This is a genomic window from Micromonospora sp. NPDC007220 (genome assembly GCF_040634035.1).
GTDB classification, from domain to species: domain Bacteria; phylum Actinomycetota; class Actinomycetes; order Mycobacteriales; family Micromonosporaceae; genus Micromonospora; species Micromonospora reichwaldensis.
This window is the reverse complement of record NZ_JBEYEU010000018.1, coordinates 57,672-115,342: the sequence shown is the minus strand read 5'-3', so window position 1 is coordinate 115,342 and position 57,671 is coordinate 57,672. Positions and strand designations below refer to the sequence as shown.

At 75.0% G+C, this 57,671-nt stretch carries 27 protein-coding genes (2 of these 27 cut by a window edge); 22 read left to right on the top strand and 5 right to left on the bottom strand.

Going from position 1 to position 57,671, the window contains the following annotated elements; genetic code table 11:
- Together ABZ573_RS24865 and ABZ573_RS24860 are read right to left on the bottom strand one after the other, a co-directional pair.
- Positions 1 to 648 carry the beginning of a S8 family serine peptidase gene (locus tag ABZ573_RS24865; RefSeq protein ID WP_358121353.1) on the bottom strand. 3,639 nt of this gene lie to the left of the window's left edge, so only the first 648 of its 4,287 coding nucleotides appear in the window; the start codon lies at positions 646 to 648; its stop codon lies off the left edge, out of view.
- Positions 649 to 964: 316 nt separating this feature from the next.
- Positions 965 to 1,489: an adenylate kinase gene (locus ABZ573_RS24860; RefSeq protein WP_151453844.1), complete on the bottom strand. Its 525-nt coding sequence runs from the start codon at positions 1,487 to 1,489 to the stop codon at positions 965 to 967.
- Between the two features lie 332 nt (positions 1,490 to 1,821).
- Between ABZ573_RS24860 and ABZ573_RS24855 the strand changes: the two genes are divergently transcribed.
- Complete coding sequence (locus ABZ573_RS24855; protein ID WP_358121351.1) at positions 1,822 to 2,904, top strand: hypothetical protein; 1,083 nt, start codon at positions 1,822 to 1,824, stop codon at positions 2,902 to 2,904.
- A 201-nt stretch (positions 2,905 to 3,105) separates the two neighbouring features.
- Here ABZ573_RS24855 and ABZ573_RS24850 read toward each other — a convergent pair whose 3' ends face one another.
- Entirely contained in the window at positions 3,106 to 4,248 is a 1,143-nt protein-coding gene (locus ABZ573_RS24850; RefSeq protein ID WP_358121349.1) for a M20/M25/M40 family metallo-hydrolase, read from the bottom strand.
- 97 nt (positions 4,249 to 4,345) lie between these two features.
- On the opposite strand from ABZ573_RS24850, the gene ABZ573_RS24845 reads away from it, so the two are divergent.
- The 3 genes from ABZ573_RS24845 to menC all read left to right on the top strand — a co-directional run bounded on the left by ABZ573_RS24845 (position 4,346) and on the right by menC (position 6,884).
- Positions 4,346 to 5,044: a GNAT family N-acetyltransferase gene (locus ABZ573_RS24845; protein ID WP_151453842.1), complete on the top strand. Its 699-nt coding sequence runs from the start codon at positions 4,346 to 4,348 to the stop codon at positions 5,042 to 5,044.
- 3 nt (positions 5,045 to 5,047) lie between these two features.
- Entirely contained in the window at positions 5,048 to 5,683 is a 636-nt protein-coding gene (locus tag ABZ573_RS24840) for an SIS domain-containing protein (protein ID WP_151453841.1), read from the top strand.
- Positions 5,684 to 5,753: 70 nt separating this feature from the next.
- Entirely contained in the window at positions 5,754 to 6,884 is a 1,131-nt protein-coding gene (gene menC / locus ABZ573_RS24835; RefSeq protein ID WP_358121346.1) for an o-succinylbenzoate synthase, read from the top strand.
- A gap of 256 nt (positions 6,885 to 7,140) precedes the next feature.
- Here the strand turns inward: menC and ABZ573_RS24830 are convergent, their stop codons facing one another.
- Complete coding sequence (locus ABZ573_RS24830) at positions 7,141 to 7,989, bottom strand: SdrD B-like domain-containing protein (RefSeq protein WP_358121344.1); 849 nt, start codon at positions 7,987 to 7,989, stop codon at positions 7,141 to 7,143.
- Between the two features lie 104 nt (positions 7,990 to 8,093).
- On the opposite strand from ABZ573_RS24830, the gene ABZ573_RS24825 reads away from it, so the two are divergent.
- The 11 genes from ABZ573_RS24825 (at position 8,094) to ABZ573_RS24775 (ending at position 49,091) form a co-directional block, all read left to right on the top strand.
- Positions 8,094 to 9,392 (top strand): MFS transporter, encoded by a 1,299-nt coding sequence (locus tag ABZ573_RS24825; protein ID WP_151453838.1) that lies wholly within the window; start codon positions 8,094 to 8,096, stop codon positions 9,390 to 9,392.
- A gap of 70 nt (positions 9,393 to 9,462) precedes the next feature.
- Positions 9,463 to 9,684, top strand: coding sequence for an MbtH family protein (locus ABZ573_RS24820; protein ID WP_132240715.1), 222 nt, complete (start codon positions 9,463 to 9,465; stop codon positions 9,682 to 9,684).
- A gap of 21 nt (positions 9,685 to 9,705) precedes the next feature.
- Entirely contained in the window at positions 9,706 to 15,183 is a 5,478-nt protein-coding gene (locus tag ABZ573_RS24815) for an amino acid adenylation domain-containing protein (RefSeq protein ID WP_358121341.1), read from the top strand.
- Between the two features lies 1 nt (position 15,184).
- Positions 15,185 to 18,511, top strand: a complete 3,327-nt coding sequence (locus tag ABZ573_RS24810; protein WP_358121339.1) for an amino acid adenylation domain-containing protein — start codon at positions 15,185 to 15,187, stop codon at positions 18,509 to 18,511.
- On the top strand, positions 18,508 to 19,179 hold the full coding sequence (locus ABZ573_RS24805) for a hypothetical protein (protein WP_358121337.1): 672 nt from the start codon (positions 18,508 to 18,510) through the stop codon (positions 19,177 to 19,179). The genes ABZ573_RS24810 and ABZ573_RS24805 overlap by 4 nt, the downstream gene beginning before the upstream one ends.
- Positions 19,180 to 19,407: 228 nt before the next feature.
- On the top strand, positions 19,408 to 32,907 hold the full coding sequence (locus ABZ573_RS24800; RefSeq protein ID WP_358121335.1) for an amino acid adenylation domain-containing protein: 13,500 nt from the start codon (positions 19,408 to 19,410) through the stop codon (positions 32,905 to 32,907).
- Positions 32,904 to 36,962, top strand: a complete 4,059-nt coding sequence (locus ABZ573_RS24795) for an amino acid adenylation domain-containing protein (protein WP_358121333.1) — start codon at positions 32,904 to 32,906, stop codon at positions 36,960 to 36,962. The genes ABZ573_RS24800 and ABZ573_RS24795 overlap by 4 nt, the downstream gene beginning before the upstream one ends.
- On the top strand, positions 36,962 to 46,483 hold the full coding sequence (locus ABZ573_RS24790) for an amino acid adenylation domain-containing protein (protein ID WP_358121331.1): 9,522 nt from the start codon (positions 36,962 to 36,964) through the stop codon (positions 46,481 to 46,483). The genes ABZ573_RS24795 and ABZ573_RS24790 overlap by 1 nt, the downstream gene beginning before the upstream one ends.
- Positions 46,480 to 47,535 (top strand): GSCFA domain-containing protein, encoded by a 1,056-nt coding sequence (locus ABZ573_RS24785; RefSeq protein WP_151455463.1) that lies wholly within the window; start codon positions 46,480 to 46,482, stop codon positions 47,533 to 47,535. The genes ABZ573_RS24790 and ABZ573_RS24785 overlap by 4 nt, the downstream gene beginning before the upstream one ends.
- Positions 47,498 to 48,193: a hypothetical protein gene (locus ABZ573_RS24780; protein ID WP_192581454.1), complete on the top strand. Its 696-nt coding sequence runs from the start codon at positions 47,498 to 47,500 to the stop codon at positions 48,191 to 48,193. Before ABZ573_RS24785 ends, ABZ573_RS24780 begins: the two co-directional genes overlap by 38 nt.
- 22 nt (positions 48,194 to 48,215) lie before the next feature.
- Positions 48,216 to 49,091: a TauD/TfdA family dioxygenase gene (locus ABZ573_RS24775; protein ID WP_151455464.1), complete on the top strand. Its 876-nt coding sequence runs from the start codon at positions 48,216 to 48,218 to the stop codon at positions 49,089 to 49,091.
- A gap of 132 nt (positions 49,092 to 49,223) precedes the next feature.
- On the opposite strand, the gene ABZ573_RS24770 is transcribed toward ABZ573_RS24775, so the two are convergent.
- The gene (locus tag ABZ573_RS24770; protein ID WP_151455465.1) at positions 49,224 to 50,279 is read right to left on the bottom strand and encodes an NAD(P)/FAD-dependent oxidoreductase; all 1,056 of its coding nucleotides are present in this window, start codon (positions 50,277 to 50,279) and stop codon (positions 49,224 to 49,226) included.
- A 272-nt stretch (positions 50,280 to 50,551) separates the two neighbouring features.
- On the opposite strand from ABZ573_RS24770, the gene ABZ573_RS24765 reads away from it, so the two are divergent.
- The 7 genes from ABZ573_RS24765 to ABZ573_RS24735 all read left to right on the top strand — a co-directional run.
- Complete coding sequence (locus ABZ573_RS24765) at positions 50,552 to 51,193, top strand: hypothetical protein (protein WP_151455466.1); 642 nt, start codon at positions 50,552 to 50,554, stop codon at positions 51,191 to 51,193.
- Complete coding sequence (locus tag ABZ573_RS24760; RefSeq protein WP_151455467.1) at positions 51,190 to 52,209, top strand: hypothetical protein; 1,020 nt, start codon at positions 51,190 to 51,192, stop codon at positions 52,207 to 52,209. The genes ABZ573_RS24765 and ABZ573_RS24760 overlap by 4 nt, the downstream gene beginning before the upstream one ends.
- Positions 52,206 to 52,478, top strand: coding sequence for a phosphopantetheine-binding protein (locus ABZ573_RS24755; RefSeq protein ID WP_132240601.1), 273 nt, complete (start codon positions 52,206 to 52,208; stop codon positions 52,476 to 52,478). The genes ABZ573_RS24760 and ABZ573_RS24755 overlap by 4 nt, the downstream gene beginning before the upstream one ends.
- Before the next feature lie 2 nt (positions 52,479 to 52,480).
- Complete coding sequence (locus ABZ573_RS24750) at positions 52,481 to 52,732, top strand: acyl carrier protein (protein WP_151455468.1); 252 nt, start codon at positions 52,481 to 52,483, stop codon at positions 52,730 to 52,732.
- Complete coding sequence (locus tag ABZ573_RS24745; protein WP_151455469.1) at positions 52,729 to 54,282, top strand: long-chain-fatty-acid--CoA ligase; 1,554 nt, start codon at positions 52,729 to 52,731, stop codon at positions 54,280 to 54,282. Before ABZ573_RS24750 ends, ABZ573_RS24745 begins: the two co-directional genes overlap by 4 nt.
- 58 nt (positions 54,283 to 54,340) lie before the next feature.
- Positions 54,341 to 55,639: an SDR family oxidoreductase gene (locus ABZ573_RS24740; protein ID WP_151455470.1), complete on the top strand. Its 1,299-nt coding sequence runs from the start codon at positions 54,341 to 54,343 to the stop codon at positions 55,637 to 55,639.
- A 1,051-nt stretch (positions 55,640 to 56,690) separates the two neighbouring features.
- Positions 56,691 to 57,671: the 5' portion of a SagB/ThcOx family dehydrogenase gene (locus ABZ573_RS24735; RefSeq protein ID WP_358121326.1), read on the top strand. It continues 171 nt past the right edge of the window; the window shows 981 of its 1,152 coding nt (coding positions 1-981); the start codon lies at positions 56,691 to 56,693; its stop codon lies off the right edge, out of view.

Here is a 57,671-nt window from a genome sequence, read left to right as displayed (position 1 = left end):
GCAGACGCCGACGTACCTGCCCGCGCCGTACGGGTTGGTGTGCCGGTAGCCGTCACCGTCCACGGCCGCGAACGACGGGTGGTCGGGGTTGATGCCGGAGTCCAGGATCCCGACGATGGCGCCCTCGCCACGGGTCCCGACGTTCTCCGCCGTCCGGCCCTCCCACACCGCGGGCGACTGGATCAGCGCGTTGCTGGTGTCGGTCGTCAGTTCCAGGATCTCGTCGGGTACGACCGCCCTGACCCCCGGCAGGCCGGACAGCTGCGCCGCCTCGTCCGCGCTGAGCGCCACCGCCAGTCCGTTCACCACGTTCCGGTAGGTGTGGGCGACCCGCACGGAGCGCCCCAGGACGGCCTCCATCTCGTCCACCACGGTGTCCTGCCGCTGCGCCAGTTCCCTGGCGTAGGGGGTGCTGGCCGCGGACCGGGCGTCGGTCCTGCCGGCGCGCGCCCCGGTGCCCCGGGTGGCGGCCATCAACGACGGCTTGTCCAACTGCACCAGCCAGAGCCCGCTCTTGGGTTGCGGCAGGCCGGACGCCGGGTGGGACGGCGCCTCGGGCGCCTGCCGGGTGGCCGGCAGCGGCGCGCTGGAGGGCGCCGCGGCAGCGGACACGGGGGCCGCGGCGAGCAGCATGGTGCTCGCCGCCACCGCCGCGACCAGACGGGCCGGTGTTCGCCGACGGGAGGGGAACGTTCTTCGGGAGGGATGCTGTGCCACGGGTGAGCTCCTAAGTCACTGAGCGGCGCGATCGGTGCTGTCTCGCTGCCTGGCCAGAGCCGGGGAGTGCTCGGTGCGGCTGGGTGCGATCGTGTGAAACCTAGGTGATCACCGTGACCGAGGCAATGGCGTCCGTCCATCCGTACGCCGCACCGGGCCAGCGGCGCCGACGCCAGGTCAGCCGGAGTCCCCCCGGTTCCGACGGTCGTGCCGGGCTTGCCGGACTTGCCGGAGCGGGTCCTCATCGTCAGGTGAGTTCGGACAGCCAGCGCTCCAGCTCCGCCGGGGAGCGGAACAGCAACACCGGTGGCCCGGCCGGATCGGCCTGCCAGGCGCGCATCCGCCGCCGGGCCCGGCCGAACGCGGTGACGTGCCACACCAGGATCGACTCCCGGGACAGCACGCTACGCAGCGACTCGCGGTTGCCGTTGCAGATCTCCTCGCCGCTGACCAGCCGGTGGGCGGTACGCCGCAGCAGCCGCCAGAAGGAGAGCCAGCGCGGATAGTCCAGGCCGACGACCAGGTCGGCGCGCGCCAGCACCACGTCGCGCCACCCGTGGTACGCCCCGTCGAGGATCCAGCGGTCGCGGCGACAGACCGCCTCGATCCGGCTGCGCTGCTCCGCGACCGGCACCTCCACCCAGCCCGGCTGCCACAGCAGGTCGTCGACCGGGTGCCACGGTGACCCGAGCCGCTCGGCCAGCCGCTCCGCCAAGGTGGACTTGCCGGCGCCGTACACCCCGTAGACGAGGATGCGGGCCGGTGCGGTCATCGCGGCAGCGTACGCCGCCGGTGCCGGGCTGGTGCCGCCCCCTTCCGGGCGGGTGCGGGCGGACGGCGGCGTCACCGGCTCCGGTCGCGGCGGCGGGCCGGGTCGCCGGCGCGGCGGGCCGTGACCGGGGCCGCGCCCCCGGGTCATACACTCATCCCCTGGTCACGCGCCCGGACGCCGCTCACGTGGGGCCGGCGACGCACCGGAGCCGGGCGGACGACAGCCGGTCACGGCGCCCGGCGGGGCGCCCGGGCCGGCAGGGGTGGACCGCCGTTCGCGAACCGCGCCGGTCCGCCGCTGGACGGGGCGGACCGGCACTGAAGGGACTGCGGGTGAGGCGACGAGGCAACGGGCCCCGGAGGCTGCGGGGCGCGGCGGGGACGGTCGTCGTCCTCGCCGTCGCGATGGCCCCCGGTGCGGCCGTGGCCGACCCGACACCCGCTGCGGCCCCCGGGACTCCGGTGTGCGAGGTGCGTGGCGGCCGGCTGAGCGAGATCTCCGGCATGGCCGCGACGGACGGCGGCTTCGTCATGATCAACGACGGCGCGGACGACGAGGCCCGCCGCCGCATCTTCTTCCTGGACGACCGGTGCGCCGTCGTGCGGACCGTGTCCTATCCGTCCCGGCCGCGCGACACCGAGGACCTCGCCGTCGGTGCCGACGGCACGGTCTGGGTGGCCGACATCGGGGACAACGACCGGTCCCGGCAGACGATCGCGGTGTGGAAGCTGCCGCCGGGGGCCGACCGGCCGGTCCTGTACCGCATGGCCTATCCGGACGGCCCGCACGACGCGGAGGCCCTGCTCGTGACCGGCGACGACCGGCCGGTGGTCGTCTCCAAGTACTCGGCCAACCTGTACGTCCCGAGCGCCGCCCCGCGTCCGGGTGCGACGACACCGCTGGTGAAGGTGGGACAGGTCCGGCTGCCGGCCTCCACGACGAGCAACCCGTTCGGGGTGCTCGGTCGCACGGCGGTCACCGGCGCCGCCACCGCACCGGACGGGCGTCGGATCGTCCTGCGCACCTACGCGGACGCGTACGAGTTCGACGTGACCGACGGCGACGTGGTCACCGCATTGACCGGCGGGACGCCACGGATCGTCGCGCTGCCGGACGAACCGCAGGGCGAGTCGGTCACCTACAGCCGCGACGGGCGCTCCCTGCTCACCGTGTCCGAGACCGCCGACCAGCCGCCGGGGACGATGCCCGTGGTCCGGCGCTACCCGCTGCCGGCGGCCGTCGGATCCCCCGCGCCGCCCACCACGCCCGGGCCGACGGCCGGCGCCGCCGGCGACGGGACCGGCCGCGCCGGCGCCGTGCGGACCTACCTCGTGGCGGCCGGAGCGCTCGGGCTGGCGCTGATCGCCGTGGGCCTGGTCGCGCTGGTCCGCACGCGGCGCGCCGGATCGCGCTGACCCGCGACGCGGTACGCCGGGCCGCACCGATCCGCCGCGCGGCGTGCCAGGTCCCGCCACGCGGTACGCCGGGCCGCACCGACCGGCGCGCGGCGGGCCGGGTCGCACTGACCTGCGCGGCGGTACGCCGGGCCGCACTGACCGTCGCACGGCGGGCCGGGCCGGGCCAGCCGTCACGGCTGCCGGGGGCGCGCGCCCGGGTCAGGCGCCGTCTCCACGGGACGCGGCCGAGGTGTGGAGGCCGGTGAACAGCGCTGCCAGCAGGTCGCTGCGCGCGTCGATGCCGGCCGCCGAGACCCACTCCTGCCGGGCGTGTGCGCCGCCCCCGGGCGGGGCGAGCCCGTCGACGGTGGGGCGGCCGAGCGCACCCGTCGTGTTGGTGTCGGCGGCACCGTCCGCCGGTCGACCGGCGAGGCGTTGACCGAGGCCGGCGGCGACGCCCACGATCCGGTCGAGCAGGTGCTGCCCCGCCTCGTTTGGCCGCCAGGTCGGCCGGTGCGAGAGCAGTCGGGCGTCGAGCCGGGCGCGGTCGCGCACCGGACGCAGCGACCGCAGGCCGGCGAGGACGGCGTCCTCGTCGTCCGGGTCGGTGAAGCGCAGTCCCAGCTCGACGTGGGCCGCGCCGGCCACCACGTTGGTCCGCCCCCCGCCGGCGATGGTGCCGGTGTTGAGCAGGACCGGCCGGCCCTGCACGAGTGCGCGGAGCCGCACGAGCTGGTCGACGAGCTCGTCGATGGCGTTGACGCCGGCGTCCGGGTCGAGCGCGGCGTGCGCCTCGATCCCGGTGACCTCGATGCGGACCCGGGTGCTGCCGCGCCGGCCGGTCTTGAGGTCGCCACCGGGGTGCGGTGGTTCCAGGCCGAGCACCGCGCGGGCCCGGGCCGCCTCGGCCCGGACCAGCCCGGTGGCGGTGGGCGAGCCGATCTCCTCGTCGGCGACGACGAGGACCCGGATCTCGGGGTGCGGGGCGCCCTGCCGCTCGACGCGTGCCGCCGCCGCGAGCAGTGCGACGATCCCGGCCTTGGTGTCGTAGACGCCCGGGCCGCGGACGACGTCCCCCTCGACGGACCACGGCATGCCGGACAGCGTGCCGACCGGCCAGACGGTGTCGTAGTGGGTCAGCAGCAGCACCGGGTCGCCCGGGACCCCTCGCGCCGGGAGGGTCCAGAACAGATGGTCGCCGCTCGGGTGCGGCACCCGGGCGGTGTCGAAGCCGGCGCGGGCGGCGTCGGCGTCGAGCACGTCGGCCAGCGCGGCCAGCGCCCGCCGGTCACCGGTCGGCGACTCGTGCAGCGTGTAGCGGTGCAGCGCATCGAGCGCGGCGCTGGATCCTGAGGACGACATATGCGGACCATATGTTTCACTCGAACGCCTTGTCAACGGGCGCGATCAACGGCAGTATGGGCAACATACGATCGCTATCATCGCAAGGGAGTGGCCGATGACCGCTGACACGCAGGGGATCGTGGCGCGTGACCTCGCCGGGCTCGCCGAGTGGACGGCGGCATCGGCGCTCTACCGGAGCGTCTTCGGTTACGAGGGCCCCGAGCACGCCGTCAGCCCCCGCCTCCTGGCCGCGCTGGGCGAGAACGCGGGGACCGCGGTCGGTGCGTTCGACGAGGACGGCTCCCTCGTCGGTTTCTGTTACGGCTTCACCGGCGTCGAACACGGCGAGCTCTACCACTACTCGCAGGCGGCCGTCGTCGACGCGCGGGCGCAGGGGCGCGGCGTCGGCCGCCTGCTCAAGCACGCCCAGGCCGAGGCCGCACGGCGCGTGGGCGTGCACACGATGCGGTGGACCTTCGACCCGTACGCGCTGCGCAACGTCCACTTCAACCTGAACGTGCTGGGCGCCGTCGGGATCCGCTTCCTGCCCGACTTCTACGACGACGGCGACAGCGACCGGGTCCTGGTCCGGTGGGACCTCGACCGTCCCGGGGGCAGCACCTGGGCGCCGGGGCACGGGCACGCGGCCGTCGACTCGCCCGCCGACGACCGTACCGCCGCACGGGGGCCCGACGACCGGGCGCGGCTGCGCCTGGAGCTGGCCGGCCGGTTCGCGGCGGGCGGGCGGCTCGTCGGCGTCGCGCGGCGGGCGGACACCCCCGGCCGCGTCAGCTACCTGTTCGCACAGGATTGAGGCATGACCACGAAGAGATCGACCCCCTCGGAGCGCTTCGACCGCAACGTGCAGCGCAGGTCCGCGCAGGTGCTCAAGCAGCGGGTCCTGGAGCAGCAGCGCACCGAGTTCGCCAAGGCGCTGGCGTGGGCCGCCGAGCAGGACGCCATCGAGCGGGCCGCGGCGCTCATCGTGTCGGCCCGCCGGCGGTACCTGCTCGGCCACGGCAAGTCGCTCGGCTTCGCGTCCCTGCTCGCCGCCGACCTCAGCGCCGGGCTCTCCGGCGTCCACCTCGTCGACGGCGCGGCACTGCGGCCCCTCGACATGCTCAGCGACATCCGCCAGGGCGACCTGCTCGTAGCCGTCTGCATGGCGCGCTACCGGCGCGAGACCATCGACGTCGCCTCCGCCTACGTCCGCCACGGCGGCCAACTGGTCCTCGTCACCGACGCCGAGGACGCGCCGCTGGCCGAGACCGCCGCCGTCCGCATCGTCATCGGCACCGACAGCGCCTCCTACGCGAACTCCCCCACCTCCGTGGTGCTCGCGCTGCACCTGCTCGCCACCCTGACCATCGCCAGCTCGAAGGGGGCCGGCCGCCGCCTGCGCGAGCGCGACGCCCTCGCCGCCGAACTCGATCTCTACCAGGAGGAAACGTGACCGACCGCAGGCGAGGCGGAGGGGCCGCCCACGAGCCGGCCGGGTACCGGCGGCACGGCGAGGTGACGGTGTGAGGCGGATCGAGGCGGTGGAGCTACGCCGGGTACGGCTGCCGCTCGTGCACCGGTTCCAGACCAGCTCCCACGCCAAACGGGAGCTGGAGCACATCCTGGTCGCGCTCACCGACACCGACGGCGCCGTCGGGTGGGGCGAGATCGCGTCGCCGAGCGGCCCGTTCTACTGCGCCGAGACCGTCGAGAGCTGCTGGGCGGTCGCCCGCGACCACCTCGCGCCGCTGGTCCTGCGTACCGACTGGGAGCACCCGGCGGACCTAGCCGCGACGCTCGGCCGGGTCCGGGGCAACCACTTCGCCCGCGCCGGCTTCGACATCGCCGCCTGGGCCCTGTGGTCGGCCGCCGAGGGCAGCTCCCTCGCGCACGCGCTGGGCGGCACGCGCGGCAGCGTCGAGGCGGGGGTGTCGCTGGGGATCGAACCCACCGTCGACGACCTCCTCGCGCAGGTGCGGCTGCGCGTCGACGAGGGCTACCGCAGGATCAAGCTCAAGATCGCGCCCGGCTGGGACGTCGACCCGGTGCGGGCCGTACGCGCGGCACATCCGAGCGTGCCGCTGCACGTCGACGCCAACGGCGCCTACGAGGACACCCCGGAACACCGGGCCGTCCTGGCCGAACTCGACGGCCTGGGCCTGCTGATGATCGAGCAGCCGTTCGCGCCGCGCGCACTCGTCGCGCACGCCGCCCTGCAGGAACGCATCGACACGCCCGTCTGTCTCGACGAGTCCGTCGAGGAGCTGGACGACCTCGTCACCGCGCTGCGCCTGGGCGCCGTACGCGTGCTCAACGTCAAGGTCTCGCGGATGGGCGGGCTGACCCACGCCGTACGGGCGCACGACCTCGCGCGCGAGCACGGCGTCCCGGTGTGGTGCGGCGGCATGCACGAGTTCGGGATCGGCCGGGCCGCCAACGTCGCGCTGAGCGCGCTCGCCGGCTTCACGCTCCCCTCGGACGTCTCCGGCTCCGACAAGTACTACGCCCGTGACGTCACCACCCGCCCGATCGTGAGCGCCGACGGACTCGTCGAGGTGCCCACCGCGCCCGGCCTCGGGTGGGACGCCGACCTGACGTACATCGGGGAGAGGACCACCGACCGGCTCGTGCTGCGCGCGGACGGCGCGGCGTGACGGGTCCGTCGCGGCTGACCGGTCGGCGGCAGCGCGCTCGGTACCCGGCCCCCGGTGGACGGCCATGGCGACGGCCAGCGTCACCGGCGGGTCGGGCCCGCAAGGTGCTCCCGGTAGTGCACCACCGGCCGGTGAGCTGACCGACCGTGCCGAGATGGTGGGACGCCGTCCCCTGACGGATCACCGTCGTCGCCGGTCCGGCTCGCGGGACGCGTACGGCTGCCGGTGTCCTGCGGACGACGTCCCACCAGTCAGGTCACGAGGTGGGGCTGTTGGCCACGACTCCGATGTCGACCGTGGTGGTCTCTCCCGCCACCACGGACAGGACCGCCGTCTCACCGTTGCTGGTGTAGGTGGTTTCGGAGACCTGCACCACGTCCGAGTCGACGGTGTCGTCGACGCCGACGTTCGGCGTGGTGAACCGCCAACTGCTCTTGTACAGCTGGACTCGGCCGACGTAGTGCTTCGCCGGGACGTCGAAGCGGTAGGTGCCATTGTAGGAGTTGGAGACACCGTACTGGTCGTCGTCGTCGACGCTCCAGAAGCTCAGCCCCACGTTGGTGACCAGTGGCTCGCCCGCCTCCCGGATGCCGTCGGCGTCCAGATCGTTCCAGATCACGCCGCGGAGCGTGCCCTTGCCGACAATCTGGAACTGCTTGGTGTCCGTGTTGTTGCCGAGGGCCTGCTCGGACGTCGTGGTGGACACCGTGGCGACGGCCTCGACCGGCACGCCGGTCGGCGCGCCGTAGAGGTATCCGGTGAGGTTGACGGCGGGCGCCGACGCCCCGGGGGCCAAGTCATCCACCAGGTCACAAGTGACGGTGGGCGTGGCGAAGCCGCAGGTCCATGCGCTGGTCGTGGCAATCTGCCCGACCTGGAAGGGCTCGGGCAGGGTGAAGACCAGCCGGACCCCCGCCGCGGCCTTGGTGCCGGCGTTGCGCGCCACCGCATCCACCGAGGTCCAGCCGTCGCTGGGCAGGATGAAGCGCTCGCTGGTCACGTCCACGGTCACGTCCGGCACCTTGGGTGCGGCGACCGCCGGGACCACCGAGAACACGACCGAGCCGAGGCCGGCCGCCACGGCGGCGGCCATCTTTACAGACATCATTGATCTCCCCGTGTCGATGAGCATCCACCATAGGTGACACTGTCATCTCGGTCAGCTACGGGGCAGGCGGCTATGGGCGCCCGGGTAGCCTGACCGGCACCATGGACGGTCACCGATTCGCCGTGTCCCGGCTCCTGCCCCCGCCCGGGCTGCCCCGGGCGATCGCGTACCAGTCCGCCATGGTCGCCGTGGGCAGCGGCACGTTCCTCACCGGCAGCATCGTGTTCTTCACCGAGGTCCTCGGGCTCAGCCCGGTGCAGATCGGGATCGGCTTCTCGATCGCGGGCCTCGCCGGGGTGGCCACCTCGCTGCCGCTGGGCGCGCTCGCCGACCGGATCGGCGGGCAGCGGTCCTGGGCCCTCGGCGCGCTCGGCTCGGCGCTGACGTTCGCCGCCTACCCGCTCGTGACGTCCTTCGCGGGCTTCGTGGTGCTGATGGTGGTGGCCGCCGTCACCGACTCGTTCGCCAACGCCGGGCGCACCATCTACACCGCCGCCGCCATGCCGGCCGGGGACCGGGTGCGGACGATGGCGTACGCCCGCTCGTACCTCAACGCCGGGTTCACCGTCGGCACCGGTCTCGGCGCGGTGGCGCTGGCGTTCGACTCCGCCGCCGCGCTCGTCGCCATGGTGCTGCTCAACTCCGCGTTGTCACTGCTCAACGCCGGCCTCGTGACCCGGCTCCCGGCCGCGCCGATCGTGCGGCACGAGCGGACGGCCACCGCCTCGCGGTGGGCGGTGCTGAAGGACCTGCCCTACGCGACGAGCGCCGTGCTCCTCGCCGTCATGATGTTCCACTCGGTGATCCTCGTGGAGATCCTGCCGCTCTGGGCGATCACCCACACCGACGCCCCCAAGCCGCTGCTCGGCGCGATGCTGGCCCTCAACACGGTGCTGGTGATCACGTTGCAGGTGCCGGCGGCGCGCGGCGCCGACTCGCTTCCCGGCGCGGCCCGCCTGATCCGCCGGGGCGCCCTGGTCACCGCGCTCGCCTGCCCGCTGGCCGCGTTCGCGGGTCGGACCGGCGGCGGGTGGACCGTCGTCGCGCTCCTCGGCGTCGTGGTGCTGGTGACCACCACCGAGTTGTGGTTCTCGGCGGCGCTCTGGTTCTTCCAGACCAACGTGCCGCCGGCCGCGTCGCGCGGGGTGTATCTCGGCACGGCGCAGACGATCAGCTCGGCGGCGGACATCTTCGCGCCGGTCGGCCTGACCCTCCTCGCGATCCAGACCGGCGGCTGGGGCTGGTGGGTCGTCGCGGCGATCTTCGTGGGCTGCGCGCTGGCCGCCGGCCCGGCCGTCGGCTGGGTCGCCCGGACGCCGCGGACCGGCGCCGACGCCGACGCGCCGCCGCCAGCGTCCACAGAGGATTCCGAGCCGGCCGTACGGCCCACCTCCGCGTGACGTCGGAAGATCGACCGATCCTTGACACGGAATCGACGCGGCTGAAATCCTTCCCGGCGAAGGGGGTCCGATGAGCGCTGAGGACGACGACACCCGGACGTACGCCGTGGTCGTGAACGACGAGGAACAGTTCTCGATCTGGTGGGACGACCGGGAGGTGCCCGCCGGCTGGCGGCGCGAGGGCACCACCGGGACACGCGCCGAGTGCCTCGCCCACATCGACGAGGTGTGGACGGACATGCGGCCCGCATCGTTGCGGCGTTGGATGGACGAGCACGCCGCGACCGGCTGACGCCGCACCGGACGAGGGCGCATGAGCGACAGTTGCCAGCGGTATCCGGCCCTCGCCGTGCAACGCGGGATGGTGCTGCAGACGCTCCGGCAGCCCGCCGGCGGGGTGGACGTCCAGCAGGTCACGATCAGGTGGGACGGCCCGCCGGACCGGGACGCGTTCAGCGCCGCCTGGCAGGCCGCGACCCGGCGGCACGCGGTGCTGCGTACGGCCTTCGAGGTCGACGGTGACCACGGCGTGGCGCAGGTCGTCCGGTCCACCGTGGCGCCGGACCTGCGGTGGCGGGAGACGACGCTCGACGACTTCCTCCCCACCGACCGGTACGAGCCCTTCGACGTCGGCCGGGCGCCCCTGCTCCGGGTCACCGCGCTGAGCGACCAGCACGTCGTCGTCACGTTCCACCACGCGATCCTCGACGGCCGCTCCACCCGGATGCTGCTCGACGAGGTCCTCGCCGACTACGCCGCGCGCCGGGCCGGCCGGGTGCCGGACCCGCCGCGCCGGCCGCCGTTCGCGGACTTCGTGCACTGGTGGGGCACGCGCGACCCGAGCACCGGCGACGCGTTCTGGAAGGGGTACCTCGCGGGCGCCCCGATGCCGCGGGCGCTCCCGGGCCGCCTCGACGCGGATCCCGGCGCGCGGGGCGTGCCCGCCTCGCACGAGGTCGTCGTCACCCGGCCGGACTCCGACCGGCTCCGTGCTGCCGCCGCCGGAGCGGGCGTCGGCGTCAGCGCCGTGGTCCACGCGGCCTGGGCGCTGCTGCGCGGCGGCTACGGCGGGGTCGACGACGTCACCTTCGCGGTCACGAGATCCTGCCGGTACGACAGCGTCCCGGACGCCGACCGGATCCTCGGACTGCTGCTCAACACGGTGCCGCTGCGGATCCGGCTCGATCCGGGGTGGACGGTGCGGCGGTTCCTCGCCGACGTGGCGGGTCGGATCCGGCGGATCCGCGAGCACCAGCTCACGCCGCTGCACAGCATCCTCGACCAGGCGGGCCTGGCGCCCGACACGCCGCTGCTGGACAGCCTGGTGGTCTTCGAGCGGCAGCGGCTGTCCACCGCCCTGGCCGAGGACGGGCCGGAGGGGGCCCGGCGCTCGGCCCGCGTACACCGGATGCCCGGCTATCCGCTGACGGTGCACGCCTTCGACGAGCCGGAGCTGCGCCTGGGCGTGACGTGGGACGGCACCAGGCTGCTGGACGCCTCGGCGGGGCGGATTCTCGCGCAGTTGCACCGCACCGTGCTCGAGTTGGCGGAGCGGCCGGACGCCCGCCTGGCCGACCTGGATCTCGGCGCCGCCGGGGAGGCGCCGTTGCGCGCCGCCTGGAACGCCACCCGGCGGCCCTACCCCCGCGACGCCTCCGTCCCCGAGGTCTTCGCGGCCCGCGTGGCCGACGACCCGGCCGCCACCGCGCTGGTGGTCGGCGGCCGCGCGGTCGCCTACGCCGAACTGGACCGGGCGGCGGACCGGCTGGCCTGGACGCTGCGCCGGCACGGGGTCGCCGGGGAGACCCCCGTCGCCGTGCTGCTCCCCCGGGGCGAACCGCTGATCCGGGCCCTGCTGGGCGTGCTCAAGGCCGGCGGGTCCTACCTTCCCGTGGACGCGTCCGCCCCACCCGCCCGGATCGCGAATCTCCTCGCGGCCAGCGGCACCCGCCTGCTGCTGACCACCGCCGCGACCGCCGCCGACCTGCCGGACCTGGGCCCGGTCCGGGTGCTGGACGTCGACGCGCCCGCCGGGGAGCCGGCGCCGGCCGGCCCGCCGCCGGGGCGGATCCACCCGTCGCAGCTCGCCGCCGTCCTGCACACCTCCGGCTCGACCGGCGCGCCCAAGCGGGTCGGGATCACCCACCGGGGCGTGGTGCGGCTGGTGACCGGCCCCGACTTCGCCACCCTCGGGCCCGGCGAGCGGGTGCTCCAGTTCGCCCCGACCGCGTTCGACGCGTCCACCTGGGAGATCTGGGGCGCGCTGCTCACCGGCGCCACGGCGGTGGTCGCGCCCCCGGACCCGGTGGACCTCACCCGGCTGACCGCGCTGATCCGCGACGGTGGGGTCACCGTCGCCTTCCTCACCGCCGGGCTGTTCCGGCAGCTCGCCGAGGAGGACGTCACGTCGCTCGCGGGGGTCCGGCAGCTGCTCACCGGCGGCGACGTGGCCGACCCGGGCGCGGTCCGCGCCGTGCTCGCCGCGCGCGGCGGGCTTCCGCTGGTCAACGCGTACGGGCCGACGGAGAACACGACGCTGACCAGTTGCCACCTGATGAGCGGCGCCGGGCCGGTGGGCGACCCGGTGCCGGTCGGCCGTCCCGTGCCGCAGACCACCGTCCACGTGCTCGACGGCAGCGGGCGGCCGGTGCCGGTCGGGGTCGCGGGCGAGCTGTACACCGGCGGCGACGGGCTGGCCCGCGGCTACCTCGGCGATCCCGCGGCCACCGCCCGGGCGTTCGTGCCGGACCCGCAGGCGCCCGGCGAGCGCCTCTACCGCACCGGTGACGTCGTGCGCTGGCGCGCGGACGGGGTGCTGGAGTTCCTCGGCCGCCGCGACGACCAGGTGAAGATCCGGGGGTTCCGGGTCGAGCCGGGCGAGGTGGAGGCGGCGCTCCGGGCGCACCCGCAGGTCGCCTCGGCGGCGGTGGGCGTACGGGGCGACGGGCCGGAACGGCACCTGGTCGGCTACGTCACGCCGGCCGGCCCGGCGGCGCCGACCCCGGCGAGCCTGCGCGAGCACGTCGCCGCCCGGCTGCCGGCCCACCTGGTGCCGGCCGGGTTCGCCGTCCTCGACCGGCTGCCGCTGACCGCGTACGGGAAGGTCGACCGGGCGGCGCTGCCGGCACCCGGGCCCGCCCAGGAGGATCCCGACGTCGCCGGACCCGCCTCGCCGACCGAGCACCGGCTCGCCGAACTCTGGTCCCGGCTGCTGCCCGGCGAACGTCCGCCCGCGCGCATCGGGCGGGAGAGCAGCTTCTTCGCCCTCGGCGGCAACTCGCTGACCGCCACCCGGCTGATGTTCCGCATCCGCGAGGCGTTCGGCGTGGAACTGGGCGTGGGCCCGTTCTACCGGGCGCCGACCCTGGCCGCGACGGCGGCGGCGATCGACGCGGCGACCGGATCGGCGCCCGGCCACCGGGGACAGGCGGGGCCGACGCTGCGCCGCCGGGACCGGGTGCCGCACCGCAGCGGTCGGGACCTGCCGGCGCACCTGGCCCGGCTGACCGACGGATGGGCCCTGTGGCGCACCGTCTGCCTGCGGGGGGCGGGCCTCCCGGTCGACCTGCTGGCCCCGCTCGGCGACGCGGAACTCGCCGCCGCCGCCGACCGGGTGGTGGCGGCCCGGGCCGACGGGGAGCCAGCCGGCATCGCCGCCACCGAGGCGGCTTACGCGGCGGCGTACCCGGAGGCGGTTCGCCGGCTCGCGGTCGCGCTGCACACGGTGGCGGCCCACCCCCGCTTCCGCGAGGCGGTGGCCTGGCAGAACCCGCACGCGCTGCGCACCGGCGTCGACGCGCTGCTGCGCCGGGGCCCGGGCAGCCCGACCCGCAACACCAAGCACCGCCAGCACGAGGCGCTGGTCACCAGCTACCTCCAGCGCTACTGCGCCAAGAACGACACCATCGGGTTCTTCGGGCCGGTCGGCTGGGCGCGGATCGAGCCGGGCGGCGGAGTGCGGGTCGACCCCGCGGACCCACCGGCGCTGCTGGCCGGGCGGACCGTCTACCTGGAGGGCTGGGCGGTCGCCGCGGTGCTGGCCCCGTACGCGCAACGGTTGCGCCCGTGGCTCGTACCCCGGCTCATGCCCTTCCTGGAGCTGGCCGGGACGACGCTGCGGGTGCCGCTCGCCCCGCCGGTGGCGCTGACCGACGCCGAGGCGGCGGTGCTGCGCGCCTGCGACGGGGTCCGCGACGCGCACGAGGTCGCCGGGGCCGTGCTGGCCGAGCCGGGTTCGGGACTGCGGTCGACGCGGGAGGTGCACGAGGTGCTGGAGACGTTGGCCGGGGCCCACCGGATCGCCTGGCAGCCGGAGGTGGCGCCGCACGACACCCGGCCGGAGCGGACCATGCGGGCCCGGCTGGCCCGGGTCACCGACGAGGCCGTGCGCGCACCCGCGCTCGCCGCCCTGGACGAACTGGTCGCCGCCCGGGACGCGCTCACCTCGGCGGCCGGCGACCCGGAGCGGTTGACCGGTGCGATGGCCGGCCTGGAGGCCACCTTCACCCGGCTGGCCGGCGTCCCGGCCACCCGGCGCGCCGGCACGATGTACGCCGGTCGCACCCCCGTCTACGAGGAGTGCCTGCGGGCCGGCACGGTCGGCGTCGGCGAGGCGAGCCTCGACGGGATCCGCGACGCGCTCGGCCTGGTGCTGGAGAGCGCACGCTGGTTCACCGCCGCCGGCGCGACGCTCTACCGCCGTCTTTGCGCGGAGATCTACCGCCGCCGGGCCACCGAGCTGGGCACCGACGTGGTGCCGCTGGCCGACTTCTGGCTGCTGGCCGGCGAGGCGCTGTTCCATCCGCCGCGACGGCTGACCGACCTGCTGACCGCCGCGCTGCACCGGCGCTGGGCCGACGTGCTGGCGCTGCCGCCGGACCGGCGGCGGATCCGGCTCACGGCGGCGGAGCTGGCTCCGGCGGTGGCCGCCGCCTTCCCGCCGGGGCGGCCCGGCTGGCCGACGGCGCGGCAGCACAGCCCGGACCTGATGCGGGCCGGCGACGAGTGGGTCCTGGGCGAGCTGCACCCGGGCGTCAACACCCTGCGGTACGCCACCTGGGTGGCCTACCACCCGGAGGCGGACGCGCTGCGCGCCGCGCTGGCGCGGGACGTGGGCGCCGGGGCGGTCTATCCCGCCGAGACCGGCCAGGAGGGTGGCGTGCCGACCAGGCAGAGCAACGCGCTGGCCGGGCCCGACGACGTCCGGTTGGTGTTCGCGCACGACTCGTTCGGGCACGACCCGCGCCGCAGCCTGCGCGTCGGCGAGTGCGACCTGGTCGAGGTGGCCGGCGGGCTGCGGGTACGGTCGCGCGACGGGCGGTTCGACGTGGACCTGATGCACGTCCTCGGCGACGTGGTCGGCGCCGGGCTGTCCCAGCTCTTCCGCGTCCTGCCCCCGGCGGCGCACCAGCCCCGGATCACCATCGACTCCCTCGTGGTCAGCCGCGAGTCGTGGACGTTCGCCGCCGCCGACCTCGCCTTCGCCGACACCCGCGACGAGGCGCTGCGGTTCCGCCAGGCGCGGGCCTGGGCCGGCGCCCACGGCCTGCCCCGTCACGTGTTCCTGCGCTGCGCGGGCGAGCGGAAACCGGTGCACGCCGACCTGACCAGCCTCGCCTCGGTCGACCTGGTGTCCCGGTCGGTCCGCCGGGCCCGCCGGCACGGCGGCGACGACGCCACGGTCGGCGTGGTGGAGATGCTGCCGGCGCCGGACCAGCTCTGGCTGACCGGGCCCGACGGCCGGTACACCGCCGAACTGCGGGTCGTCGCGGTCGACGGGCAGGTGCGCTGAGATGGCCGTGTTCGAGTTCCCGGCGTCGGCCGCGCAACGCCGGATGTGGCTGCTCGACCAGCTCGACCCGGGCCAGCCGACCTACCACGTCGGCTGGGCGGTGTGGCTCGACGGCCCGTTGGACACCGCCGCGCTCGACGGGGCCTGGGCGGCTGCGGTCGCCCGGCACGAGATCCTGCGTACCCGCTTCCGGGCCAACGGCGGGCGGCCGATCCAGGTGATCGACGACGACGCCCCCGCGACCGCCATCGAGGTCGTGGCCCTGGACGAGCTGCCCGGGGCGGACCGGGAGGCTGCGGCCCGGGCCGCGCTGCGGGAGCACGCCCGCGCCCCGCTGCCGCTGGAGCGTGGCCCGCTGACCCGGGTCAGGCTGCTGCGGCTCGCCCCGCAGCGGCACGTCCTGGCGCTGGTGGCGCACCACGCGATCGTCGACGGCTGGTCGTTGCGGCTGCTCTTCGACGAGCTCTCCGCCGACTACGCGGCGCTGCGCGCCGGCCGGCCACCTGCCTCCGTCGAGCCGCCCCTGCAGTACGCGGACTTCGCCCTCTGGGAGCGGGAGCACGACGACGCGGGCGGCCACGCCGAGGCGGAACGCTTCTGGCCGGCCGAGCTGGCCGGTGCGCCGCCGGAGGTGCCGCTCCCGGTCGACCACCCGTACCCCGACCGGCTGTCGCCGGCCGCCGCCGAGGTCGCGGTGCCCGTCGACGGGGAGCTGGCCGGGGCGCTGCGCCGCCTGGCCGGGGCGCGGGGCAGCACCCTGTTCACCGTCCTGCTGACCGCGTACGCGGCCCTGCTGTCCCGGCTCAGCGGCGCGGACGACGTGCTCGTCGGCGTGCCCGTGGCCGGGCGCACCCGGATCGAGACCGAGCCGATGCTGGGCCTCTTCGCCAACACCGTCGCGATCCGGGCGACGCTGCACGGCGACCCGACGCTCGCCGAACTGCTCGACCGGCTGCACGCCGCCACCGCGCGCGCCCAGGCCCACCAGGACCTGCCGTTCACGCGGGTGGTCGAGCTGTGCCGGCCGCAGCGGCAGCCGACGCGGGCACCGCTGGTGCAGGTGATGTGCACCGTCGAGGAGGCCCTGCCGACGCTGGACCGGGGGGCGCTGCGCTGGCGGCCGGAGCTGGTGCCCACCGGCACCGGCAAGTTCGAGCTGGAGCTGGCCGCCGTCGCCGGCCCGGACGAGCTGACGGTGCGCCTGCGCTACCTCACCGACCTCTTCACCCCGGACGGCGCGAGCCGGCTGGCCGACGCCCTGGGCGCGATCCTGGCCGCGCTGGCGACCGCCCCGCAGACCCGCGTCTGCGACGTGGACCTGCTCTCCCCCGCTACGGCGGACCTCGTCACCCGGGTGTGGCCGGCGGCCCGGTCCAGGTCCCTCCCGCCGCCGGAGTGCACCGCGGCGGCGCTCGTGGCCGACGTCGACGCCGGCGACCGGGTGGTGATCGCGGGCGACGACGCGACCCTGACCGGCGCCGCCGTGCGCGGGCTCGCGGGCCGGATCGCCACCGGGCTGCGCGGGCTCGGCGTACGGGTCCAGGAGACCGTGGGCATCGTCCTGCCCCGGGGAGCACGTCCGCTCCCGGCGCTGCTGGGCGTCTGGTGGGTCGGGGCGGCGTACCTGCCGCTCGACCCGACCCATCCGCCGGGGCGGCTGCGCGGGATGCTCGCCGACGCCGGGGTGCGGGTCGTCGTCACGGACAGCGGCGCCGTACCCGCGCCGCTGCTGGCCGAGCTGGCCGCGTCGGTGACCCTGCTCGACCTGGCCGGACCGGAGCCGACCGACGCGGAGGCACAGCCGGCGGTACCGACCGGCGCGGAGGCACAGCCGGTTCTGCCGCCGCCGTGCGCGGTGCCGGCGACGGCGGCGGCGTACGTGCTGTTCACCTCGGGGTCGACCGGCCGGCCGAAGGCGGTCACCGTCGCCCAGGGCGCGGTGGCGCACCTGCTGCACGCGTTCCGCGAGATGGTCCCGTTGGGGCCGGCCGACCGGGTCCTCTCGGTGAGCCCGTTCGCGTTCGACATCGCCCTGCTCGACCTGCTCCTGCCGCTGCTGTGCGGTGCGCCGGTGGTGGTCGCCGGCGACGACGACGTGATCGACGGCAACCGGCTGCGGCGGCTGCTCGCCACGACCGGGGCCACGATGCTCCAGGCGACGCCGACGACGTGGCGGATGCTGGTGGCGGCCGGCGGGGTGCCGGCGGGGGTGCGGCTGCGCCTCAGCGGCGGGGAGGCGCTGCCCCGGGCCCTCGCCGACGCCCTCGCGGAGCCGGGCACGCGCCTGTGGAACCTCTACGGTCCGACCGAGACGACCGTCTACTCCACCGGGGCCGAGGTCGAGCCGGGGTCCGCGCCGCCGGACCTGGGCCCGGCCGTCACCGGCAGCCGGGTCTACGTGCTGGACCGGTGGCTGCGGCCGGTGCCGCCGGGCGTGGTCGGCGAGGTCTGCATCGGCGGCGCGGGGGTCGGCCGGGGCTACGCCGACGCGCCCGGCTGGACCGCCGAGCGGTTCGTGCCCGACCCGTTCACCCCCGGCGGCCGGCTCTACCGCAGCGGGGACCTGGGCCGCTGGCTGCCGATCGGGCGGATCGAGCCGCTGGGCCGGGCCGACCGGCAGGTGAAGGTGCGGGGGTTCCGGGTCGAGACGGCGGAGGTCGAGGCGGTGCTGCGCGGCCACCCGCAGGTCCGCGACGCGGTCGTGACGGCCGTGTCCGACGTGGCGCACGACGGCGTACGGCTGGTCGGGTACGTGGTCACCGACCCGCCCGCGACCGACCCGCCGGCGGACCTGCCCGAGTACGCGCGCCGGTTCCTGCCCGCGCACATGGTGCCGGCGGTCCTCGTGGCGCTGCCCGAGGTGCCCCGCACCTCCCGCGGCAAGTTGGACCTGAGCGCCCTGCCACCGCCGGGCAGGGGTGCCGGCTCCGGCGAGCCGCCCGTCGTCCCGCGTAGCCCGCTGGAGCGGGAGCTGGCGGGACTGGTGGCCGACCTGCTGGGCCTGCCCGGCCCGGTCGGGGTCACCGACAACTTCTTCGTCCTGGGCGGGCACTCCGTGAAGGCCACCCAGCTGATGGCCCGGGTCTGGACGACGTACGGGATCGACCTCCCGGTCCGGACGCTCTTCGACGATCCCACCGTGGCCGGGCTGGCCGCCGCGGTCACCGCCGCCGGGGCGGGAACAGGCGCGACACCCGCCGGCGCCGCACCGGCGGGGACCGGCGTTCCGGCCGGGCCCGACGGCGCGGGATACCTCGACACGCTGACCGACGACGACGTCGACGACCTCCTCGCCGGCATGGACGGGCCGTCGAGGTGGAACGGATGAGCGGCCCGCCGGAGCCACCGGCCTGGCTGGCGGCGGTGCTCGCCGCGCTCGCCGAGGGCCACGACCCGGCCATCCCGCCGGACTGGCGGCGGCGGGTCGACGTGGAACTCGACCGGCTCGCCGGCCGGGTGCCGTTCCCGGTGGTGCACGACTGGCAGGCGCGCGTGCTCGCCTCGACGCCCGGCGGCGACGCCGGCCGGCTGGTGGGCGACCTGCACCGGCGGGCGCTGGCCGGCGACCGGGTCGGGGCCGACGAGTGGCGCGGCGCCCTCCGGCCCGCCCTGCGCGAGCTGTACCGGGCCGCCTACCCGTACGCCGAGGCCCGGGCGGTCGCGTACGTCAACGCCGAGGTCTACGCGACCGCCAACGGCTACGGCCCCGACGAGGTCGTCGAGTTCGCCGCGCACTACGCCGACCTCAGCACCGGGGCCAACGCCGAGGCGTTCGCCGACGCCAACGCCATCGCGAACGCCGACGCGCTGGCGGGCGCCCTGGCGCTGGCCGACGCTTCGGCGTACGCCGAGACGTACCCGGCCGCCCTGGTGCGCGCGTACGCCCTGGCGGCGGCGAACCGGGCCGGCGCGACGGGTGCGCCGCACGTGCTGCGGGCGGCGTACGGACGGCTCGCCGACGCGCTGGCCGAAAGTCTGAGTCGCGTGTCGGATTGAGGTCCCCGGACCGGCCCGTCGGTCCCTGGTCCCAACCTGTCGAGTCGTCTACTGTGGATCCACTTCGGCCGATGTCAGGTGGCGCATTCAGGTGGCGCGACGGGCCGTCGGGCAATCGAGGGGGCGCACTTGCCGGACGACAAACCGACCCGTGTTCCGGCCCCCGGTCGCGTCCCCCCGGCACGGACACCCGCCGAGGTCGAGCGCCTGCCGGACCGCTCCGGCCTTTTGCCGCTCTCCTTCGCGCAGCGGCGGTTGTGGTTCCTGGAACACCTCGGCAGGGTCGGTCACGCCTACCACATGCCCCTCGCCCTCCAGCTCGACGGCCGGCTCGACCACGACGCGCTGCGGGCGGCCCTGGACGCCCTGGTCGCCCGGCACGAGGTCCTGCGTACCCGCATCGTGCCCGACGGCGCCGAGGCGGCCCAACGCATCGACCCGCCCGGGGCCGCGTTCCCGCTCCGGCTCGACGACCTGACCGGGCACGCCGACGCTGCCGCCGCCCTGGCCCGGCTCCAGCAGGAGGAGAGCACCGCCCCGTTCGACCTGGCGGCCGGCCCGCTGTTCCGGGGCCGCCTGGTCGCCCTCGCCCCGGACCGGCACGTGCTCCTGCTGACGATGCACCACATCGTCTCCGACGGGTGGTCGCTCGGGGTCCTGACCCGTGAGCTGGGGGTGCTCTACACCGCCTACCACCACGGTCGGCCCGATCCCCTGCCGCCCCTGCCGGTGCAGTACGCCGACTACGCCGCCTGGCAACGCCAATGGCTCACCGACGGCACCCTGCAACGCCAGGAAACCCACTGGCGCCAGACTCTCGCCGACGCACCCACCCTGCTCGAACTACCCACCGACCGGCCCCGCCCCACCGAACAGGACCACCACGGCGCCCACCTCCCCATCACCATCGACCCCCACCTCACCACCGCCCTCAAAAACCTCACCACCACCCACGGCACCACCCTCTACATGACCCTGCTCACCGCCTGGGCCATCGTCCTGTCCCGCCTCACCGGCCAACACGACCTCATCATCGGCACCCCCACCGCCAACCGACGCCGCGCCGAACTCGAAAACCTCATCGGCTTCTTCGTCAACACCCTCGCCCTGCGCATCGACCTCACCAACCACCCCACCACCACCCAACTCCTCCACCGAATCCGCGACCTCACCCTCACCACCCTCGACCACCAGGACCTCCCCTTCGAACAAGTCGTCGAAGCCGTCAACCCCACCCGCAACCTCGCCCACACCCCCCTCTTCCAGGTCATGTTCGCCTGGCAGAACAACGAGGACGTGGACCTGGACCTGCCGGGTGTCGAGGTGACCGCGCTGCGCAGCCCGTGGACCAGCGCAAAGTTCGACCTCACCCTCTCCCTGGCCGAGCACGACGGCCGCATCACGGGCAGCCTCGAGCACGCCACCGCCCTGTTCGACACCGCCACCGCTGAGCGGCACATCCGCTACCTGCGCCACGTCCTCACCCAACTCGTCGCCCACCCCGACCAGCCCATCGACCGGCTGACGCTGCTCGACCCGACGGAGCGCCGCGAACTCCTCGCCGCCTGGGACGACGCGACCACGTACCCGGCCGGGCGGACGATCCCCGGGCTGTTCGCGGAGCGGGTCGCCGCGGCACCCGACGCGGTGGCCGTGACGTTCGAGGGCACCTCGCTCACCTACCGCGACCTCGACGCGCGCGCCAACCGGCTCGCCCACCACCTGCGCGCGCACGGCGTCGGCCCCGACACCCTCGTCGCGGTCTGCCTGGAACGCTCACCCGAGCTGGTCGTCGCCCTGCTGGCCGTGCTCAAGGCCGGCGGCGCGTACGTGCCGCTCGACCCCGCCCATCCGGCGGAGCGCCTCGGCGAACTGCTCGGCGACAGCGCCCCGGTCGCCGTCCTCGCCCACGCCGCGACCCGCACCACCGTCGACGGCCTGACCAACGCGCCCCTCGTCGACCTCGACGCCGACGCCCACCGCTGGGCCGAGCACCCCACCACCGACCCCGACCCCGGCACCCGGCCCGACCACCTCGCCTACGTCATCTACACCTCCGGCTCCACCGGCCGCCCGAAGGGCGTCATGGTCGAGCACGCCAACGTGGTGCGGCTCTTCTCCGCCACGGCCGGGTGGTTCGGCTTCGGTCCGACGGACGTGTGGAGCCTCTTCCACTCCTTCGCGTTCGACTTCTCCGTCTGGGAGATCTGGGGGGCGCTGCTGCACGGCGGCCGGCTGGTGGTCGTCCCCCGGCTGGTCAGCCGCTCCCCCGCCGACTTCCACCGGCTCCTCTGCGACGAGGGCGTCACCGTCCTCAACCAGACCCCCAGCGCGTTCCGCAGCCTGATCGCCGCGCAGGCCGACAGCGCGCGGGCGCACCGGCTTCGCACGGTGGTCTTCGGGGGCGAGGCGCTGGACCCGACGATGCTGCGGCCGTGGTACGCGGACGCGCGCAACGGGCGCACCGAGCTGGTCAACATGTACGGCATCACCGAGACCACCGTGCACGTGACCCACCGGCCGTTGACCCCGGCCGACACCGAGCGACCCGGCGTCAGCCCGATCGGGCGACCCATCGGGGACCTGCGGCTCTACGTGCTCGACGGGCGGGGGGAACCGGTACCGCCCGGGGTCGTCGGCGAGCTCCACGTCGGTGGCGCGGGGGTCGCGCGCGGCTACCTCAACCGTCCCGCGCTGACCGCCGAACGCTTCCGGCCCAGCCCGTTCGTCGCGGGGGACCGGCTCTACGCCACCGGTGACCTCGTGCGCCACCGCCCCGACGGCGGTCTCGAATACCTGGGCCGCAACGACTCCCAGGTGCAGATCCGTGGCTACCGCGTCGAGCTGGGCGAGATCGAGGCCCGGCTGGCCGCCTGCCCCGGCGTACGCGACGCGGTGGTGACGGTCACGACCGACGCCACGGGCGAGCCGCGCCTGGTCGGCTACTACACCGCATCGGTGCGCCGGCTGACGGCCGAGGCGCTGCGGACCCGGCTGGCCGGTGTCCTGCCGGAGCACATGGTCCCGGCCGCGTACGTGCGGGTCGCCGAGTGGCCGCTCACGCCCAACGGCAAGCTCGACCACCGGGCGCTGCCCGCACCCGACGGGTCCGCCTTCGCCGCCCGGCACTACACCGAGCCGGTCGGTCCGACGGAGACCGCCCTCGCCGCCATCTGGGCCGAGGTGCTCGGCGTCGAGCGGGTCGGCCGGCACGACAACTTCTTCGCGCTGGGCGGGCACTCGCTGCTGGCCCTGCGGGTGCTGGAACGGATGCGCCGCCAGGGCATGCCCGCCGACGTACGCGCGCTCTTCGCCTCGCCGGTCCTGGCTGACCTGGCCGCCGCCGTGGGCGCGGGCGCGGACCGGGCCGAGGCGACGCCGGAGCCGATCCCGGCCGGCTGCGACCGGATCACCCCGGACCTGCTGCCGCTGGTGGAGCTGAGCCAGCCGGAGATCGACGCGGTCGTCGCCACCGTCTCCGGCGGGGCGCCGAACGTGCAGGACGTCTACCCGCTGGCCCCGGTGCAGGAGGGGATGCTCTTCCACCACCTGATGGCCCGCGACCGCGACCCCTACCTGGTGACCACGGTCCTGCGCTTCGCCGACCGGGACCGGCTGGACCGCTACGCCGCCGCGCTGGAGGCGGTGGTCGCCCGGCACGACGTGCTGCGCACCGGGGTGGTCTGGCACGGGATCAACGAGCCGGTGCAGGTGGTGTGGCGCCGGGCGCCCCTGCCGGTGGAGGAGGTCACGCTCGATCCCGCGGGCGACGACCCGCTCCGACAGCTCCGCGAGCACGTCGACCGGCGGTACGCCCGCCTCCCCCTCGACCAGGCCCCCCTGCTGCGGCTGCTGGTCGCGCGGGACCCGCGCGACGGCGGGTGGCTGGCCGTGGAGCTGATCCACCACATCGTCGACGACAACACCTCGCTGAAGCAGCTGCGGGCCGAGGTCCGCGCGTACCTGGCCGGCGAGGGCGACCGGCTGCCGCCGCCGCTGCCGTTCCGCGACTTCGTGGCGCGGATCCGGCGCGGCGTCGACCGGGCCGAGCAGGAGACCTTCTTCCGCCGGATGCTCTCCGACGTGGACAGCCCGACCGTGCCCTTCGGCCTGCGCGACATCCACGGCGACGGGCACACCATGCGCGACGCCCGGGTGTGGCTCGGGCCGGAGCTGACGCGGCGGCTGCGGCAGCGGGCCCAGGACCTCCAGGTCGGGGTGACCAGCCTGTTCCACGTCGCCTGGGGGCAGGTGCTGGCCCGGGCCGCCGGCCGCCGGGACGTCGTCTTCGGCACCGTGCTCTCCGGGCGGATGGACGCCGGCGCGGGCAGCGACCGCGTCCTCGGGCCCTTCCTCAACACGCTCCCCCTGCGGGTCGCCGTCGACGCCACCGGCGCCACGGAGTGCGTGCTGCGCACCCACGAGGCGCTGACCGGGCTGATCCGGCACGAGCACGCGTCGCTGGCGCTGGCCCAGTCGTGCAGCGGCGTCGCGCCGCCGGCGCCACTCTTCACCGCCCTGCTGAACTACCGGCGCGCCGAGGTGCTGGCCGAGTCGGACGCCCCCGCGCCGGAACCCGACGCGGACGACCTGACCTACCTGGCCGCCCAGGAGCGCGGCAACTACCCGCTCGCGCTGGACGTCGACGACCTGCGCGACGACGTCGCGCTGACCGTCGCCGCCGCGGCCGGGGTGGCGCCCGACCGGGTCTGCGCGATGGTCGAACGGGCCCTGGAGACGCTGGCCGACGCGCTGGAGCGGGCGCCGGACGCGCCGGTGGGCGGGCTCGACGTGCTGCCCCCCGCCGAGCGCCGCCGGCTCGTCGAGGAGGGCAACGACGCCACGGTGGCGTACCCGCCGGGCCGCCTGGTGCACCACCTCGTCGAGGACCGGGCGGCCCGCGACCCGGAGGCGGTGGCCCTCGTCCTCGGCGACGAGCGCCTCACCTACGGCGAGTTGAACGCGCGGGCCAACCGGTTGGCCCACCATCTGCGCGCCCGGGGCGTCGGTCCCGACCGGCTGGTGGCGATCTGCGTCGAGCGGTCGCTGGACACCGTGGTGGGCCTGCTGGCGGTCCTCAAGGCGGGTGGCGCCTACCTCCCGCTCGACCCGGCCTACCCGGCCGACCGGCTCGCCGCCATGCTGCGCGACAGCGCCCCGGTGGCGGCGCTGACCCACGGCCCGGCCCGCGAGCGGCTGCACGCCGCGCTGGCCGGGCTCGACACCCCGGTGGTCGACCTGGACCTCGACGCGGCGGCCTGGGCGGAGCTGCCGGTGACCGACCCGGCCGTCGACGGGTTGGGCGCGCACCATCTGGCGTACGTCATCTACACGTCCGGCACCTCCGGCACCGCCAACGGGGTGCTGGTGGAGCACCGGCAGCTGGTGGCCGTGGCCGCCGCCTGGGAGCGCCTGTTCGACCTGCGTCCCGGCCTGGTGCACCTGCAGATGGCGAGCTTCTCCTTCGACGTCTTCACCGCCGACGTGGTGCGGGCGCTCGGCTTCGGCGGGCGGCTGGTGCTCTGCCCGCGTCCGCTGCTGCTGGACAGCGCGGGCCTGTACGCCCTGCTGCGCCGCCACGACGTGGACTTCGCCGACTTCGTGCCGGCGGTGCTCAACCCGTTGCTGGCGCACCTGGAGTCGACCGGCGGGAGCCTCGCCGGGTTGGAGACGGTGGTCTGCGGCTCGGACGCCTGGACCGCCGCGAACGCCGCCCAGCTCCGGGCCCTGTGCGGCCCCCGGGTGCGGATCGTCAACGCGTACGGCGTGACCGAGGCGGCCGTCGACAGCACCTGCCACCTGCTGCCGATCGACGGCCTCGCCGGGGCGACCTGCCTGCCGATCGGCCGGCCGCTGCCGAACGTGCGCGTCTACCTGCTGGACGCCGAGGGCGAGCCGGTCCCGGACGGGGTGGTCGGCGAGATCCACATCGGCGGCGCGGGCGTGGCACGCGGCTACCTGAACCGGCCCGAGCTGACCGCGCGGCGCTTCCGCGCCAACCCGTTCATGCCGGGCGAGCGGCTCTACCGCACCGGTGACCTGGGTCGCCGTCTGCCGGGCGGGGAACTGGAGTTCCTGGGCCGCGACGACTTCCAGGTGAAGGTCCGGGGCTTCCGCGTCGAGCTGGGCGAGATCGAGTCGCGGCTGGCGGCGACCGAGGGCGTCCGGGAGGCGGTCGTCGTGGCGCGCCCCGACGCCGGCGGCCACCAGCGGCTCGTCGCGTACGTGCTGGGCGCAGAGGCGCCGGACGCCGCGCGGCTGCGGGACCGGCTCGCCGCCCAACTGCCGGAGCACATGGTGCCGTCGGCGTACGTCCGGCTGGCCGCGTGGCCGCTGACGCCCAACGGCAAGCTCGACCGGGCGGCGCTGCCGGCACCGGACGGGGATGCCTTCGGCCAGCGCGGGCACGTCGAGCCGGTCGGCCTGCTGGAGACCATGGTCGCCGGCGTCTGGGCCGAGGTGCTGGGAGTCGAGCGGGTCGGCCGGCACGACGACTTCTTCGCCCTGGGCGGCCACTCGCTGCTCGCCATGCGGCTGGTCTCCAGGATCCGGCAGGTGCTGGGGCGGGAGGTCTCCCCGGCGGCGCTCTTCGCGGCGCCGGTCCTCGCCGCCTTCGTCGCCCGGCTGACGCCGGACGGCCGCGACGTGCTGCCCCCGATCCGCCCGGTCGACCGGGCCGGCGCGCTGGAGCCCTCCTTCGCGCAGCGGCGGTTGTGGTTCCTGGAACGCCTCGGCGGTCTCGGCCACGCCTACCACATGCCCCTCGCCCTGGAGTTGGCCGGCTGGCTCGACCACGACGCGCTACGGGCGGCCCTGGACGCCCTGGTCGCCCGGCACGAGGCCCTGCGCACCCGGCTCGTGCCCGCCGGCTCCGACGTCCACCAGGAGGTCGACCCGCCCGGCACCGGCTTCACCCTGCACACGCACGACCTCACCGGGGCGCCCGACGCCGCCGCCCGGCTGGCCCGGCTCCAGGACGAGGAGTTCACGGCCCCGTTCGACCTGACCGCCGGCCCCCTGATCCGGGGCCGCCTGGTCACCCTCGCCCCGGACCGGCACGTCCTGCTCGTCACCATGCACCACGTCGTCTCCGACGGCTGGTCCATCGGCGTCCTGACCCGTGAGCTGGGGGCGCTCTACACCGCGCACCACCACGGCCAACCCGACCCCCTGCCGCCCCTGCCCGTGCAGTACGCCGACTACGCCGCCTGGCAACGCCAATGGCTCACCGACGGCACCCTGCAACGCCAGGAAACCCACTGGCGCCAGACCCTCGCCGACGCACCCACCCTGCTGCACCTACCCACCGACCGACCCCGCCCCACCGAACAGAACCACCACGGCGCCCACCTCCCCATCACCATCGACCCCCACCTCACCACCGCCCTCAAAACCCTCACCACCACCCACGGCACCACCCTCTACATGACCCTGCTCACCGCCTGGGCCATCGTCCTGTCCCGCCTCACCGGCCAACACGACCTCATCATCGGCACCCCCACCGCCAACCGACGCCGCGCCGAACTCGAAAACCTCATCGGCTTCTTCGTCAACACCCTCGCCCTACGCATCGACCTCACCAACCACCCCACCACCACCCAACTCCTCCACCGCATCCGCGACCTCACCCTCACCACCCTCGACCACCAGGACCTCCCCTTCGAACAAGTCGTCGAAGCCGTCAACCCCACCCGCAACCTCGCCCACACCCCCCTCTTCCAAGTCATGTTCGCCTGGCAGAACACCGACGACGGCGAGCTGACCCTCCCGGGCCTGCGGGTCACCGCACTGCCGCCGCCCCACAGCACGGCCAAGTTCGACCTCACCCTCGCCCTCACCGAGCACGACGGCCGCATCACCGGCAGCCTCGAATACGCCACCGCACTCTTCGACACCGCCACCGCCCAGCGGCACATCCGCTACCTGCGCCACGTCCTCACCCAACTCGTCGCCCACCCCGACCAGCCCATCGACCGGCTGACCCTGCTCGACGAGCGGGAACGGGAGCAGGCGCTGCGCCAGGCCGAGCCGTCCCCGGTGGACAAGGGCGTCGTCGCCCGCCTCGCGCAGCGGGTCGCCGCGGCTCCCGACGCGGTGGCGGTGACGTTCGAGGGCACCTCGCTCACCTACCGCGACCTCGACGCGCGCGCCAACCGGCTCGCCCACCACCTGCGCGCGCACGGCGTCGGCCCCGACGCCCTCGTCGCGGTCTGCCTGCGCAGGTCGCCGGAGCTGATCGTCGCCCTCCTGGCCGTCGCCCGGGCCGGTGGCGCGTACCTGCCGCTGGACCCGGCCCACCCCGCCGAACGCCTGCGGCACCTGCTGGCCGACGGCGCCCCGGTCGCCGTCCTCACCCACGCCGCGACCCGCGCCACCCTCGACGGCCTCACCGACGCGCCCCTCGTCGACCTCGACGCCGACGCACACCGCTGGGCCGAGCACCCCACCACCGACCCCGACCCCGGCACCCGGCCCGACCACCTCGCCTACGTCATCCACACCTCCGGCTCCACCGGCCGGCCCAAGGGCGTGGCGCAGACCTGGCGGTGCCTGGACAACCTGATCGACTGGCAGCTCCGCTACGCCGCGCCGGGCAGTCCCGCGCCGCAGCGGGTGCTCCAGTTCGCCTCGATCGGCTTCGACGTCTCCGCGCAGGAGATCTGGAGCACCCTCTGCCAGGGCGGCACGCTGGTGCTGATCGGCGAGGAGGACGGCCGGGACCTGGGCCGGCTGCGCCACGTCCTGGCCGAACAGGGCGTACGGCGGGCGTTCCTGCCGGCGGCCGTGCTGCACCAGCTGGCCGGTCTCACCGGGGCCGTTCCCCCGCTCGAACCCGGCTGCGAGATCGTCACCGCCGGCGAGGCGCTGCGGGTCAACGACGACGTCCGGGCCCTGGTGGCCGGGCTGGGCGGCCGGTACCTCTACAACCAGTACGGCCCGACCGAGACCCACGTGGTCAGCCAGTTCGCGCTGGCCACCGAGGCGGCGGCCGACTGGCCAGCGCTGCCGCCGATCGGCCGGCCGATCGCCAACGCGCGGCTCTACGTGCTCGACGAGCGGTGCGAGCCGGTGCCGGCGGGCGTGCTCGGCGAGCTCTACATCGGCGGGTCCGGCCTGGCGCGCGGCTACCTCAACCGGCCGGCGGCGACCGCGGAACGGTTCCTGCCGGATCCGTTCGCCGGGCCGGGCGAGCGGATGTACCGCAGCGGCGACCTGGTCCGCCGCCGGGCCGACGGGACCATCGAGTTCGTCGGGCGCGCCGACGACCAGGTCAAGGTGCGCGGCTTCCGGGTCGAGCCGGGCGAGGTGGAGGCCGCCCTGCGGCGCGTTCCGGGCGTCCGCGAGGCGGCCGTGCTGCTGCGCGAGGACACCCCCGGCGACCCGCACCTGGTCGGCTACCTGGTGGGCGACGTCCCCGTCGAGGCGGCCCGCGAGCAGTTGCGGCGCCGGCTGCCCGAGCACCTGGTGCCGACCCGCTGGGTGGTGCTGGAGCGGCTGCCGCTGACGGCCAACGGCAAGCTGGACCGGCGGGCCCTGCGCGCGCCGGAGCAGGCCGACGTCGCCACCGCCTACGTCGCGCCGCGCGACGACCGGGAGGCCCGGATGGCCGCCATCTGGGCCGAGGTGCTGCGCCGCGACCGGGTCGGCGCGCACGACGACTTCTTCGCGCTGGGCGGCCACTCGCTGCTGGCGACCCGGCTCGTGCACGCGATCAACGAGCGGATGTCGGCGCGGCTGTCGCTGCGTACCCTCTTCCGGAAGCCGGTCCTGGCCGACCTGGCGGCCGAGCTGGCGGGGCCCGGCTCCCCCGCCGTCGACGCCCTCCCGTCGCTCGTCGCAGATCCCGCCGGCCGGCACGAGCCGTTCCCGCTCACCGACATCCAGGAGGCCTACTGGGTGGGCCGCGGGTCCACCATCGAACTCGGCGGCGTCGGCGCGCACGGCTACAGCGAGCTGCGGCTGCGCGACTTCGACGAGGAGCGCTTCACCCGGGCGCTGCACCGGCTGGTCGACCGCCACGACATGCTCCGCGCGGTCTTCCACGACGGCGTCCAGCGGGTCCTGCCGAGCGTGCCGCGCTACGCGATGGCCCGGCAGGACCTGCGCGGGCTCGACCCGCAGACCGCCGACCGCCGGCTGGGCGAGACCCGGGAGCGGATGTCCCACCAGGTGTTCGACGCCGGCCGCTGGCCGCTGTTCGAGTTCGCGGTGACGCTGCTCGACGGCGAGGCGCGGCTGCACGTCAGCCTCGACGCGCTGATCCTCGACGCGGCCAGCGGGCAGATCCTGGAACACGAGCTGGCGCTGCTCTACGCCGACCCGGACGTCGACCTGCCGCCGCTCGCGGTGACCTTCCGCGACTACGTCCTGGCCGAACGGGCCCTGCGGCGCACGCCGCGCTACGAGCGGGCCCTCGACTACTGGCGGGAGCGGGTCGGCACGCTGGCCCCCGCGCCGCAGCTCCCGCTGGAACGGCAGCCGGAGAGCGTCGAACGGCCGCGCTTCACCCGCTACGACGAGGTGCTGCCGGCGGAGCGTTGGAGCCGGCTGAAGGCGCTCGCCGGCCGGCACCAGGTGACCCCGTCGGTGCTGCTGGTGACCGCGTTCGCGCAGGTGCTGGCCCGGTGGAGCCGCCAGTCGCGGTTCACGCTGAGCCTGCCGCTGTTCAACCGGCTGCCGCTGCATCCCGGCATCAACGCGGTGATCGGCGACTTCACGTCGCTGGTGCTGCTGGAGGTCGACGTGGCGGCCGGGGTCGACTTCGTGACCCGGGCCCGGGCGGTGCAGGAGCAGCTCTGGCAGGACATCGACCACTCGGCGGTCAGCGGCGTACGGGTCAACCGCGAACTCGCCCGCGCCCGGGGCACCCGCCACGCGGCCCTGCCGGTCGTCTTCAACAGCACGCTCACCGAGGCGGCGCCCGACGTCGGCGACAGCGGCCTCGCGGCGGCGCTCGGCGGTGAGGTGCTGCACGGCATCACCCAGACCCCGCAGGTGTGGATCGACCACACGGTCCTGGAGGCCGGCGGGCGGCTGCACGTCAACTGGGACAGCATCGACGAGCTCTTCCCCGCCGGCCTGGTCGCCGAGATGTTCGCGGCGTACCGGGAGCTGCTCGGGCGGCTGGCCGAGCCGGACGCCTGGCACGGCACGCTGGACGGGCCGCTCGCCCCGCCGGTGGCGGTGGCCCCGCCGACCGGTCGTGGGCTCCTGCACGAGCTGGTCGACCGGCAGGCGCTGGCGACCCCCGCCGCGCCCGCCGTGCTCGCCCCGGACCGGCGGCTGGACCACGCCACCGTACGCGTCGAGGCGCGGCGGCTGGCCGGGCGGCTCCAGGACCACGGCGTCGGGCCCGGCCAGCTCGTCGCGGTGCTGCTCGACCGGGGCTGGAAGCAGGTCGTCGCCACCCTCGCGGTCCTGCACGCCGGGGGCGCGTACCTGCCGCTCGACCCCGACTGGCCGGCCGAGCGGGTGGCCCGGGTGCTCCAGCGGGCCGGGGCGGGGCTGGTCCTGACCGGGTCGGACCGGGTGGCCCTGCCCGAGGGCGTCGCGCGCCTGGTGGTGGACGCGGACGCCGTCGGTGCGGGCGGGCCGGCGCTGCGGCCGGTCGACCTGGCGGAGACCGACGTCGCGTACGTGATCTACACGTCCGGATCCACCGGCACGCCGAAGGGCGTGACGATCGACCATCGCGGTGCGGTGAACACGCTCCTCGACGTCAACACCCGCTTCGCGGTCGGGCCGGCCGACCGGGTCCTGGCCGTCAGCGCGCTCAGCTTCGACCTCTCCGTCTTCGACATCTTCGGCACCCTCGCGGCCGGCGCGGCGGTCGTGACGCTCGACCCGGAACTGGCCCGCGATCCGGCCCACTGGCGGGAGGTGGCCCACGCCCACCGGGTCAGCGTCTGGAACTCGGTGCCGGCGCTGGCCGGCATGCTGCTCGACGACGCCGACGCCGGCCACCCGCTGCCGGCGTCGCTGCGGCTGGCCATGCTCTCCGGGGACTGGATCCCGCTCACCCTCCCCGACCGGCTGCGCGAGGCGCTGCCCGGGATCCGGGTCGAGAGCCTCGGTGGCGCCACCGAGGCGTCGATCTGGTCCATCCACCACCCGGTCGACGAGGTCGATCCGGCCTGGCGCAGCATCCCCTACGGCCGGGCGCTGGCCCACCAGGGGGTCCACGTGCTGGACGAGGCCCTGCGCCCCCGGCCCACCTGGGCCACCGGCGACCTCTGGATCAGCGGCGCCGGGCTGGCGCGGGGCTACTGGCGCGACGAGGCGGCGACGGCGGCCAGCTTCGTCGTCCACCCGGTCAGCGGCGAGCGGCTCTACCGCACCGGCGACCTGGGCCGGCTGCGCCCGGACGGCACGATCGAGTTCCTCGGTCGCGAGGACGGCCAGGTCAAGGTGCACGGCTACCGCATCGAGCTGGGTGAGATCGAGGCGGCGTTGGAGGGCCACCCGGGCGTACGCGCCGCCGCGCTGCGGCTACTCGGTCAGGCGCAGGGCGAGAAGCGGCTGGCCGCGTACGTGGTGCCGGACGGTCCCGCGCCCGAGCCGGCCGCCCTCGTGGCGTACCTGGAGGAGCGGCTGCCGGCGTACATGGTGCCGTCGTCGTTCACCGTCCTCGACGCGCTGCCGCTGTCGGCCAACGGCAAGGTGGACCGGGGCCAGCTCCCCGACCCGAAGCCGTCGCCGGAGACCGTCGCCGAGGCGCCGGTGCTCACCGACCCGGCCGAGAACCGGCTGGTGGAGATCGTCACCGAGATCCTCGACCTGCCCGTCGTCGCTCCCGACGCCAACCTGCTGATGCTCGGCGCCACGTCGATCGACGTCGTCCGGATCGCGAACGCCCTCTCCGGCGAGTTGGGCTTCCGGCCGAAGCTGGCCCGGCTGATGCGCCAGCCGACCCTCGCCGACCTGCTGCGGATGTTCCGCGAACACACCGCCGAGCGGGCCGTCGTCGCGGCCGCGCAGCGGGCCGCCACGGTGGTCGAGGACCCGGCCGCGCGCGCCGCGTTCACCTCGGACGGGCGGGGCCGTCGCGGTTTCGCGCCCGACACCCCGGCGGTCGCGCTGACCGCGCCGGCCGACCCGGCGTACGACCGGCGTTACACCGGCTACCGCACGGTGCGCCGCTTCGCCGCGGATCCGCTGCCGGCGGGGGCGCTCGGCGGGTTGCTGGCCACCCTCGCCCAGCGGGAGGTCGACGGTCGGGCCAAGTTCCAGTACGGCTCGGCCGGCGGCACCTACGCCGTGCAGACGTACGTCCTGGTCAAGGCGGGACGCGTCGACGGGGTGCCGGGCGGGGCGTACTACCACGACCCGGCGGCGCACCGGCTGCTGGCGCTCGGCCGCGACCGCGACCGCGAGTTGAGCCCGGACGCCTTCGACTACTTCGTCAACCGGCCGGTCTTCGAGGCCGCCGCGTTCGCGCTGTTCCTGGTGGCGCAGCGCGCGGCCATCGAGCCCCTCTACCAGGAGCAGAGTGCGACCTTCACCGCGATCGAGGCGGGCGCCATGGCCCAGCTGCTGACGATGGCCGCCCCCGAGCACGGTCTCGGCCTGTGCGGCGTCGGCGCCCTGGACACGGCGGAGCTACCCGCCCTGTTCGACCTGGACCCCTCGCACCGGCTGGTCTACGCGCTGCTCGGCGGCGGCCGTCCCGGGGCGGAGCCGGCCGGGCCCGACGCCTCCACCACCGACACGATCACGGTCGAGCTGTGAACGCCTACGAGCTGCTCGACACGCTCAACCGGCACGCGGTCGGGTTGCGGGTCGACGGCGACCGGCTGCGCCTCACGGGCTCCCGCGAGGTCCTCACGCCCGACCTGCTGGCCGACCTCAAGCTGCACAAGGAGGAGCTGGTCGCGATCCTGACCGGCGCCGACGCGGACACGATCCCCCGCCGGCCGCGACCGGACGCGCCGGTGCCGGTCGCGTTCGCCCAACGGCAGCTCTGGTTCCTCGACCAGCTCTCCCCCGGCAACCCGTTCTACAACAACCCGGTCGCGTTCGACGTCGTGGGCGCCCTGGACGTGCCGGCGCTGGCCCGCGCCCTGACCGAGGTGGTGCGCCGGCACGAGGCGCTGCGTACCGTCTTCGCACTCATCGACGAGGAGCCCTGCCAGGTGGTGCGGCCGGCCGGGCCGGTCGCCCTGCCGGTCAAGGACCTCACCGCGCTCCCCCGCCCGGAGCGCTCCCGCCGGGCCGACGAGGCCGCCGAGGCTGAGGCGCGGGCGCCGTTCGACCTGGCCGCCGGCCCGCTGCTCCGCACCGCCCTGCTGCGGCTGGCCCCCGACGAGCACCGCTGGCTGCTCACCGTGCACCACATGGTGGCCGACGGCTGGTCCGTCGGCATCCTGATCGGCGAGGTCACCGCCCTCTACGCCGCGTACGCGCGGGGCGAGGCTCCCGCGCTGGCCGAGCTGCCCGTGCAGTACCCGGACTACACGCTGTGGCAGCGCCGGCACCTCGGCGGCGGCGAGTTGGAGCGCCAGCTCGGCTACTGGACGCGGACGCTGGCCGGTGCGCCCGCGCTGCTGGCCCTGCCGACCGACCGGCCCCGCCCGGCGGTGCAGCGCTACCGGGGCGAGACCCACGGCACGACTGTGGACGCCGCGGTGCTGCGGGGCCTGCGGGAGGTGGGCCGGGCCGGCGACGCGACGCTCTTCATGACGCTCATGGCCACCCTGTCGGTGCTGATGTGGCGCTACAGCGGGCAGGACGACGTCTGCGTCGGCACCCCGTTCGCCAACCGCAACCACCGTGACGTGGAGGGCCTGATCGGCCACTTCGTGAACACGGTGGTGATCCGCAACCGGCTGGACCCGGAGCAGTCCTTCGCGGCACTGCTGGCCGACGTCCGCCGGCACCTGCTCGACGCGTACGCCCATCCCGACCTGCCGTTCGAGCAGCTCGTGGACGCGCTCAACCCGGAGCGGCACACCAGCTACTCGCCGCTGTTCCAGGTGATGCTGGTGCTGCAGAACATCCCGCGCGGCCGGCTGGAGCTGCCCGGCCTGGTGCTGCGGCCCCTGTCGAGCAGCACCGGCGCGGCGAAGTTCGACCTGTCGGTCGAGGTGCTGGAGCACGCCGACGAGCTGCACGTCATCTTCGAGTACAACACCGACCTCTTCGACGCCGCGACGATCGCCCGGCTGGCCGGGCACTTCGTTCGCCTGCTCGCCCAGGTGGCGGCCGATCCGTCGGCCCCGGTCGGCGCGCTGCGGCTGCTCGGTGCGGACGAGCGGCACCGCCTGCTGGTCGAGTGGAACCGCACCGCGCGACCGTTCACCGACCCGGCGGACGTGGTGCGGCGGATCGCGGCGCAGGCGCGGCGGCACCCCGGCTCACTCGCCGTGGCCGACGACGACGAGCGGCTGGACTACGCCACGCTGGAGCGGCGGGCCAACCGCCTGGCGCACGCGCTGATCGCCCGGGGCGTACGCCGCGACCAGGTGGTGGGCCTGCACGCGCGGCGCTCGGCCGGGCTGATCGTGGCCATCCTGGGCGTACTCAAGGCCGGGGCCGCCTACCTGCCGCTGGACCCGGCCCTGCCGCCGGAGCGGCTCGCCGGCATGCTCGCTGACGCGGCGCCGGCCCTGGTCCTCGGCGAGGACGACCTGGCCGCCGTCGAGGCCGAGGGGCGCCACGACGGTCCGCCCGGCGTCGTCGTGCACCCCGCCAACCTGGCGTACGTGATCTACACGTCGGGCTCGACGGGCCGCCCCAAGGGCGTCGCGGTCGCCCACGGCGGCGTCGTGAACCTGCTCGACCACTGGGTGTCGCGGCTCGGCGCCGCCGAGGGGGAGGCGGCGGCGCTCTGGTCGAGCGTCGGCTTCGACGTCTCGGTGCAGGAGATATTCCTGCCGCTGACCACGGGCGGGGCCCTGCACCTCGTACCGGAGAAGTTGCGCGGCGACCCGGCGGCGCTGATGGGCTGGCTGCGCGAGCACCACGTCGTGCAGGCCTACCTGCCGCCGGCCTTCGTCCGGTGGATCGACGAGGATCCGGCGGCCCGCCTGGCCGGGTCGGCGCTGCGCCAACTGCTGGTCGGGGTCGAACCGCTGCCGGAGCAGGGCCTGCACCGGATGCAGGAGGCCCTGCCCGGGCTGCGGGTCCTCAACGGGTACGGGCCGACGGAGACCACCGTCTACAGCACCGCCTACCTCGACCCGCAGCCGTCCGCCCGGCAGTGCCCGATCGGCCGGCCGATCGCCAACACCCGCGTCCACCTGCTCGACGAGCTGATGGAGCCGGTGCCCGTCGGGGTCACCGGCGAGATCCACATCGGTGGCGCCGGTGTCGCCCGCGGCTACCTGGGCCGGCCGGGGGCGACCGCCGAGCGGTTCGTTCCCGACCCGTTCGTGCCCGGGGAACGGCTCTACCGCACCGGCGACCTGGCCCGGCTGCTGCCCGACGGGAACATCGAGTACCTCGGCCGCCGCGACGGCCAGGTCAAGATCCGGGGCTTCCGCATCGAGCTGGGCGAGATCGAGGCCGCGCTGCGGGACCGGCCGGACGTACGCGAGGCGGCGGTGCTGGTCGACTCGGACGCCGCCGGCGAGCCGAGGCTGGTCGCCGGGGTCGCCCGGGGCGGGGCGGCGCCGTTGCTGGTCAGCGAGTGGCGCGAGGCGCTGTCGCGACGGTTGCCCGGCTACATGATCCCGTCGCTCTTCGTGGAGCTGCCGCGGCTGCCGCTGACCGCCAACGGCAAGCTCGACCGCGACGAGGTGCTGCGGCTGGCCCGTACCAACGCGCCCTGGCAGGTCAACCTGGCCAGCCCGCGCGACCAGATCGAGCTGACCCTCTACCAGATCTGGAAGCGCCTGCTGCTGCACCCGGAGATCGGCATCGGCGACCGGTTCTTCGACGTGGGCGGCACCTCGATCTCGGCGATCAAGCTGGCCCACGCGATCGGCGAGGCGTTCGGCGAACCGCTGCCGGTGCACGAGATCATGCTGCACCCGACGATCGAGGCGCTCGGCGGCCGGCTGCGGCGGGGCGCGTCGGGCCGGCCGCCGAGCAACCTGATCGAGTTCCGGGCGGGCGACGGCGGCGGCCGGGTCATCTGCGTGCACCCGGCCGGCGGCACCGCGTTCTGCTACCTGTCGCTGGCCAAGGCGCTGCCGGAGTCCCTCGGCGTGTACGGGATCCAGTCCCCGGGGGTGAACCCGGGCGAGGAGTTCCTGCCCACGGTGGAGGCGATGGCCGAGGCGTACCTGGGGCAGGTCGCGCACCTGCTGGACGGGCCGGTGGTGCTGACCGGGCTCTCCTACGGCGGGCTGGTCGCGTACGAGATGGGACGCCGGCTGGCCCTCGCCGGGCATCCCGGGCTGAGCGTGGTCCTGCTGGACACCCTGGGCACCGACGACCCGGCCCACCGGGGCGCGATCGAGCCGGTGGACATGGCCGAGTTCCGCGACAAGCTCATCAAGTTCAACGGGATGTATCCGGGCATCGACGACGAGCAGATCGACCAGTACCACCGCGTCTACAACCACAACCGGTCCACCATGCGCGACTATCCGACCCCCGCGTCGCCGGCCCGGCTGGTGCTGTTGCAGGCCACCGCCGGGCGCGACGAGGCCTTCCTGCACGAGGTACGCGCCTTCTGGCGGCGACGCGGCGACGCCGACTTCCTGCTGGAGCGGGTGCACTGCGACCACTGGGACATCCTGGAGAGCGCGGTGGTGCTGCGGGTCGCCGCGCTGCTGCGCGGCGAGGTGGACCGGCTCTCCGACGCCCGTCCGACGACGCCGGCCGTACGGGAGGCGTGATGGTCCAGGGTCCCGGTCTCGCCCACGCCGTGCTCGCCCAGGCCAGTCGTACCCCCGACGCGGTCGCGGTGGCCGACGGCGACCGGCGCCTCAGCTACGCCGACCTGGACGCCGCCAGCGCCGCCGTCGCCCGGTCCCTGCGCCGGGCCGGGACCCGCCCGGGTCAGGCGGTCGCGGTGCACCTGCCGCGCGGCTGGCGGCTGGTCTGCGTCATGCTCGGCATCCTGCGGCTCGGCGCGACCGTGGTGCCGCTGGACCGGCAGAGCCCGCCCGCCCGGCGGGACCACATGCTGCGCGACTCGGGCGCCGTGGCGGTGGTCCACGGCCCGGACGCGCCCGGCGACCTGCCCGCCGGGGTGCGGCCGCTGCCGGCGGAGGCCCTGCTCGCGGTGGACGCCCCGCCGGCCGGGGACGCGGAGCTGGCGCCGGAGGCCGCGCCGGTCGCGTTCGTCTTCTACACCTCGGGCACCACGGGCCGTCCCAAGGGCGTGGAGGTGCGCGACGCGGGCGTCCTGCGGCTGGCCCGCCCCGGCTACGTCGCGCTGACCCCGGCGGCCCGCTACGCGAGCCTCGCCAACCCGGCGTTCGACGCGATCAGCTTCGAGGTCTGGGTGCCGCTGCTGACCGGCGGCTGCTGCGTCGTGCTCGACGACGAGACGGTGTCGACGCCGCACCTGCTCGACGCCGCGCTGCGCCGGGAGCGGATCGACACGCTCTTCATCACCGTGGCGCTGTTCAACGCGGTGGTCGACGAACGGCCGCACTGCTTCGCCGACGTCGGCCAGGTGCTCGTCGGCGGCGAGCAGCTCAACGCCCGGCTGATCCGCCGCTGGTACCGCGACAACCCCGCCAGCCGCACCCGGCTGCACAACGTCTACGGGCCCACCGAGGCGACCACGTTCGCCCTGTGCCATCCGATCCCCCGCGACTTCGACGCCGAGGTGGTCCCGATCGGCCGGGTGCTGCCGGGCACCGACGCGCACCTGGTGGTCGACGGCGAGCGTGTCGCCGCGCCGGGCGAGGTCGCCGAGCTGTACCTGGGCGGCGCGGCGCTGGCGGCCGGCTACCGCAACCTGCCCGAGGAGACCACCGCGCGCTTCGTCCGGCTGCCCTGGCTGGACGGCTCCGCCGGCCGCCACTACCGCACCGGCGACCTGGTGCGCGCCGACGCCGCCGGCCGCGTCGAGTACGTCGGCCGGGTCGACCGGCAGGTCAAGGTCCGGGGCTTCCGGGTCGAGCCCGGCGAGGTGGAGCGGCAGGTCCTCGCCCACCCGGGGGTCCGGCAGGCGTACGTCTGCACCCGGCGCGACCCGGTGCACGGCACGAACGAGCTGCTGGCGTACCTGGTGACGGCTGGCGACCTGTCGTACGCGGAGTTCGACCGGCACCTGACCGCGACCCTGCCGCCGTACCTGCGCCCGCACCGGGTCCACCGGGTCGGGGCGCTGCCGCTGACGGCGAACGGCAAGGTGGACGCCGACGCGCTGCTGCGGCGCGACGACCCGCCCTGGCGCGCTGGCCGCGACGACCCGCCTGGGTGTGGTGGGCGCGACGACCCGCCTAGGCGTGGTGGGCGCGACGACCCGCACCCACACGACGGGCGCGAGGAACGCCACGACCCGCACCCACACGACGGGCGCGACGGCGAGCCCGCCGAGGTGGCCGGCACGGCGTGGCAGCGGGCGGTGCTCGGGCTGGCCGGCGAGGTGCTGGGCGTGCCCGACCTGCGACCGGACGACCGGTGGATCGCCAGCGGCGGGGATTCGCTGAAGGCGCTGCGGCTGCGCTTCGAGATCCAGCGGCGCTGGGGCGCCGAGGTGCCGCAGGCGGTGGTGCTGGGCGGCGACCTCGCCGAGCTGGCCACGGCGGTCGCGACGGCCCGCACCGCGACCGGCTCGCCGTACCCGGTGCCGGCTCCCCCGTCCGGCGCCCGGTCCGCGCCGGCCACCTCGGAGCAGCAGCGGCTCTGGCTGTTGCAGCAACGGTCCCCGGCGTCCACCGCCTACCACGTGGGGCTCGCCTTCGAGCTGCGCGGCCGGGTCGACGTCGACGCGCTGCGGCACGCGCTGCGCCGGGTGGTGGCACGTCATCCGGCGCTACGGACCGCCTTCCGGGCCACGCCGGAGGGGCTGCGCCAGGAGGTCGGCGACCCCTACGACCCGTGGCGCGAGCCAACTCCCACTCCCGCGTCCGCTTCCGACGCTGACGGAGCCGGGGCCGGGGCCAGGGCTGACGACTGGGCTGGGGCCGGCGACAGGGCCGGCGACGGCGACTGGGCTGGGGCCGGTGACGGGGCTGGCGGCGGGGTTGGCGACGGCGACTGGGCCGGGTGGCGCGAGCGCGCCCGCGCCCTCTTCGCCGCCTCCTTCGACCTCGGACAGCCGCGCATGCTGCGGGCGTACTGGCTGGCCCGCGACGGCGGCGGGGTGCTCCTGCTGCACCTGCACCACATCGCGGTCGACGGCTGGTCGCTCGACGTCCTGTTCCGCGGGCTGTCGGCCGCGTACGCGGCGGCGCTGGCCGGCACGACCGAGGACGAGGACGAGCCCGCCCCGACCCCGCTGGACTACGCCCGGTGGCAGGCCGAGTGGTTCACCCGGCCGGCCTACCGGGCACAACGCCACGCCCTGCGCGGCCACTACGCCGACGTGACGGAGGTCGCCGCGCCGCTGCGGCCGATCCGGGAGCACGGCGGCACCGGGGACCACCTGCTCCACACCACGATCGGCCCGGAACGCCGCGCCGCCCTCGACCGGCTCGGCGCCGAGCTGGGACTGACCCGCTTCCCGCTGCTGCTGACGCTCTTCGGCTGGGCCGTGCACGGGGTGACCGGCCGCACCCATCCGCGCGTCGCCAGCCCGGTGGCGAACCGGCCCGTACGCGACTTCGAGGCGAGCCTCGGCATGTTCGCCAACACGGTGCTGCTGCCCCTGGCGCTGGCACCCGCCGAGGAGCTGCGCGCGCAGCTGCGCCGACAGGCCGACGCCGTACGCGCGGTGCTCGACGCGCAGGACGTGGCACTCGCGCACGCCGTCGCCGACCACGACTTCGGCGCCGACGCGCCGCTGTTCGACTTCCTCTTCGTCCTCGACAACACGGACTTCTCCGCGCTGGCGCTGCCCGGCTGCGCGTCCCGGCCGGTCTGGCTGGCCCCGACCGAGGCCAAGTGCCCGCTCACCCTCTCGGTCGTCGCGCACGAGTCCGGCTTCGACTGCCTCTGGGAGTACGCCGACGAGCACTTCGACGCCGCCGACGTGGCCGCGGCGGCCGAGTTGTTCCGGCGCGGCCTCGACGCGTTGACCGGCACCGACCCGAGCACGCTGGCCGAGCTGGTGCGGCCCTACCGCCGCAGCCTGCCCGAGCCCGGCCGGGGTTCGCGTACCCCGTCGGTCTTGCCCACCGTGGCCGAGGCCTTCGCCCGGCGGGTGCGGGCGGAGCCGACCGCCACCGCGCTGGTGGCCGGCGCCCGTCGCCTCAGCTACGCCGACCTCGACGCGTACGCCTCGGCGCTCGCCGCCGAACTGCTGCGGGACCATCCGGTCTCCACCGACGACCGGCATTGCGTCGCCCTGTTCTTCGAGCCGTCGGTGGAACACGTGGTGGCGCTGCTCGCGGCGGCCCGGCTCAACCTGACCGTCGTGCCGCTCGACCGGGCCTACCCGCCTGCGCTGCTGCGCCAGGTCCTGGGCCAGGTCGACCCGCTCTGCGTGCTGCTGGCGCCCGGCGACGAGCCCGCCCTCGACGTGATCGACGAGGGCGCTCACCCCCGGCACCCGGTGGTGCTGTCCCGGTCGGCCACGCCCGTCGCGCCGTCGTACGTCGGCCGCCCGCTCTACACGCTCTTCACCTCGGGCTCGACCGGCACGCCCAAGGGTGTGCAGGTCGGCGACGCCCTGCTGGTCAACCTCCTGCACTGGCAGGGCGAGGCCGGCGGCCTGGCGGGCGCGGCGGCGACCCTGCAGTTCTCCATGCTCTCCTTCGACGTCTCCTTCCAGGAGATCTTCGGCACGCTCTGCGGTGGCGGCACCCTGCACCTGCCCCGGCCCGGGTGGCGGCAGGACATGCCGGCGCTGCTGGCGCACCTCGACGCCGCCGGCATCGAGCGGATCTTCCTGCCGTACGTCGCCCTGCAACTCCTCGCCGAGCACGGGGTCCGCCTCGGCCGGTACCCGTCCCGGCTGCGGGAGGTCGTCACCGCCGGCGAGCAGCTGATCTGCACCGACAGCATCCGCCGCTGGTTCGCCGGCCTGCCCGGTGCGCGCCTGTTCAACCATTACGGCCCGACCGAGACCCACGTGGTCAGCAGCCTCTGCCTCGACGGCGACCCGGCCACCTGGCCGACCCGCCCCGCCATCGGCCGCCCGGTCGCCAACACGTGGCTGCGGGTGGTGGACTCCGCCGACGAGGTGGTGCCGCCGGACTGCCCCGGGCAGCTGCTGATCGGCGGGGAACTGGTGGCGCCCTGCTACCTGGACGATCCGGCGCTCGACCGGGCCCGCTTCGTCGAGCTGCCCGGTGACGGCTGGTTCTTCCGCAGCGGCGACCAGGCCCGGTTCGACCGCGACGGTCTGCTGCACTACCTGGGCCGCGACGACCAGCAGGTGAAGGTGAGCGGGCACCGGCTGGAGCTGGGCCAGGTGGAGGCGGCCCTGCTGGCGCACCCGGCGGTCGTCAACGCCGTGGTGGTCCGCGACGATCCGCACCTGGTCGCCTGTCTGGAGCTGCGGGCGGATCCACCGTCGCCGGAGGAGCTGACCGGTCACCTGGCGGGGCTCCTGCCCGGGTACGTGCGGGTAGACCGGTTCCGGCGGCTGCCGGAGCTGCCGCGTACCGCCAGCGGGAAGCTGGACCGCCGCCGCGCGTTGACGGCACCGGGCGAGGAGCTGCGGCCGGGCGCCGCCGCGCCGGCGCCGGTCATGTCGGTCCTGGAGTCCCGGCTGGCCAAGCTCTTCGAGGAGGTCGTCGGGACGCCGATCGCACCCGACCGGCGCTTCTTCGACCAGGGCGCGGGCAGCCTCGACCTGATGCGCTTCCACCTGCGCTGCGCCGCCGAGGGGCTGCCGCTGAGCATCTCCGACCTCTTCGAGCACGTCACCATCCGCCGCCTCGCCCGGTTCCTCACCGAGCAACGGGCCACGGAGGCGGCGGTGGGCGCGCGGGACGGGGCCGTCGCTGGCCCGGCGGACGAGCCGGTCGCCGTGGTCGGGATGGCCGTCCGGCTGCCCGGCGCGGCCGACCTGGCCGCCTTCTGGGCGATGGTGGAGGCCGGCGACCGGGGCATCGAGCACTTCGACGCCGCCGACGGCCTGGTCGGCGCCCGCAGCCAGCTGGCCGGGGTGCTCGGCTTCGACCCGGGGCACTTCGGCATCAGCCGCCAGGAGGCGCGGCTGATGGATCCGCAGCAGCGGCACCTGCTGATGAGCTGCGTCGAGGCGTTGGCGCACGCCGGCATCGCCGATCCCGCCGGGCAGCGGGTCGGCCTGCTCGCCAGCTGCGGCGAGAACACGTACTTCCAGACGATGCTGCGCGAAGCCGATCCGGCGCGGCTGCCGGACTCATTCCAGTTGGCGCTGCACCACGAGAAGGACTTCCTGGCCACGAAGGTCGCCTACCACCTGCGGCTGACCGGTCCGGCCTTCACCGTGCAGGCGGCCTGCGCCAGCTCGCTGGTGGCGGTCCACGTCGCGGCCGGGCTGCTGCGCCAGGGCGACAGCGACGTGATGCTGGTCGGCGGCGTGCTGGTGGACCCGCTGCTGACGGCCGGCTACCGCTACCAGCCGCAGCACATCTTCTCCCCCGACGGGCACTGCCGGCCGTTCAGCGACGACGCCGGCGGCACCGTCGGCGCCAGCGGGGTGGGCGTGGTCGTGCTCAAGCCCCTGCGGCTGGCCCGGCGCGACGGCGACACCGTCTACGCCGTGATCACCGGGTCGGCCGTCAACAACGACGGCGCGGAGAAGATCGGCTACGCCGCGCCGTCGGTCGCCGGCCAGCGTGAGGTGATCCGTACCGCGCTGCGCCGCAGCGGGCGTACCAGCGGCGACGTGGGCTACGTGGAGGCGCACGGCACCGGCACGGAGCTGGGCGATCCGGTGGAGGTGGCGGCGCTACGCCAGGCGTTCGACTTGGCCGAGTCCGGTCGCGTCGCGCTTGCCTCGGTGAAGAGCCAGATCGGTCATCTCGGCGCGGCGGCCGGGGTGGTCGGTCTGGTCCGCGCCGTGCTGGCCGTGCACCACGGGCTGATCCCGCCGAACGTCGACTTCCGTCGCCTCAATCCACGGCTGGGCCCCGACCCGGCCCCGTTCCACGTCCCCACGAAGGCCCGGCCCTGGCCCGTCGACCGGCCACGCGTGGCGGCGGTGAGCAGCTTCGGCATCGGCGGCACCAACGCCCACCTGGTCTGCGAGGCGGTCGCGCAGGTCGGCGCCGGCCCGGAGACTCCGCCGGTCCCCGGCGTACCGGTGGTGCTGCTCGCCAGCGGCAGCGCGGCCGGCCTGCGCGCCGACGCCGACCGCATCGCCGACTACCTGGCGGCCCGGCCCGAGGCCTACCACCGGGTGCTGCGCCACCTCCAGGCGGGCCGCACGCCGGGCCGGTGGCGGGCGGCGGCCGTGTGCGCCGACGCGGCCGCCGCCGTGGCCTGGCTGCGCACCGCGACCGCCGTCGAGGTCACCCCCGTCGAGGCGGCGCCCGTCGCGGTCACCGGCCCGGCCGGTACGCCGCCGGCGGCCGACCTCGTCGCCGCCTGGCTGGCCGGTCGGCCGGTCCGGTGGCCGGCCGGGCCGGCGCAGCCGCCCTGGGACTTCCCCCCGCCGGCGTTCGTTCTCGTCGACCACGAGTTCGCCCGCGCCGCCCCGCCGGCCGGGGCGACACCGCCGACCGGGACGGCACCGCCCACCGGGGCGGCGTCAGCCGGGGCGGCGTCGCCCGGGGTGGCGTCGCCCGGGGCGGCGTCGCCCGGGGTGCCGGCGGCTGCCGGGGCGGCGCCGGCCGATCAGCCGTGGCCGGCGCGGCTGTCCGAGGCCGAGTGGTTGCACCAGCCGCACTGGGTGCGCTGGCGGCACGCGGGGGCCGACCCCGGTGCCCGCCGCCCGGAGACGCTCGTGGTCATGGCCGCGGAACCACCGCCGCCGGCCGCGCTCCGCGCCTTCGCGGCGTCCCACGCCCGGGTGGTCGCCGTCACCGCCGCGGACGGCTTCGCCCGGCTCGGACCGGACAGCTACCAGGCCGACCCGGCCGATCCCGAGTCGCTGGGCCGGCTGCTCGACGCGCTGACCGGTGCCGACGCCGGCTCGCCGGCCGCGCCCGGGCACGGCGGTGTCGACTGGCTCCACGCGCTGCCGCTGGCCGTCGACGGGCCGGTCGGCGCGGACGCGCTCGCCCACTCGTACCGGGCCTGCGTCGACACCCCGGCGGCGCTGCTGGCAGCCGTCGCCGCGCTGCCCCGCCGGCCCCGGCTGCGGGCCTGGTGGCTGTCGCAGCAGGCGCAACCCGTGCACGACGACGTACGCCGGCCGGAGCTGGGCCTGCTCGCCGGGGTCTGCGAGGTCGCACCCCAGGAGGGCGACGTCGCGAGCCACTGGGTGGACCTGCCGGGCCCCGATCCGGCCGACTGGGCGCCGGCGCTCGCGGCGCTGCTGGCGGAGGAGACACCACCCCGCCGACTCGCGCTGCGCGGGAGTTACTGGTGGGAGCAGGCGCTGCTGCCGGTCCGCCCGCCGGCCGCGCCGGCCACGCATCCGCTGCCGGCGGTGCCCGCCACGCGCGCGCTGCCGGCCGGACCGGCCGTGTACGTGGTCCTCGGCGGCACCGGCGGCATCGGGCGGAGCATCGCCGCCTGGCTGCTGGAGCAGGGCGACTGCCGGGTGGTCCTGCTGGCGCGGCGCGGGCCGCTGCCGGCCGGGTTGGCGCGCTGGGCCGATCGCGTCGACCTCATCGAGGGCGACCTGGCCGAGGCCGGACCCGACGAACTGCTGGCCCGGCTCGACGCCCGGACCCGACGGGTCGACGGGGTGGTCCATGCCGCGGGGATCGCGGCCGGCGGGCTGATCGGCCGGCGGGACGCGGCCGCGATGCGGCGGGCCACGGCCGGCAGGACGCACGGCGCGCTGCTCGTGGAGCGGCTGGTCGCGCGCCACCGGCCGTCGTTCGTCGTCTACTGCTCGTCGATGTCGGCGCAGCTCGGCGGCGTCGGCCAGCTCGACTACGCCGCCACCAACGGGCTGCTGGACGGCTTCGCCCGGCACCGGGCGGACGGGGCCGACACCACGCTGCGGATCTCTATGGGCTGGGACGTCTGGAGCGAGGTGGGCCTGGCCCGGGACGCCCTGCCCACCGACGCCCGGCACCGGGCGCACCTGGCGGTCGGCCTCTCCGTGGACGAGGGGCGCCGGCTCTTCGCGCAGGCCCTGCGGCTGCGGCTGCCGCAGCTGCTCGTCTGCACCACCGCGCTGGACCGGGCGCGGGAGTTCTACGCGCCACTGGCCGGCCCGGCGGACGCGACACCCGCCGTACTGCCCCGGTCGGCCGCCGAGCAGGTCGGCGAGTGGCTCTGCGACTGGCTGGGCGTCGACGCGCTCGACCCGGCCGCGTCCCTCTACGACCTGGGGGCCGACTCGCTGCTGCTGCTGGACCTGATCGACCGGGTCAAGGAGCGCTTCGGCGTCAGCCTCGGCCTGTCCCAGCTGAGCCACCGGGTGAGCCTGGCCGAGGTGCTGAGGCTCCTCGGCGAGCCGGTCCGCGCCGCCGACCCCGCCGACCCCGCCGTGGCGGTGGAGGTCTGGCAGGCGGGCCGGGGGCGTGCGGTGCTCTGCCTGGTCCATCCGGTCGGCGGCGACGTCCAGGCGTACCGGCCGCTGGTGTCGGCGCTCGATCCGGAGCTCACGGTCTGCGTCATCGCCGATCCCGCGCTGGTGAGCCCCGGGCAGCCGGCCTGGTCGCTGGCGGAGCGGGCCGCGCGCTACCACGCCGCGCTGCGGGACCGCTTCCCCCGCGACGAGTGGCGCTGGCGGCTCGCCGGGTGGTCGTTCGGCGCCTGGGTGGCGCTCGGGATGGCGGCGGAGGCCGAGGCGGCCGGCCAGCCGGCGGACGAGCTGTACCTGCTCGACCCGCCGCCGCCGGACGCCGCGCCGGCCTTCGAGGCGTACGACGAGGAGCGGCTCGCCGCGCTCTTCGCCCACGAGCTGGGGGCGGCGACCGGCGCGAACACCGCGGCGACGGCGTACGCGGACGCGCTGGCGCGCTGCTGCCGGGCCAACCTGGCGAGCATGGCCCAGCACACCCTGCCCCGGCTGGCCGGGACGCCCGGGCGGCTCTGGCTCGCGGGCCGCCCGACGGCCGGGCTGCCGGCGCTCGGCGCGCCCCAGGAGCAGGCCCGCACGTGGCGGGGGCACCTGACCGGGCTCGCCTGGCACCTCGTCGACACCACCCACTACGGCATCGTCGAGGCGCCGCACGTGGACATGGTGGCCGGGGCCATCAACGAGGCGGAGTTGGCCAGCGACCCGAGGGCGGCGCGATGAATCCGTACCAGTCGTTGCCGTCGCGGTCGTTCTGGCGCACCGCCGTGGCCGAGCCGGAGATGCGGGACATCGGCGAGGTGTGGACGCCGAAGTTCGGCCTCGACCCGGACGATCCGGTCCTCACCGCCGGTTCCTGCTTCGCCCGCCACCTCGGTCCCGCCCTGCGCGACGAGGGGATGAACTGGCATGAGGTCGAGCTGCCCCCGCCGGGGCTGACCGAGGCCGAGCGCCGGGCCCGCCACTACGGCGCGTTCTCCTTCCGCACGGGCACCATCTACACCGCCGCCACCCTGCGGCAGTGGCTGACCTGGGCGCTGACGGACGACCCCGGGCCCGACGAGGTCTGGCGCGAGGGCGACCGGTTCTTCGACCCGTACCGCCCGTCGGTCGAACCCGACGGGTACGACTCGGCGGAGGCGACCCTGGCCGCCCGCCGGTCCACCCTGGCGGCGATGCGGGGGGCGGTCGCCGAGGCGGGCTGTCTCATCTTCACCCTCGGCCTGACCGAGGCCTGGCGCGACACGGTCACCGGCACCGTCCACCCGGTCTGCCCCGGCACCGTCCGGGGCACCTTCGACGCCGGGCGGCACGTCTTCCACAACTTCACCGTGGCCGAGGTGCACCGGGACCTCGCCGCCGTCGTCGCGCTGCTGCGCGCCGCCAACCCCCGGCTGACCGTCCTGCTGACCGTGTCGCCGGTGCCGCTCACCGCGACGGCGACCGGGGCGCACGCGTTGACCGCCACCACGTACTCCAAGTCGGTGCTGCGGGCCGCGGCGGGCCAGCTGGCCCAGGAGCACGAGCACGTCGACTACTTCCCCTCGTACGAGCTGATCACCAGTTTCCCGTTCCGGGGGGTCTTCTTCGCGCCGAACCTGCGCGCCGTGACGCCGACGGGGGTCGCCTTCGTCATGCGCCACTTCTTCGACGCCCTCGAACGCGACAGGTCGGCGGGTCCGACCGCCACGGCGTCCGACGCTCGCGCCGACGCCGCCGACGGAGGTGACCTCTACTGTGACGACGCCGTCCTCGACCACTACCGCGCCGGCTAGGTTCCTGTTGCTGGGCGACTCGCACGCCGGGCCGATCGCCCGCGCGGCCACGGCGGCCGGGGTGCCCTTCGTCGGCGGGCCGGTCGGCTCGGGGCGCGACTTCAACGTCGGCTTCTTCGACGTCCGCGACGACGGCCTGGTGTTCCGGGACGCCGCCGTGCAGGAACGCCACCGCGGCTTCCTGGCCGAGCTGGGCGTGGCCGACGTCGGGCAGCTCGCCGTCCCGCTGGTCTCGACGTTCGGGCTCAGCGCCCACTTCTTCGCCACCACCGAGAACTGGCGGATCTACCGGGCGGGCGACGGCGCCTTCCCGGCGGGCTTCCTCGCCGGCGGGCTCTTCGACGACATCGTGCGCGCCATGGCCCGCGACGCGCTGGCCTTCTACCGCCACGCCCTCGACCTGGGGCTGCGCGTCCTCGCGGTGCTGCCGCCACAGCGGGTGCCGGGAATGTCCGACCCGCTGGTGTTCATGGCGGCCCAGGAGACGGTCCGCCGCGCGCTCGTCGCGCTCGGCGTGGAGATCGTGGACCTGCGGGCCCGGGTCACCGACGGCGCGGGCCGGCAGCGGGCCGCGTTCTGCGAGCCGGACGACCCGATCCACGGCAACCTCGCCTTCGGCCGGCTGATCGTGGCCGACCTGCTGGCCCGGGGGCTGTGACACCGAACCCAGGAGGGAACGAATGGAAGAGCACGTCCTTGCCGCCGTCGAGCGGGCGACGACCCGCCCGCCGGAGCGCTACGACACCATCACCGTCCGACCGATCTCTCCGGTCATCGGCGCGGAGGTCTCCGGCCTCGACCTCGCCACCGAGCTGTCGGACGGGCAACTGGCCGAGGTCAGGCGCGCCTTCCTCGCCCACCATGTGCTGGTCTTCCGCGACCAGGTGCTCTCCGCCGAGGACCACAAGCGCTTCGCCGGCCTGTTCGGCGAGTTGCGCCGGCAGCCCCTCGCCGACCTCGACGGCGGCGACCCCGCCGTCCTCGAGATCAGCGCCGGCCGGGACTCGCGGTTCGTGGCCGGCGAGGACTGGCACACCGACGGCACCGCCGAGGCCGAGCCGTCGCTGGGCTCGATGCTCTACGTCACCAGGACGCCGGAGATCGGCGTCGGCGGCGACACCCTCTGGGCGAACATGCACCTGGCGTACGAGATGCTCTCCCCGCCGATGCGGGCCTTCCTCGACGGGCTGACCGCGATCCACGACGGCCTGATCCCGTGGCAGGGCCACACCCCGCCGCCGGAGTACGTCGTGCCGAAGAGCGAGCACCCGGTCGTCGTACGCCACCCGGAGACCGGCCGCAAGCTGCTCTTCGTCAACGCCGGCTTCACCTCGCACATCGTGCAGCTCTCCCGCCACGAGAGCCGGGCGCTGCTGGACATGCTCTTCGGCTGGGTCGCTCAGCAGCCGATCCTGAACTGCCGGGTGCGCTGGACGCCGAACACGCTGGTGTTCTGGGACAACCGCTGCACCCAGCACCACGCCGTCTGGGACTACTACCCGCACTCCCGCTACGGCCAGCGGGTGACCATCAACGGCAGCCGGCCGGTGGCGTAGCCGGTCGGGCCGACCCCGCGCTGACTCGGCGGCGGATCCGCTCGCCGGCCGGTGGAGGGCGCGTCGACCGGTGGAGGGCGTCGGCCGGTGGCGGCGCGGCCGGTGGTGGGCGTGGGCCGGTGGTGGCGTCGGTCAGCCGCGCACGATCTGCTCCGTGTAGTCCCAGTCGTCGTCGAGGGCGGCGTCGCGTTCGCCGGTCAGGCCGGTCAGGTCCGCGCCCGCGACGCGGCCGGCGCCCGCGACGCGGTCCCGCAGGATCCGGGCCGTGACCACGGCGGCCCGGGTGCCCTGGGCGGTGACCGGGTCCAGGTGGTAGCCGGCGTCGCCGACCAGGCACCAGCCGGGCCCGCTCATCGGCCGGCGCAGCATGCGCATCCGCCCGGCGCCGCCGATCGAGGTGGTGCGGCGCCCGACGGCGACGGCCGGGCCGAGATACGGGTCGTCGCGCACCATCCGCTCGTACGAGCGCGCCGGGTGCCGGCCGGTCTCGTCGATCAGGCTCTGGTGCAGGTCCACCGCGACGCACCACTGCTTGTCGCCGCAGGGCGTCGAGATGAGGACGCTGCGGTCCTGCAACGAGAAGTAGGAGCGGTCGGTGGGCAGCGGCAGGTTCTCGTAGTAGGCCAGCAGCGCGAACCACGGTGACTCGACCACCCGGTAGGCGTCCGCCCCCACGCGCTCCGCGTTGCGCGACAGCCGGCCGTCCGCCAGCACCAGCAGGTCGCAGGTGACCTCGCTGTCGACGGCACCGTGCCGGACGGTCACGCCGCGCACCCTGCCCGCGTCGACTGTGAGGTCCCGCACCCGGGCCGGGCGCCGCACGGTGACGTTGCCCCGGCCGCGCGCCGCGGCCAGCAGCGCCGGGTCCAGCACCTCGCGGGGCACGCTCATCCGGAACGAGTGGGCGTCCTCGCGCGGGTAGACCCGCTCGACCACGTCCTCGCCGATGCGCTGGGTGTCGCCGTAAGTGCGCGGGGCGCCGCAGGCCAGGACCGTCTCCAGTAGACCGAGCTCGGCCCAGGCGAGGTTGCCGGAGCGGTCCCAGGTGGACTGCTGCGGCCAGAACGCGGTGGGCCGCGAGGCGTCGAGGACGAGGACCCGCTCCGCGTACGGCGCGAGGGCCCAGGCGGTGCACGCTCCGGCGATCCGGCCGCCGACCACGACGACCTCCCAGTGGCCGCTGATCACGCCGGCACCGACTCGGCGCGGTGGTGCTCCGGCGGGCTCCCGAGGTCGTCACGCGACACGACTCAGTCTCGCATCCGGACCCGACCCGGGGAAGGGAGCAGCCCGGCGAGGCGCGCGGTCCTCGTGGGCGACGAGGCCGGCGTCGCGCGACGGCCCCCGAGGTCGCCGCAACGGCGCACACCGTCGGAGGGATCTTGTTATTACTGGCCGATTACCCAAGACCATTAAATTCACCCAGGTCAGCGGGCTCCCGTCTGGACGTGGGGTGAAATGTGAACAGTCGAACAATCGCGCGCCCGGAGCCCAGGCTCGAGGTCCGGGACCTCGGGTGGCGACAGCTGTGGGCGGGCTCCCGGCTGCTCGCCCAGGCGTACGAGAACGGCGCCATCTGGGCCGCCGCCGGCTCGCTCCCCCGGTGGCAGCGCATGTCCGCGCTGACCGCGCTGTACCTGGCCGAGCTGGTGATCGCCCAGCTGATGAGCTCGGGCATCACCCTCGCCGCGTACCGGGCCGACCGGCTCGACGGGATCCTCGTCCTCTACGGCGACGAGCGCACGACGCCGTGGTGGGGGTGGGCGCTGCGCTCGGTGGCGTGCCTGCTGGCCGGGCCGCGGGCCGTGATGGAGGCGGTGCGGATCTCCAACGCGCTCGACCGGATGCGCCCCAGCAGCCCGCACGTGTGGTTCGCGGTGCTCGGCCGGCGGGTCGACTCCGTCGGCGTCGGCTACGTCCTGATGCGCGCCGGCCAGGCGCGGGCCGAGGCCCTCGGCCTGCCGGGCTACCTGGAGACCTCGGCCGGCCCGGAGCAGGTGCAGATCAACGAGATGCTCGGCTGGACGTCCGTGGACGAGTACGTGCTGAGCACCGGAAGCGTCATCAAGACGATGTGGCGCGACAACCCGGGGCGGTCATGACGGCCCCCGGACTGGCCCGGGGGCTGGACACGCTCTTCGCGGTCCCGCCGGAGCACCGGCTCGGCGACGTCGACCGCGCCTCGGCGAGACAGGTCCTCGGCTGCGACGACCACACGCTCTCCACGTTGCTCGACCGCGGGCTGCCCGCCAGTGGTGACCCGGGCGAGGAGCGTTTCGACTCGCGCGACCTGTTCAACCTGGCGCTGTACTCGGGCACCGGCACGACCGTGCCGGAGCAGGCCTTCGCCTACTCGCTGCGGTGGATGCGCTCGTCGACCGAGGAGCTGCTCGCGCCCCGCGCCTCCCGGTTCGCGCTGCGGATCGCGTGTGCCGCCGACGCGTGCGGCCCGCAGCCGACCAGCACGCTGGCGTTGCCGCGCCCCGAACGCTGCGGCGGCGCGGTGCACGACCTGACGGTCGAACCCGCCGACGGCGGCGCCGGACCGAGCGCCGAGCGCGGCGACACCGTCACCCGTACGGCGTCGCAGCTCGCCGTCACCGCCACCGTCCACACGACGGGCGAGCGGGCCGAGCTGCGCTCCCCGGAGCTGCGGGCGATCGCCGCCGAGTTCGCCGCCATGGACCTGCGCTGGGTCAAGCTGCCCGAGGCCCTGCAGAACGACGTGGACCTGGTGACCACGCACGGCGTGGCGAGCTGCGACTCGGCGAGCCGGTACCTGGCCCAGCTCTGCCACCGGGCCGGCATCCCGGCGGTCACCCGGATCGGCTGGGTCGTCGGCATGCTCGACCTGGTCCACGCCTGGGTCGAGGTCGAGGACGCCGACGGGGCGACCAAGGTCATCGACCCGGTCTTCGCGCTGTTCTCCGCCACCGTGCGCGACACCAACCCGCTGCTGCGCGATCCGGCCGTCGCGCTGCGCACCAACCGGCTCATCCCGACGGGCCTCTCCACGGGACGGGCCGTGGCCGAACACCGGTGCGCCGACGAACCGTCGGCTGCCCGGCTCACCACGAAGATCCTCCCCGCACCGACACGCCCCCAGGAGGGGTCATGAGTACGACCGAGACCGTTCCGGAGTTCCTCACCACGTTCCTGCGCGCCAGATGTCCGGACATCGACTCGGTCGGGCTCGACGACGACCTCGTGGACACGGGCGTCCTGAACTCGATGCACTTCGTCGAGCTGCTCTACCTGATCGAGGCGGAGCTGGGCACGGAGATCTCCCTCGACGAGGTGAGCACGGACGACTTCCGCACCATCTCCCGGATCACGCGACGTTTCTTCACCCCGGGGCAGGGCCCCGGCGCGACACCCAAGGAGTAGCAATGTTGGAGACCCGCGTCCGCGAGGTCGTCGGCTCGGTGTTCGGTGTCGCACCGGACGAGCTGCCCGAGCGCCTGGACCCGGACACCGTCCCGGGCTGGACCTCGCTGCGCCAGATCCAGCTCATGATGGCGCTCGAGAACGCGTTCGGCATCGAGATCGACCCGAACCTGCTGCCGGCCCTCGCGTCCGGCCCGGCGATCGTGCAGTACCTCGAGGAGACGCTGGCGGTCCCGGACGGGACGGCCCGATGACGGCGTACCACCCGCAGTTGCGCACGGTGCACGACGTCGTCGCCTTCCACGCCGGGCAGCGGCCCGACCATCCGGCGGTGCACTGCGAGGACCGTACGGTCAGCTACGCGCAGCTGCACCGGTCGAGCAACCGGACGGCGCACGCCCTGCGGCGCGCCGGGGTCACGGCCGGGCACCGCGTCGCCTACCTGGGCAAGGAGTCCGAGCACTACTACGACGTCCTGTTCGCCTGTGCCAAGACCGGCACCGTGCTGGTCCCCATCAACTGGCGGCTGCGCGCCGGCGAGATCCGGCACATCATGCGCGACTCCGGCAGCACGGTCCTCTTCTGCGACGAGGATCTCCTGGACACCGTCGACGCGCTGCGGCCGGACCTGCCCGAGCTGCGCGAGGTCGTGTCGCTGGCCGGCTTCACCGGTTGGCAGGCCGACGAGGACGCCGACCTGGACCCGTCCTGGACCGAGGAGCAACCCCTGGCCCAGGTGTACACCAGCGGCACGACCGGCAACCCCAAGGGTGTCGTGCTGGCCCACCGCAGCTTCTTCGCGGTGCGGGACGCGCTCGCCTCCGAGGGCCTGGACTGGATCGACTGGCGGCCGGACGACGTGAGCCTGATCGGCATCCCGGGGTTTCACATCGGTGGACTCTGGTGGTCGATCCAGGGGTTCAGCGCCGGCATCACCAACGTGTCGGTCCGGGTGTTCGCCGGGCACGAGGCGGTCCGCCTCATCCGCCGCCACGGCGTCACCACGGCGTGTGTCGTGCCGGCCCAGTTGCAGATGATGCTCGCGCCGCCCCGGCCGAAGCGGGAGGACTTCGTCTCGCTGCGGAAGATCGTCTACGGCGGGTCGCCGATCTCCGAGGCGTTGCTCGGCCGCAGCATCGAGATGTTCGACTGCGAGTTCGCGCAGATCTACGGCCTGTCCGAGAGCGGCAACACCGCCGTCTGCCTGCCGCCGTCGGAGCACGTCGTCGGCGGGCCGCGCATGCAGGCGGCCGGCCGGCCGTACCCGGGCTTCGCCGTGAAGATCATCGATGGTACGGGCCGCGTGCTGCCGCCGTTCGAGGTCGGCGAGATCTGCCTGTCGACCCCGGCGCGGATGATCGAGTACCGGGGCCTGCCCGAAGCCACCGCCGCGACCCTGGTCGACGGCTGGCTGCACACCGGCGACGCTGGCTACCTCGACGACGAGGGCTTCCTCTTCGTACGCGACCGGATCAAGGACACGATCATCGTGGCCGGCGAGAACGTCTACCCGGCGGAGATCGAGAACGCGGTCTGCGCGTACCCGGGGGTGGTCGAGGCCGCCGCCGTCGCCGTGCCGCACGAGCACTGGGGCGAGGTCGTGCACTGCTTCGTGGTGACCCACCCCGACCAGCCCGCGACCGCCCGCGATCTCACCCCGTTCCTGCGGGGGCGGATCGCCGACTTCAAGATCCCGGCGAGCTTCGAGTTCGTCGACCAGTTGCCCCGCAACCCCAGCGGAAAACTCCTCCGGCGGGAGCTGCGCGAGAGGTTCTGGCAGCACCTCGACCGGCGCGTGGCCTGACAGCCGACGCGGTCCCCGTCCGGCCCCCAACACCCACCCTTCGTGCAAAGGCGGATCGATGCACATTTTCCTGCGCCACAACAGCGACCGGATCGCGCTGTCGACAGGCAGCCCCAACCGGATCTCGCTCGGCTACTCGGAGGACCCGCGAGCGGTAGCGGGCCGTCTTCCCCGACGCGGCGCCGACGAGCCGAAGAACGTGCTCCTGCTGGGCGCGAACGGATACGTCGGCATGCACATGCTGCGTGAGCTCCTCGGCGACGCCCGGGTGGCGACGGTCTACGCCCTGGTGCGCCGCAAGGGCGACAAGTCCGGCGAGGACCGCATCGCCCGGCAGCTGCGCAAGTACAAGATGGAGCTGCCCGACACCGGGAAGCTGTCCGTCCTGGAGGGCAGCTACCTGGAGCCGGCGATGGGGCTCGACCCCGCCGCCCACCACGAACTGCTCACCGAGGTCGACGTGGTCATCGACGCCGCGGGGGCGACGACCCACGACTACCCCTACGCCCGGTACCGCGAGGAGAAGGTCCTGCCGACGCTCCGGCTCGCGGAGTTCTGCCTGCAGGAGCGGTTCAAGACGCTGCACGTCATCGGCTCGGTCGGCAGCGAGGTCTACCAGCAGCGGCGCGACTTCTACCGCAACAGCTTCTTCTACACCGGCTACAGCAGGATGAAGTGGGTCGTCAAGCACCTCAGCCTGCGGGCGAACCGTGACGGCGTGCCCATCCACATCTACCAGGCGCCGTTCGCGTTGGGCGGCGCGCCCACCGGGTTCAAGGACCCCGGCATGGAGTACTCGTTCTGGAACATGATCTCGCACATGCTCCAGCTGGGCCTGATCTGGGACTCGGAGGTCACCAGCCCGATCGTCGCCGGCGACGTGCTGGCCCGGTCGGTCGTGGACAACGCGTTGTCGGAAACGCCGCGGCCGATCAGCTACCCGGTGACTCCGGCGACCACCCGCGAGATCGCCGAGCGGTTCGACCTGAAGCTGGTGTCGTGGCAGGAGTTCCGGCGCGAACTGATGCGGCAGCACCGGTTCCGGCCCAGTCAGATCGACTGGTCGAAGCCGATCACCAGCATCAAGCGCGGCCGGCAGCAGTCCAAGTTCGTACGCTCGCTGTTCCCGCGGTCGTTCCACACGCTGCTGAGCAACATCCACCACGCCGCCGCCAACCCGACGGCCGTACGGCTCGACACCGACCTGCCGCCGATCGACGTCCTGGTCAACAACGCCAGGCGGATCCGCAAGCTCGGCAGGTACCTGCCCGAGGAGGCGGTGGCTCCCGTCGCCGTTGCCGCGCCGGTTCCCCCTCCGGCCCCCGCCGCCGAGCCGGTGGCCGTCGGGGCCGTCTGACCCTCCTCTCCTCGCGCGACAGCGACGCCGGCCGACCTGGTACCCGTGCCAGGTCGGCCGGCGTCGGCGTGTCGGCGGGCTGGCGGGCTGGCGGGCCGGCTAATCGGCCGCCCCTGAGGCTTTGACGCATCCGAATGCGTTGACCGGCCGCAGAGTCGCGGGCAGGAATGCCTGGAGACCAATGGCCAAAGGCCCGCCGAGGCGATACACCAGCACGCGCACGAATTCCCCACCCGCGACCCATCGGGAGGGAATCCTCACCGCCCGACGGCATTGCCTGTCCGGGGACACCCGATTAGCCCCAACGCCGCTGAGGAGCACCGGACCACCCGCCTGCGCGGCGGCGCGCCGAACCCGGCCAAGGGCCGGCCACCACCACCCGAGACGCCCGGCGAGCGCTCGCCAGCGGGTGCGGGGTCGGCCGGGACAAGGGCTCCACCTGCGCGAACGCCCGCGCCGAGCCGCTGGCCGGCACGCCAGCTCCCGGCACCCTGACCGCCGGCTCAGCCGCCCCGTCGTGGCGGCGACCAGGCACCCGGCGCCCCGGCCGCCGCCGGCCCTGGCGGTCGCCTCGCATCTCCATTGACTCTCGCTGTAAGACGGCCCGGGAAAGACCGCCGACCCCTTGGCAGGGGGTCGACGCATTCGCTACCTTCTCTATTGCCGCAAGCGGGAACGGATGAGGGGAGTTGTCATGACGGCGTACCGCTCGGGAAATGTCTCCGAATTTCTCTTTCGGGGTCCCGAACGCTCGCCGCAGTCGACTTTCCCGCCTCGTCCGCCCGACCGATCCGCATCCTGACTGCGTATCCGCGGCACCCAGGTTCCCCCGAACGCCCGTCCCGGATGCAGCGGGGACGGTCCCGTCCAGGGGTGCACCGAGCCCATCGCGCCGGAGAGGAGGTACAAGCCATGGCCTTCGACATCGTGATCGTCGAGACGAACGAAGTTGTGCTGAACCACGGCGCCGTCTGACGCGCCCGGTGCCGGACCCGCGTGCGGGTCCGGCACCACTCCGTCCGTCGTGCTTCGTCGTGGAAAGGGCACCGGAATGCGGGTACGTCGCCGCGACCAGCTCGTCTGCCGCTGGGACAGCGATGCGCTGATGGTCGCCCTGCCCGGTCAACGCCGGTGGTTGCGGGTCACCCCCGACCTGCTGAGCCTGTTGCAGCGGCTCGACGACTTCACCGACGTCGACGAGGTCGCCGCCCAGTTCGGGGGCGAGGCCGCCGACGCCGCCGTCCAGGCGGTCCACAAGCTCCGCGAGGCCGGCATCCTCGTCGCCGACACCGACGACGCCTGCACCCCGCCCGTCTGGCAGCACTGGGGGCCGATCGCGTCGCGCATGCACACCGAGGCCCGCGACGCCAACTACCTCGTGGATTCGCCGCAACGCGACGCCACCGCCGCGCAGATCGCCGCCGACGGCGCACCTCCGGCGCCGTTCAAGCGGTACCCGGACGCCCCGGCCGTGCACCTTCCCCGACGCGCCCTGCCGCTGCGTACGCCCGTGGAGGACGTCTTCGCCGCCCGGCGCACCCACCGCGCGTTCGCCGGCACCCCGGTCGGCATCGATGCGCTCGCCACCGTCCTGTCCTGCACGTTCGCGCCCCAGCGATTCCTCGACGGCGGCGCGTTCGGCCCGCAGCAGGGACGCATCAGCGCCTCCGCCGGTGGCCGGCACGAGGTCGAGTGCTACGTGGCCGTTTACGACGTCACCGGCGTCCCGGCCGGCCTCTACCACTACGCGCCCGAGGTGCACCGCCTCGAACTCCTCGACGCCACCGTCGACCGCGAGCGCATCGCCGCCCTGGCGTACGAACAGGAACCCTCCTACCAGGGGGCCTTCACCTGCCTCACCACCACCGTCGCCGCCCGCCTGTCCTGGAAGTACCGCCACCCCCGGGCCTACCGGCTGTGGATGTTCGACGCCGGCCACTACGGTCAGACCTTCGCGCTGACCTGCACGGCGCTCGGCCTGGCGCCGTTCCAGACCGTGGCGTTCCACGACAGCGGCGTCGAGGCGATGCTC

Bases quoted from the DNA above. Each gene is read 5' to 3' on its own strand.
- ABZ573_RS24860 (WP_151453844.1), bottom strand. From the start codon at position 1,489: ATGACCGCACCGGCCCGCATCCTCGTCTACGGGGTGTACGGCGCCGGC.
- ABZ573_RS24850 (WP_358121349.1), bottom strand. From the start codon at position 4,248: ATGTCGTCCTCAGGATCCAGCGCCGCGCTCGATGCGCTGCACCGCTAC.
- ABZ573_RS24845 (WP_151453842.1), top strand. From the start codon at position 4,346: ATGACCGCTGACACGCAGGGGATCGTGGCGCGTGACCTCGCCGGGCTC.
- ABZ573_RS24840 (WP_151453841.1), top strand. From the start codon at position 5,048: ATGACCACGAAGAGATCGACCCCCTCGGAGCGCTTCGACCGCAACGTG.
- ABZ573_RS24830 (WP_358121344.1), bottom strand. From the start codon at position 7,989: ATGTCTGTAAAGATGGCCGCCGCCGTGGCGGCCGGCCTCGGCTCGGTC.
- ABZ573_RS24825 (WP_151453838.1), top strand. From the start codon at position 8,094: ATGGACGGTCACCGATTCGCCGTGTCCCGGCTCCTGCCCCCGCCCGGG.
- ABZ573_RS24820 (WP_132240715.1), top strand. From the start codon at position 9,463: ATGAGCGCTGAGGACGACGACACCCGGACGTACGCCGTGGTCGTGAAC.
- ABZ573_RS24815 (WP_358121341.1), top strand. From the start codon at position 9,706: ATGAGCGACAGTTGCCAGCGGTATCCGGCCCTCGCCGTGCAACGCGGG.
- ABZ573_RS24810 (WP_358121339.1), top strand. From the start codon at position 15,185: ATGGCCGTGTTCGAGTTCCCGGCGTCGGCCGCGCAACGCCGGATGTGG.
- ABZ573_RS24805 (WP_358121337.1), top strand. From the start codon at position 18,508: ATGAGCGGCCCGCCGGAGCCACCGGCCTGGCTGGCGGCGGTGCTCGCC.
- ABZ573_RS24790 (WP_358121331.1), top strand. From the start codon at position 36,962: ATGGTCCAGGGTCCCGGTCTCGCCCACGCCGTGCTCGCCCAGGCCAGT.
- ABZ573_RS24785 (WP_151455463.1), top strand. From the start codon at position 46,480: ATGAATCCGTACCAGTCGTTGCCGTCGCGGTCGTTCTGGCGCACCGCC.
- ABZ573_RS24775 (WP_151455464.1), top strand. From the start codon at position 48,216: ATGGAAGAGCACGTCCTTGCCGCCGTCGAGCGGGCGACGACCCGCCCG.
- ABZ573_RS24760 (WP_151455467.1), top strand. From the start codon at position 51,190: ATGACGGCCCCCGGACTGGCCCGGGGGCTGGACACGCTCTTCGCGGTC.
- ABZ573_RS24755 (WP_132240601.1), top strand. From the start codon at position 52,206: ATGAGTACGACCGAGACCGTTCCGGAGTTCCTCACCACGTTCCTGCGC.
- ABZ573_RS24750 (WP_151455468.1), top strand. From the start codon at position 52,481: ATGTTGGAGACCCGCGTCCGCGAGGTCGTCGGCTCGGTGTTCGGTGTC.
- ABZ573_RS24745 (WP_151455469.1), top strand. From the start codon at position 52,729: ATGACGGCGTACCACCCGCAGTTGCGCACGGTGCACGACGTCGTCGCC.
- ABZ573_RS24740 (WP_151455470.1), top strand. From the start codon at position 54,341: ATGCACATTTTCCTGCGCCACAACAGCGACCGGATCGCGCTGTCGACA.